General features: G+C 70.4%; 53 protein-coding genes and 1 pseudogene (1 of these 54 cut by a window edge). 30 read left to right on the top strand and 24 right to left on the bottom strand.

Going from position 1 to position 56,800, the window contains the following annotated elements:
* The 16 genes from asnB to G5C60_RS13030 form a co-directional block, all read left to right on the top strand.
* Window positions 1-1,838: the 3' portion of an asparagine synthase (glutamine-hydrolyzing) gene (gene asnB, locus G5C60_RS13105; RefSeq protein WP_165258400.1), read on the top strand. It extends 91 nt beyond the left edge of the window; the window shows 1,838 of its 1,929 coding nt (coding positions 92-1,929); its start codon lies beyond the left edge, outside the window; it ends in the stop codon at window positions 1,836-1,838.
* Between the two features lie 48 nt (window positions 1,839-1,886).
* On the top strand, window positions 1,887-4,088 hold the full coding sequence (locus G5C60_RS13100; RefSeq protein WP_165258398.1) for a Gfo/Idh/MocA family oxidoreductase: 2,202 nt from the start codon (window positions 1,887-1,889) through the stop codon (window positions 4,086-4,088).
* The gene (locus G5C60_RS13095) at window positions 4,085-6,088 is read left to right on the top strand and encodes a heparinase II/III family protein (protein WP_165258396.1); all 2,004 of its coding nucleotides are present in this window, start codon (window positions 4,085-4,087) and stop codon (window positions 6,086-6,088) included. Before G5C60_RS13100 ends, G5C60_RS13095 begins: the two co-directional genes overlap by 4 nt.
* Before the next feature lie 204 nt (window positions 6,089-6,292).
* Window positions 6,293-7,825, top strand: a complete 1,533-nt coding sequence (locus tag G5C60_RS13090; RefSeq protein WP_165258394.1) for a right-handed parallel beta-helix repeat-containing protein — start codon at window positions 6,293-6,295, stop codon at window positions 7,823-7,825.
* 1 nt (window position 7,826) lies between these two features.
* Entirely contained in the window at window positions 7,827-9,173 is a 1,347-nt protein-coding gene (locus G5C60_RS13085) for an O-antigen ligase domain-containing protein (protein WP_165258392.1), read from the top strand.
* Between the two features lie 2 nt (window positions 9,174-9,175).
* Window positions 9,176-10,450 (top strand): glycosyltransferase, encoded by a 1,275-nt coding sequence (locus tag G5C60_RS13080; protein WP_165258390.1) that lies wholly within the window; start codon window positions 9,176-9,178, stop codon window positions 10,448-10,450.
* The gene (locus G5C60_RS13075) at window positions 10,447-11,682 is read left to right on the top strand and encodes a class I SAM-dependent methyltransferase (RefSeq protein WP_165258388.1); all 1,236 of its coding nucleotides are present in this window, start codon (window positions 10,447-10,449) and stop codon (window positions 11,680-11,682) included. Before G5C60_RS13080 ends, G5C60_RS13075 begins: the two co-directional genes overlap by 4 nt.
* Window positions 11,683-11,693: 11 nt before the next feature.
* Window positions 11,694-12,524 (top strand): glycosyltransferase family protein, encoded by an 831-nt coding sequence (locus G5C60_RS13070; RefSeq protein WP_165258386.1) that lies wholly within the window; start codon window positions 11,694-11,696, stop codon window positions 12,522-12,524.
* Window positions 12,521-13,168, top strand: a complete 648-nt coding sequence (locus G5C60_RS13065; protein WP_165258384.1) for a PIG-L family deacetylase — start codon at window positions 12,521-12,523, stop codon at window positions 13,166-13,168. Before G5C60_RS13070 ends, G5C60_RS13065 begins: the two co-directional genes overlap by 4 nt.
* Before the next feature lie 3 nt (window positions 13,169-13,171).
* Window positions 13,172-14,197 carry an NAD-dependent epimerase/dehydratase family protein gene (locus tag G5C60_RS13060; protein WP_165258382.1) on the top strand — a complete coding sequence of 342 codons (1,026 nt, stop codon included), beginning with the start codon at window positions 13,172-13,174 and terminating at the stop codon, window positions 14,195-14,197.
* A 20-nt stretch (window positions 14,198-14,217) separates the two neighbouring features.
* Window positions 14,218-15,498 carry a DUF4910 domain-containing protein gene (locus G5C60_RS13055; protein WP_165258424.1) on the top strand — a complete coding sequence of 427 codons (1,281 nt, stop codon included), beginning with the start codon at window positions 14,218-14,220 and terminating at the stop codon, window positions 15,496-15,498.
* Window positions 15,495-16,802, top strand: coding sequence for an MATE family efflux transporter (locus tag G5C60_RS13050; protein WP_206439441.1), 1,308 nt, complete (start codon window positions 15,495-15,497; stop codon window positions 16,800-16,802). The genes G5C60_RS13055 and G5C60_RS13050 overlap by 4 nt, the downstream gene beginning before the upstream one ends.
* A complete protein-coding gene (locus G5C60_RS13045) occupies window positions 16,799-17,791 on the top strand; it encodes a glycosyltransferase family 2 protein (protein WP_165258378.1) in 993 nt (330 codons plus the stop codon). The genes G5C60_RS13050 and G5C60_RS13045 overlap by 4 nt, the downstream gene beginning before the upstream one ends.
* Window positions 17,788-19,041, top strand: a complete 1,254-nt coding sequence (locus tag G5C60_RS13040) for a polysaccharide pyruvyl transferase family protein (RefSeq protein ID WP_165258376.1) — start codon at window positions 17,788-17,790, stop codon at window positions 19,039-19,041. Before G5C60_RS13045 ends, G5C60_RS13040 begins: the two co-directional genes overlap by 4 nt.
* Window positions 19,038-19,589 carry a dTDP-4-dehydrorhamnose 3,5-epimerase family protein gene (locus G5C60_RS13035; RefSeq protein ID WP_165258374.1) on the top strand — a complete coding sequence of 184 codons (552 nt, stop codon included), beginning with the start codon at window positions 19,038-19,040 and terminating at the stop codon, window positions 19,587-19,589. Before G5C60_RS13040 ends, G5C60_RS13035 begins: the two co-directional genes overlap by 4 nt.
* Window positions 19,590-19,596: 7 nt before the next feature.
* Window positions 19,597-20,949: a glutamate-1-semialdehyde 2,1-aminomutase gene (locus G5C60_RS13030; protein WP_165258372.1), complete on the top strand. Its 1,353-nt coding sequence runs from the start codon at window positions 19,597-19,599 to the stop codon at window positions 20,947-20,949.
* 57 nt (window positions 20,950-21,006) lie between these two features.
* On the opposite strand, the gene G5C60_RS13025 is transcribed toward G5C60_RS13030, so the two are convergent.
* Window positions 21,007-21,705 carry a phosphatase PAP2 family protein gene (locus tag G5C60_RS13025; protein WP_165258370.1) on the bottom strand — a complete coding sequence of 233 codons (699 nt, stop codon included), beginning with the start codon at window positions 21,703-21,705 and terminating at the stop codon, window positions 21,007-21,009.
* Between the two features lie 691 nt (window positions 21,706-22,396).
* On the opposite strand from G5C60_RS13025, the gene G5C60_RS13020 reads away from it, so the two are divergent.
* Window positions 22,397-22,750: a hypothetical protein gene (locus G5C60_RS13020; RefSeq protein ID WP_165258363.1), complete on the top strand. Its 354-nt coding sequence runs from the start codon at window positions 22,397-22,399 to the stop codon at window positions 22,748-22,750.
* 90 nt (window positions 22,751-22,840) lie between these two features.
* A complete protein-coding gene (locus G5C60_RS13015) occupies window positions 22,841-23,011 on the top strand; it encodes a hypothetical protein (RefSeq protein WP_165258301.1) in 171 nt (56 codons plus the stop codon).
* A 43-nt stretch (window positions 23,012-23,054) separates the two neighbouring features.
* Here G5C60_RS13015 and G5C60_RS13010 read toward each other — a convergent pair whose 3' ends face one another.
* The gene (locus G5C60_RS13010; RefSeq protein WP_165258361.1) at window positions 23,055-23,276 is read right to left on the bottom strand and encodes a hypothetical protein; all 222 of its coding nucleotides are present in this window, start codon (window positions 23,274-23,276) and stop codon (window positions 23,055-23,057) included.
* Window positions 23,277-23,929: 653 nt separating this feature from the next.
* On the opposite strand from G5C60_RS13010, the pseudogene G5C60_RS13005 reads away from it, so the two are divergent.
* The 3 genes and pseudogenes from G5C60_RS13005 to G5C60_RS12995 form a co-directional block, all read left to right on the top strand.
* Window positions 23,930-24,140 (top strand): annotated as a pseudogene (locus G5C60_RS13005) (DUF2267 domain-containing protein); the annotation flags it as partial.
* Between the two features lie 95 nt (window positions 24,141-24,235).
* Entirely contained in the window at window positions 24,236-24,571 is a 336-nt protein-coding gene (locus G5C60_RS13000; protein WP_165258359.1) for a VOC family protein, read from the top strand.
* A 277-nt stretch (window positions 24,572-24,848) separates the two neighbouring features.
* On the top strand, window positions 24,849-26,369 hold the full coding sequence (locus G5C60_RS12995) for a pyridoxal phosphate-dependent decarboxylase family protein (RefSeq protein ID WP_165258357.1): 1,521 nt from the start codon (window positions 24,849-24,851) through the stop codon (window positions 26,367-26,369).
* Between the two features lie 54 nt (window positions 26,370-26,423).
* On the opposite strand, the gene G5C60_RS12990 is transcribed toward G5C60_RS12995, so the two are convergent.
* The 4 genes from G5C60_RS12990 to G5C60_RS12975 form a co-directional block, all read right to left on the bottom strand.
* Window positions 26,424-26,999: a putative antibiotic biosynthesis monooxygenase gene (locus tag G5C60_RS12990; protein WP_206439440.1), complete on the bottom strand. Its 576-nt coding sequence runs from the start codon at window positions 26,997-26,999 to the stop codon at window positions 26,424-26,426.
* Between the two features lie 53 nt (window positions 27,000-27,052).
* On the bottom strand, window positions 27,053-27,958 hold the full coding sequence (locus tag G5C60_RS12985) for an alpha/beta fold hydrolase (protein WP_165258355.1): 906 nt from the start codon (window positions 27,956-27,958) through the stop codon (window positions 27,053-27,055).
* Window positions 27,959-28,341: 383 nt separating this feature from the next.
* Window positions 28,342-29,682, bottom strand: coding sequence for a class I SAM-dependent RNA methyltransferase (locus G5C60_RS12980; protein ID WP_165258353.1), 1,341 nt, complete (start codon window positions 29,680-29,682; stop codon window positions 28,342-28,344).
* A 90-nt stretch (window positions 29,683-29,772) separates the two neighbouring features.
* Window positions 29,773-31,827 carry an amino acid permease gene (locus G5C60_RS12975; RefSeq protein WP_165258351.1) on the bottom strand — a complete coding sequence of 685 codons (2,055 nt, stop codon included), beginning with the start codon at window positions 31,825-31,827 and terminating at the stop codon, window positions 29,773-29,775.
* A 479-nt stretch (window positions 31,828-32,306) separates the two neighbouring features.
* Here G5C60_RS12975 and G5C60_RS12970 point away from each other — a divergent pair, with 479 nt between their 5' ends.
* Window positions 32,307-32,978, top strand: coding sequence for an NAD-binding protein (locus tag G5C60_RS12970; protein ID WP_165258349.1), 672 nt, complete (start codon window positions 32,307-32,309; stop codon window positions 32,976-32,978).
* Window positions 32,978-33,655 (top strand): potassium channel family protein, encoded by a 678-nt coding sequence (locus G5C60_RS12965; protein ID WP_165258347.1) that lies wholly within the window; start codon window positions 32,978-32,980, stop codon window positions 33,653-33,655. The genes G5C60_RS12970 and G5C60_RS12965 overlap by 1 nt, the downstream gene beginning before the upstream one ends.
* 177 nt (window positions 33,656-33,832) lie before the next feature.
* Here the strand turns inward: G5C60_RS12965 and G5C60_RS12960 are convergent, their stop codons facing one another.
* The 8 genes from G5C60_RS12960 to G5C60_RS12925 form a co-directional block, all read right to left on the bottom strand.
* The gene (locus G5C60_RS12960) at window positions 33,833-34,597 is read right to left on the bottom strand and encodes a DUF3159 domain-containing protein (protein ID WP_165258345.1); all 765 of its coding nucleotides are present in this window, start codon (window positions 34,595-34,597) and stop codon (window positions 33,833-33,835) included.
* A gap of 3 nt (window positions 34,598-34,600) precedes the next feature.
* Entirely contained in the window at window positions 34,601-34,999 is a 399-nt protein-coding gene (locus G5C60_RS12955; RefSeq protein ID WP_165258343.1) for an OB-fold nucleic acid binding domain-containing protein, read from the bottom strand.
* Between the two features lie 146 nt (window positions 35,000-35,145).
* On the bottom strand, window positions 35,146-35,829 hold the full coding sequence (locus G5C60_RS12950; protein ID WP_165258340.1) for a response regulator: 684 nt from the start codon (window positions 35,827-35,829) through the stop codon (window positions 35,146-35,148).
* The gene (locus G5C60_RS12945) at window positions 35,826-38,375 is read right to left on the bottom strand and encodes a sensor histidine kinase (RefSeq protein WP_165258338.1); all 2,550 of its coding nucleotides are present in this window, start codon (window positions 38,373-38,375) and stop codon (window positions 35,826-35,828) included. The genes G5C60_RS12950 and G5C60_RS12945 overlap by 4 nt, the downstream gene beginning before the upstream one ends.
* Before the next feature lie 158 nt (window positions 38,376-38,533).
* Window positions 38,534-39,235, bottom strand: coding sequence for an ABC transporter ATP-binding protein (locus G5C60_RS12940; protein WP_165258336.1), 702 nt, complete (start codon window positions 39,233-39,235; stop codon window positions 38,534-38,536).
* 228 nt (window positions 39,236-39,463) lie between these two features.
* Window positions 39,464-40,234 (bottom strand): DUF3710 domain-containing protein, encoded by a 771-nt coding sequence (locus tag G5C60_RS12935; RefSeq protein WP_165258334.1) that lies wholly within the window; start codon window positions 40,232-40,234, stop codon window positions 39,464-39,466.
* A 1-nt stretch (window position 40,235) separates the two neighbouring features.
* Window positions 40,236-40,730: a dUTP diphosphatase gene (dut, locus tag G5C60_RS12930; protein WP_165258422.1), complete on the bottom strand. Its 495-nt coding sequence runs from the start codon at window positions 40,728-40,730 to the stop codon at window positions 40,236-40,238.
* A gap of 17 nt (window positions 40,731-40,747) precedes the next feature.
* The gene (locus tag G5C60_RS12925) at window positions 40,748-41,332 is read right to left on the bottom strand and encodes a hotdog domain-containing protein (RefSeq protein ID WP_165258332.1); all 585 of its coding nucleotides are present in this window, start codon (window positions 41,330-41,332) and stop codon (window positions 40,748-40,750) included.
* A 58-nt stretch (window positions 41,333-41,390) separates the two neighbouring features.
* On the opposite strand from G5C60_RS12925, the gene G5C60_RS12920 reads away from it, so the two are divergent.
* Window positions 41,391-41,849, top strand: a complete 459-nt coding sequence (locus G5C60_RS12920) for a DUF3093 domain-containing protein (protein ID WP_165258330.1) — start codon at window positions 41,391-41,393, stop codon at window positions 41,847-41,849.
* A 27-nt stretch (window positions 41,850-41,876) separates the two neighbouring features.
* On the opposite strand, the gene G5C60_RS12915 is transcribed toward G5C60_RS12920, so the two are convergent.
* From G5C60_RS12915 to G5C60_RS12900, 4 genes are all read right to left on the bottom strand, one after another.
* Window positions 41,877-42,776, bottom strand: a complete 900-nt coding sequence (locus tag G5C60_RS12915) for a hypothetical protein (RefSeq protein ID WP_338145802.1) — start codon at window positions 42,774-42,776, stop codon at window positions 41,877-41,879.
* 13 nt (window positions 42,777-42,789) lie between these two features.
* Window positions 42,790-43,086: a DUF4193 domain-containing protein gene (locus G5C60_RS12910; RefSeq protein ID WP_005481602.1), complete on the bottom strand. Its 297-nt coding sequence runs from the start codon at window positions 43,084-43,086 to the stop codon at window positions 42,790-42,792.
* A 392-nt stretch (window positions 43,087-43,478) separates the two neighbouring features.
* Window positions 43,479-44,711: an ATP-binding protein gene (locus tag G5C60_RS12905; RefSeq protein ID WP_165258418.1), complete on the bottom strand. Its 1,233-nt coding sequence runs from the start codon at window positions 44,709-44,711 to the stop codon at window positions 43,479-43,481.
* Window positions 44,712-44,717: 6 nt separating this feature from the next.
* On the bottom strand, window positions 44,718-45,371 hold the full coding sequence (locus G5C60_RS12900; protein WP_165258328.1) for a response regulator transcription factor: 654 nt from the start codon (window positions 45,369-45,371) through the stop codon (window positions 44,718-44,720).
* 404 nt (window positions 45,372-45,775) lie between these two features.
* Here G5C60_RS12900 and G5C60_RS12895 point away from each other — a divergent pair, with 404 nt between their 5' ends.
* On the top strand, window positions 45,776-45,949 hold the full coding sequence (locus tag G5C60_RS12895) for a hypothetical protein (protein ID WP_165258325.1): 174 nt from the start codon (window positions 45,776-45,778) through the stop codon (window positions 45,947-45,949).
* 149 nt (window positions 45,950-46,098) lie between these two features.
* Here G5C60_RS12895 and G5C60_RS12890 read toward each other — a convergent pair whose 3' ends face one another.
* A complete protein-coding gene (locus G5C60_RS12890) occupies window positions 46,099-46,917 on the bottom strand; it encodes an inositol monophosphatase family protein (protein ID WP_165258323.1) in 819 nt (272 codons plus the stop codon).
* Window positions 46,918-46,925: 8 nt separating this feature from the next.
* A complete protein-coding gene (locus G5C60_RS12885; RefSeq protein WP_165258321.1) occupies window positions 46,926-48,053 on the bottom strand; it encodes a ferrochelatase in 1,128 nt (375 codons plus the stop codon).
* A 158-nt stretch (window positions 48,054-48,211) separates the two neighbouring features.
* On the opposite strand from G5C60_RS12885, the gene G5C60_RS12880 reads away from it, so the two are divergent.
* From G5C60_RS12880 to sepH, 3 genes are all read left to right on the top strand, one after another.
* The gene (locus G5C60_RS12880) at window positions 48,212-49,450 is read left to right on the top strand and encodes an MFS transporter (RefSeq protein WP_165258319.1); all 1,239 of its coding nucleotides are present in this window, start codon (window positions 48,212-48,214) and stop codon (window positions 49,448-49,450) included.
* A complete protein-coding gene (locus G5C60_RS12875) occupies window positions 49,410-50,729 on the top strand; it encodes a D-arabinono-1,4-lactone oxidase (RefSeq protein ID WP_165258317.1) in 1,320 nt (439 codons plus the stop codon). The genes G5C60_RS12880 and G5C60_RS12875 overlap by 41 nt, the downstream gene beginning before the upstream one ends.
* Before the next feature lie 478 nt (window positions 50,730-51,207).
* Window positions 51,208-52,278 carry a septation protein SepH gene (gene sepH, locus G5C60_RS12870; protein WP_165258315.1) on the top strand — a complete coding sequence of 357 codons (1,071 nt, stop codon included), beginning with the start codon at window positions 51,208-51,210 and terminating at the stop codon, window positions 52,276-52,278.
* 67 nt (window positions 52,279-52,345) lie between these two features.
* On the opposite strand, the gene G5C60_RS12865 is transcribed toward sepH, so the two are convergent.
* Complete coding sequence (locus tag G5C60_RS12865; protein ID WP_165258313.1) at window positions 52,346-53,173, bottom strand: sulfurtransferase; 828 nt, start codon at window positions 53,171-53,173, stop codon at window positions 52,346-52,348.
* A 265-nt stretch (window positions 53,174-53,438) separates the two neighbouring features.
* On the opposite strand from G5C60_RS12865, the gene G5C60_RS12860 reads away from it, so the two are divergent.
* Entirely contained in the window at window positions 53,439-54,233 is a 795-nt protein-coding gene (locus G5C60_RS12860) for a VOC family protein (RefSeq protein ID WP_165258311.1), read from the top strand.
* A 26-nt stretch (window positions 54,234-54,259) separates the two neighbouring features.
* Here G5C60_RS12860 and G5C60_RS12855 read toward each other — a convergent pair whose 3' ends face one another.
* The gene (locus G5C60_RS12855; protein ID WP_165258309.1) at window positions 54,260-54,661 is read right to left on the bottom strand and encodes a DUF2867 domain-containing protein; all 402 of its coding nucleotides are present in this window, start codon (window positions 54,659-54,661) and stop codon (window positions 54,260-54,262) included.
* A 45-nt stretch (window positions 54,662-54,706) separates the two neighbouring features.
* On the opposite strand from G5C60_RS12855, the gene G5C60_RS12850 reads away from it, so the two are divergent.
* On the top strand, window positions 54,707-55,297 hold the full coding sequence (locus G5C60_RS12850; protein WP_165258307.1) for a TetR/AcrR family transcriptional regulator: 591 nt from the start codon (window positions 54,707-54,709) through the stop codon (window positions 55,295-55,297).
* Window positions 55,298-55,408: 111 nt separating this feature from the next.
* On the opposite strand, the gene G5C60_RS12845 is transcribed toward G5C60_RS12850, so the two are convergent.
* Together G5C60_RS12845 and G5C60_RS12840 are read right to left on the bottom strand one after the other, a co-directional pair.
* Window positions 55,409-56,176, bottom strand: a complete 768-nt coding sequence (locus G5C60_RS12845) for a helix-turn-helix transcriptional regulator (RefSeq protein WP_165258305.1) — start codon at window positions 56,174-56,176, stop codon at window positions 55,409-55,411.
* Window positions 56,177-56,236: 60 nt separating this feature from the next.
* Window positions 56,237-56,800: biotin/lipoyl-containing protein (locus G5C60_RS12840; RefSeq protein WP_165258303.1), on the bottom strand; the 564-nt coding region annotated here is incomplete at its 5' end.

Genomic DNA, 56,800 nt, shown 5'->3' with positions numbered 1-56,800 from the left:
GGGCGGGCCGGTACGGCCACCCCGTCGGTGACGGCGAAGTGCAGCTCGGGCACCGCCGGCTGGCCATCATCGACCTGTCCGAGACCGGCGCCCAGCCGATGGTCTCGGGCGGCCTCGCCCTCACGTACAACGGCGAGCTGTACAACGCGCCCGAGCTGCGTGCCGAACTGGCAGCCGCCGGGGTGCGTTTCCGCGGTACCTCCGACACCGAGGTGGTCCTCGAGGCCTGGCGGCGCTGGGGCACGGACTGCCTGCCCCGGCTGCGCGGCATGTTCGCGTTCGGGATCTTCGACGAGCGAACCGGTGAACTGGTGCTCGCCCGGGACCAGTTGGGCATCAAGCCGCTGTTCCTGATCCGGCGCGGCGGGGGCCTGGTGTTCGCCTCCGAACTCAAGGCGCTCGCCGCCGCGACCGGCGGGAAGCTGGAGGTGGACCATGCGGCGCTGGTGGCCTCGCTGCTGTACTACTGGGTGCCGGACTCGCGCTGCGCGTTCCGAGAGGCGGAGAAGCTGGCGCCGGGGAGCTGGCTGCGGTGCCGGCCCGACGGCCGGGTGGAGCGCGGCCAGTACTGGAACCTGAAGGACGTCGCCGCCGAGGGCCAGGAGCGGGCCCGCAGCGGCGAGCAGCCGGACCTGGCCGCCATCGTCGAGGAGTCGACTCGGCGGCACATGCTCTCCGACGTACCGGTGGCGACCTTCCTCTCCGGCGGCCTCGACTCCAGCTACCTGACCGCCCTTGCGGCCCGCCACCAACCCGGGATCTCCGCCTACACGATCGGGTTCCGCGCCGAGGACGCCAAGTTCGAGGCCATGCCGGACGACCTGCGCTACGCCCGGCAGGTGGCCCAGCAGTTCGGCGTCGACCTGCACGAGATCGAGATCGCCCCGAACGTACTCGACCTGCTGCCGCAGATGACGTACCACCTGGACGAGCCGATCGGCGACCCCGCCGCGATCAACACCTTCCTGATCTGCGAGGCCGCCCGGGAGGCCGGGGTCAAGGTGATGCTCTCGGGGATGGGCGCCGACGAGCTGTTCGCCGGATACCGCAAGCACCTGGCCAACCTGCTCGCGCTGCGCTACCAGCGCGTCCCGCGGCCCCTGCGGCGCGGCCTGTCCGCGGCCGTGGACCGGCTGCCGGTCGCCACGGCCCGCCGGGGGTACCGGTCGGTGCGCTTCGCGAAGCGGTTCCTCTCCTTCGCCGATCTGCCGGAGGAGACCGCGTTCCGGCGCAGCTACACCATGTACGACCAGGACGAACTGCTCGCCCTGCTCGATCCGGACCTGGCCGGGACGGTCGACGACGTACTGACCGAACATGCGGACACCTACGAGGACAACGACCTCGACGACTTCGTCAACCGCATGTGCCTGACCGACGCCCGGATGTTCCTGCCGGGCCTGAACCTCGCCTACACGGACCGGTCGAGCATGGCCGCGTCGACCGAGGTGCGGGTGCCGTATGTGGACATCGAGGTGGTCAAGGCGGCGTTCGCCGTGCCCGGCGATCGCAAGATCGTCGGACGGCAGGGCAAGGTCGTCCTCAAGGAGGCGGCCACCTCGGTCCTGCCCCGGGAGATCGTGTACCGGCCCAAGGGCCTGTTCAGCGCCCCGCTGCGGGCCTGGATGAGCCGGGATCTGGCCCCGCTGGTGCGCGAGGTGGTGAACGACGGCGTGCTCGTCAGTTCCGGGATCCTGCGCCGCGACGCGCTGGCGCGGATGGTCGCCGAGGACGCCGCCGGGCAGCGGGACTTCTCCAAACATCTGTGGCATGTGCTGACCCTCGAGTACTGGTATCGCGGCGCGACCTCTGGCTCCGGCCAGAGCCAGGCGGCTTGACGGCGTACGAACAACGGCTCGACGGCGTAGGAATCAAGAGGAGCTTGGGTGAAACAGGTAGTGCAGAACTACAAGAGCGGCGAACTGGCGCTGCTCGACGTGCCGGTGCCGGGGTGCAAGCCGGGCGGTGTGCTGGTCCGGACCGCGTACTCGCTGATCTCCACCGGGACCGAGCTCATGAAGGTGTCCGAGGCCGGCATGTCGATGGTGGGCAAGGCCCGCTCCCGGCCCGACCAGGTGGCCAAGGTCATGCAGAGCGTGGCCACCAACGGAGTGCCCGCCACCTACCGCAAGGTGATGGGCAAGCTGGACTCCTACACACCGCTGGGCTACTCGCTGTGCGGGGTGGTCGAGCAGGTCGGCGCCGGGATCGACGATGTGGCGGTCGGCGACCTCGTGGCCTGCGCCGGCAACGAGCACGCCTTGCACGCCGAGCTGAACTGGGTGCCGAAGAACCTCTACGCCCCGCTGCCGGACGGCCTCGCGCCGCAGCACGCGGCCTTCGGCACCGTCGGGTCGATCGCGCTGCAGGGCGTACGCCAGGGCGAGCCGCAGCTCGGCGAAGTGGCACTGGTCATCGGCCTCGGGCTGATCGGACAGCTGGTGGTACAGCTCCTCGCCGCCTCGGGAGTCCGCGTCGTCGGCGTCGACCCCGACCCGGTGCGCTGCGAGCTGGCCGAGCGTCTGGGCGCCGCGGCCTGCGGCGATCCCGCGTCCCCGGCCGTGGAAGCCACCGTCGCCGAACTCACCGGCGGGCACGGCGTGGACCAGGTGTACCTGGCGGCCGGCGGCGGCAGCAACCAGCCCGTCGAGCTGGCCGCCAAGCTGAGCCGGGACCGCGGCCGGGTCGTCGACATCGGCAAGTGCCGCCTGGACCTGCCGTGGAACGCGTACTACGAGAAAGAGCTCGACGTCCGGTTCTCCCGCAGTTACGGCCCCGGGCGCTACGACCCGGAGTACGAACTGGAGGGCCGGGACTACCCGATCGGCTATGTGCGCTGGACCGAGCGCCGCAACCTGGCGTGCTTCCTCGATCTCCTCGCCCGCGGCAGCGTCGACGTGGAGCCCCTGGTCTCCCACATCGCCGACTTCGATGACGCCGTCGAGACGTACCAGAGCCTGAAGGACGGCGACCTGAAGGCCGTGGCTGTGCTGTTCCGGTACGCCGGCCCCGATGAACACACAGCGGAAGCAGGGGAAGCGGCGGCCCCGACGGTGGCCGTGCCCGCGGTGAAGCGGCCCAGCGGCGGAGTTTCCACGCCGGCCCGGGCCGCCAAGTCGCCGGTGCGCCTCGCGTTCATCGGCGCGGGAAACTACGCGACGTCGATGCTGCTGCCGCACCTGGCACAGCGCGAGGGCATCGAGTTGTCGACGGTCGTCACCACGACAGCACTGTCCGCGGCCAACGCGCAGCGGAAGTTCGGCTTCGCCGAGGCGACCACCGATCTCGACGCCGTGCTCGGCGACAAGTCCATCGACGCGGTGTTCGTGGTCACCCGGCACAGCTCGCACGCCGAACTGACCCGCAGAGCGCTCCTCGCCGGCAAGACGGTGTTCGTGGAGAAGCCCCTGGCCCTCACCGAGGACGAACTGGCAGGCGTACTCGCGGCGGTGGAGGAGTCCGGCAACGACCGGCTGCAGGTGGGCTTCAACCGCCGGTTCGCGCCGCTGCTCCAGGAGGCCAGGACGCGGTTCGGCGCCCGGACAGGGCCGGCGAGCCTGCGCTACCTGGTCAACGCGGGCCGGCTGCAGCACGGCAGCTGGTACCTCCAACAGGGCGCCGAGGGCTCGCGGTTCGCCGGCGAGGGCGGGCACTTCATCGACACGGCGAGCTGGCTGCTCGAGGCCGACCCGGTGTCGGTGTACGCGGTCGCCACGTCCGGCAACGAGGACCTCCAGGTCGTGCTGCGCTACCCGGACGAGTCCACCGCCACCATCAGTTACGTCACGACCGGCGCGCCCGGCTTCCCCAAGGAGACGCTGGACCTGGTCGCGGACGGCAAGGTGCTGCGGCTCGACGACTTCGTCCGTGCCTCGGTGTACGGCGGCAAGAAGTGGGTCAGTTCGCGCCTTCCCAAGGCCCGGGACAAGGGCCAGAACGCCGAGCTGGCCGCGTTCATCAAGGCCGTGCGGACCGGTGGGCCGATGCCGGTGCCGCTGGAGTCGCTGGTCGCCACCACGGCGGCCACCCTCGCCGTGCAGGCCGGCCTCGCGGGCGGTGCGCCGGTGACGCTGGCGGGGCCGCGATGACTGTGAGTTCGGGGAGTGCGGGCTGGTACCTGCGGCGGCTGTCCCGGATGGGACCGCGGGAGGTCGGCGGCCGGGCGGGCGACGCGGTGCGCAGGCGGCGGTGGCGGTCGGCACGCCCTGACTGCCCGACCGTGACCGGCGCCCGGTTCACCGCGGTACTGCCCGCCGGGACGATCGCCGCCATACCTCCGGACGCCGCGAAACGCCTCATCGCCGAGGCTGACCGGCTGATGTACGGGCACGCCGAGTACTTCGGGGTGGTCCGCGACGACCTGGTCGACCCGGACTGGTGGGGCGACCCGAAGACCGGGCGCCGGGCTCCGTGGGGCTACGCCTTCGACGTGCCGTACCGGAACGAGGACGCGGTCGGGGACATCAAGCAGATCTGGGAGCTGTCCCGGCACCAGTACCTCACCCAGCTCGCCGCCGCCTACGCGATCACCGGGAACGAGCGGTACGCCGAGCGCGTGGCCGAGCACCTGCGGTCGTGGTGGGCGGCCAACCCGCCGCTGCGCGGCGTGCACTGGATCAGCGGCATCGAGCTGGGGATCCGGCTGCTGTCCTGGGTGTGGGTCCGCCGGCTGCTCGACGGCTGGCCGGGCGTGGCCGGTCTGTTCGAGGACAACCCGGTGGCGCTGAACCAGATCTGGCACCACCAGCGCTGGCTGGCCGCCTTCCCCAGCCGGGGATCCTCGGCGAACAACCACGTCATCGCCGAGGCCGCCGGGCAGTTCGCGGCGACCTGCGCGTTCGACTGGTTCCCCTCGTCGGCGCGTTGGCGGGCCGATGCGCTGCGGTCCCTTGAGCGGCACCTGCGCGGCAACACCTTCCCCTCCGGCCTCAACCGCGAGCTGGCCACCGAGTACCACGGACTCGTGCTGGAACTCGGCCTGGCCGCGGTGGCCGAGGCGGACGCCGCCGACGTGCCGGTACCCGCGTTCATCCGGCTGGTGCTGCTGCGGATGACCGACGCGCTCGCGGCCGTCGTGGACAGCCGGCTGCGGCCGCCGCGCCAGGGCGACGCGGACGACGGGCACGGTCTGGTCGTGGACGGCGCGGGCACCGACCGCTGGGCCTCGCTGCTGGCCACCGGGGACGCCGTGTTCGGCCGGCTCACCTGGTGGCCGACGGTGACCGGCGCCGATGTGCGCACCCCGCTGCTGGCCGCGCTCATCCGGCCGTACGCCGAAAAGGGAACCGCACCGGCCGTGACCCGCCCGGCAAGCCGGCCGGCCCACTTCGCCGACGCGGGCATGACGATCCTGCGCGGTCCGGCGGAGACGGGAGAGATCTGGTGCCGCTGCGACGGTGGCCCGCACGGCTTCCTGTCCATCGCCGCGCACGCCCACGCGGACGCGCTGTCCGTGGAGGTACGGCACGACGGGGTCGACGTACTCGCCGACCCGGGGACGTACTGCTACCACGGGCAGCCCGAGTGGCGGCAGTACTTCCGCTCGACCCTCGGCCACAACACCCTGGAGCTGGCCGGCGGTGACCAGTCCGTCTCCGGCGGCCCGTTCCTGTGGACCCGGCATGCCCGCAGCCGCGTCCTGGTCGCGGACACATCCGGCACCTCCGACGGGGGGACGGCCCGCTGGTGCGCCGAACACGACGGCTACCAGGGCTCCGTGCACCGCCGCCGGGTGGAACTGACCGCCGGGAAGCAGGAGTTGAGGGTGGTCGACGAGGTGCGCGGCCAGGACAGCCCGCGCCGCGCCGTACGCCTGGCGTTCCACCTCGGCCCGGCGATCGCCGCGGACCTGGTGGGGAACCGGGCCATGCTCACCTGGATCCGGGACGGCGAGGGGCGCTCCGCGGTGCTCGACCTGCCCGGACAGCTGAACTGGCGGGCGCATCGCGGCGAGACCGACCCGCCGCTGGGCTGGTACTCCCCCGGCTTCGGACGCAAGGAACCCACCACAACGCTGGTCGGCACGGGCTTCGCCGACGGCACTGCGCTGTTGGGGGAGTTCACCACCGTACTCAGGTTCCAGGGCTAGGTGCTTCTGATGGATTTCCGCGGAAGAAGGAGCGCCCGCCGTGCTGCGGCCGAAGACCGCAGCCGGCGCGTGCTCTCGGCGGGCCGGCCGGAAGGCCCCGTCGACGGGCCGGGCCTACTCGGGCTCTCGGCCGGTACGGCGAGACCCCGTGCCGGGCGTCGCGACGCCGCGGAGATCCGTCAGAAGCCCGCCAAGGGAGGACGCGTGGGGATCACGTGGCGGCACTGGGCGTTGCCGGCGGCACCGCTGGTACTGGTTCTGCTGGCAGTGACCGGCTGTGAGAGCACGCCGGACGCCACGGCGGAGCCGACCGGTGCGCCGTCCACCGCACCGGCCAAGTCCGTGGCCCAGGTGTGCGCCAAGCCCGCGGCCGGGCCGGCGAAGGCCCCGGCGGGCGCGGTGACGGTCGACCCCGAGGTGGTCGGTGACCTGGCCGCGAAGACCAAGAACAGCCCCCCGAAGACCACGTTCTGGCTTCGGCCGGGCAAGCACAGGCTCGACCCGGACCGCTACGCCCAGGTCATCCCCAAGGCGGGGAACCGCTACCTCGGTGCGCCGGGCGCGGTGCTCGACGGCGGGAAGAAGAACCAGTACGCGTTCGGCGGCAGCGCCCGCGACGTCACCATCCGCTACCTGACCGTGCAGCGATTCGTCGCACCGCACGACCAGGGCGTGGTCAACCATGACTCGGCCGACGGGTGGGTGATCGAGCACGCGACGATCCAGCAGAACTCCGGGGCCGGGCTGATGGCCGGTGCCCGTCAGCAGGTCCGCGCCAGCTGCCTGCGCGACAACGGCCAGTACGGCATGAACGCGTACAAGGCCGACGGCTCTCTCCGCGGCCTGGTGGTCGAGGGCAACGAGATCGTGGGCAACAACACCGGCGACTGGGAGCGGCGGCGGGAGGGCTGCGGCTGCACCGGAGGCATCAAGTTCTGGGCCGTCAACGGCGCCGACGTACGCGGCAACTGGGTGCACGACAACCGCGGAACAGGGCTGTGGGCGGACACCAACAACAACGACTTCCGCATCGAGAACAACGTGCTCGAGGACAACGACGGTGCCGCCCTGATCTACGAGACCAGCTACAACGCGGTCATCCGGGACAACAAGATCCGGCGGAACAACTGGGTCGAGGGCCGCAGGGAAGCCGCCCGCGGCGACGACTTCCCGTTCGCGACCGTCTACCTGTCCGAGTCCGGCGGCGAGCCACGGGTCAAAGCCCGCACCGACAAGATCGAGGTCTATCGGAACGTGCTGGAGAACAACTGGTCCGGGATCACCCTGTGGGAAAACGCCGACCGGTTCTGCAACAGCCCGGCCAACACCTCGTCCGGTGACTGCACCTTGCTGGCGCGGGACACCGACCGCTGCGTGCAGCCGGCGATCGCCAAGCCACCGCTCTACGACGACTGCCGGTGGAAGACCCAGCGGGTGGACATCCACGACAACCGCTTCGTGCTGGACATGTCCGTCGTCAAGTGCACGGCGAAGTGCGACCGGATGGCGGTGCTGTCCAACTACGGCACCTATCCCGACTGGTCGCCGTACAAGGGCGAGCGGGTGGCTGACGCGATCACCGACAAGCAGCAGAACCGCTGGCACGACAACGTCTACCGCGGACCGTGGAAGTTCGTCGCCCACGACCCGAGCCGGGTCCTCGGCTTCGCGCAGTGGCAGGGCACGCCTTATGAGCAGGACGCGGGCAGCACCCTCGCCCCACGGGCCGGTGGTTGAGATGGCCGGAGACCTGCGGCACGGTGGGCTGCCCGGCGGACCGGACACGGCGGCCACGCGGACCGGCGCCGAACCGCGCCCCGCCGGCACACCGAGGATCGCCGGCACACCGAGGCTCGTCGGGACCGTCTGGGCGTTGCTGATCCTCAACACGCTCGGCTCCGCCGGGGCGAAGACCATCATTCCGCTGCCCCGCTCCCTCATCCAGATGGTCACCATGGGCGCGCTGGTCGCCGCGTTCGCGCTGGCGCTCGCCGTCAATCTCCGGCTGCGCATCCGGGCCAGCGCCTTCGTGCTCCTGCTCACCCTGCTGGTGGTGCCGAGCGTGATCTCCAGCGTGAACCTGGAGTCCGGGTTCGGTGCGCTGTTCCGCTGCACCCGGCTGGCTCTCTTCATCGGCACGCTGTGGCTGCTCAGCCGCTGGTGGGACGGCAACCTGACGTTCGTCCGGCACCACATCCGGATGTACTTCGCGGTGCTCGGCTCCGTGGCCGCAGGACTGGTCATCTCACCGGGCGCGGCCATGCCCGAGCTCTACGGCGGACGCCTCGTCGGCGCGTTGTGGCCGCTCACCCCGCCGCAGATCGGACAGTACGCCGCGGTGATCATCGGGCTCACCGTGCTGCTCGTACTGGGCCGCCGGACCGACAGGACCAGCGCGGCGATGGTCATCGTGCCGTCGATCGTCCTGCTCGCGTTGACCCATACCAGGACGGCCACACTCGGCCTGCTCATCGGGTTGATGCTGGCGATCGGCTCGCTCGTCCTGACCAGTGCCGCCGCCCGCCGGTTCTTCACCTGGGCGGTGCTGTGCGCCGCGGTGGCCGCGGTGGGATTCTCCTCCCTGCTACGCGCGTGGTTCCTGCGCGGACAGAGCCAGGAGTACCTCACGAGCCTCACCGGCCGGGCCAAGGTCTGGGACGCCCTGCTGGCGGCGCCCCGGACGACCGGGGAGAAGTTGTTCGGCATGGGCCTGGGCGACAAGTCGTTCGGCGGGCTGCCGATCGACAACAGCTGGCTGGCCGTTTACCACGAGCAGGGCTGGACCGGCGTCACCTTGGTGACGGCGATCTTCGTCGTGCTGGGCGGCGTCGCGCTGCTTCGGCCGCCGTCGCTGCAGAGGGCCTGCGCGATCTTCCTGATCAGCTACTGCGCGATCGCGTCGTACACCGAGGCAGGCCTCGGCGACGCCTCGCCGTATCTGCTTCATCTGGCCCTGGCCGCCTCGCTGCTTGCGGCACCTGCCGCGCCCGCACCTGTCTCGACGCCCGAAGTCCTTCGACTCCCGAAGCCCGAAGCCCCTCGACGGCGCATCCCACGATGGGCCCGGAAATCGGAGGTGACCTGAGCATGCATGTCCTCGTGGTGCACAACCGCTACGGCTCGGCGCAGCCGAGCGGGGAGAACAAGGTCGTCGACCAGGAGGTGGCGCTGCTGCGCGGGGCCGGCCACCGGGTCGAGCTGTTCGAGCGGCGCAGCGACGACATCGCCGCCCGGTCCCTCCTCGGCAAGGCCAAGGTGCCGCTGCTCGTGCCGTGGAACCCGGCGGTCCGCTCGGAGCTCACCGCCAAGCTCCGCGCCGAGCGGCCTGACGTGGTGCACGTCCACAACGTCTTCCCGCTCCTGTCGCCCGCGGTCCTTGCCGCCTGCGCCGACGCCGGCGTGCCCGTCGTCGCCACGCTGCACAACTACACCCAGGTCTGCCCGCCCGGCACACTGCAGCGGGACGGCCGGCCGTGCACCGAGTGCGTCGGCTCTGCACCGCTGCCCGCCGTCCGGCACGGCTGCTACCGGAACTCCCGCCTTGCGACGGTGCCGCTCGCGGTCAGCCTGTCGGTCAACCGGCGGCGGTGGTGGTCCGGGGTGGAGCGGTTCTTCTGCATCTCCGCGGCGCAGCGCGACGTCCTGGCGCGGGCCGGCATGCCGGCCGAACGCCTCGCGGTGAAGCACAACTTCGTGCCGGAGCCGAGCGCCCGCCGAACGGGCGACGGCGAGCATCTGCTCTATCTCGGCCGACTCGCGGAGGCCAAGGGCGTACGGCTGCTCATGACCGCGTGGGACGAGATCGCGGCGAGCGGCGGTGTGGGCGTACCGCTCGTGATCGCCGGCACGGGGCCGCTGGAGCGAGAGGTGACCGCCTGGGCGGCGGGCCGGGACGACGTGCGGTACGTCGGCCTGTATGACGCGGCGGAGAGCCAGCAGGCCGTCGCGCGGTCGGTCGCCGTGGTCGCTCCCTCGACATGGCTGGAGGCGTTCGGCCTGGTGGTCGTGGAGGCGATGGCGGCAGGGGTGCCGACCGTCGCCGCCGGTCACGGCGCCTTCGTCGAACTCGTCGAGGACGGCGTGACCGGACTGCTGCACCGGCCGGGCGAGCCCGCCTCGCTCGCGTCCTGCATACGCCGGATCGCGGCCGAGCCGGCCCTGGGCCGGGAGATGGGCCAGGCAGCCCGACGCCGTTACGAGCAGGGTTTCAGCCCGGCCGTCGGCCTCGAGCGCCTGGTGGAGGGGTACCGCACCGCGATCGCGGTGCGGTACGGCGGCGGGGACAGCCCGCCGCCGATTGGGGACGAGATCACTGGCTCGCGGTGGGGGCACCCACGCGAGCCGGATGGGGGCAGTAGATGACACGATGCCGACTCTGCGGCTCGACGACGCTGGCGAGCGTCGTCGATCTGGGGGCGACGCCGCCGTGCGAGAGTTTTCTCGCCGCGGACCAACTGGACCAGCCGGAGCCGGCGTACCCGCTGCATCTGCGGGTCTGCACCGACTGCTGGCTGGCGCAGATCCCGCCGCTGATCACGCCGGAGGAGACGTTCAAGGAGTACGCGTACTTCTCCTCGTACTCGACCTCCTGGGTGGAGCACGCGCGCACGTACGTCGCCGACGCCGTACAGCGGCTCGCTCTCGGCCCCGACGCCTTCGTGGTCGAGGTCGCGAGCAACGACGGGTACCTGCTGAGGCACGTGGTGGACCGGGGGATCCGCTGCCTCGGCATCGAGCCGTCGGTGAACGTCGGCGCCTCGGCGCGGGACGCGGGTGTGCCCACGCTCACGGAGTTCCTTGACCCGGACACCGGCTCGGCCGTCCGCGCCGAGCATGGCCCGGCGAACCTGGTCGTGGCCAACAACGTGTACGCGCACATCCCCGACGTGGTCGGCTTCACCCGGGGGCTGCGCGCCCTGGTCGCCGACGACGGCTGGGTCTCCATCGAGGTGCAGCACCTGCTGACCCTGATCGAGGACAACCAGTACGACACGATCTACCACGAGCACTTCCAGTACTACACGGTCGCCGCCGCGATGCGGGCCCTTGCGAGCGGCGGACTCGCGCTCGTGGACGTCGAGTTGCTGCCCACGCACGGCGGCTCCATCCGGCTGTGGGCCCGGCCGGCCGAGGTGGCGGGCGAGCCGACGCAGCGGGTGGCCGACGTGCTGGCCCGGGAGAAGGCGGCCGGGCTCCAGGAGCTGTCCGGGTACACAGAGTTCTCCGCCCGGGTCGCCAAGGTGCGCCGGGATCTGCTGCGGTTCCTCATCGAGGCGGCCGAGCGCGGCGAGACGGTCGTCGGCTACGGCGCCCCGGGCAAGGGCAACACCCTGCTCAACCACTGCGGCATACGGCCCGACCTGCTGCCGTACACGGTCGACCGCAACCCCTACAAGCACGGCAGGTTCACCCCCGGCACCCGCATCCCGATCCTGCCGCCCGAGCAGATAGCCGCCGACCGACCGGACTACGTGCTCGTCCTCCCGTGGAACCTGCGGGCCGAGCTGGTCGAGCAGTTGTCCTTCGTGCACGAGTGGGGCGGCCGGCTGGTCTTTCCCATCCCGGAACTGAGCATTGTCGAGGTCGCGTCTTGAAAGGGCACAGCATGAAGGTCGTCCTGTTCTGCGGCGGTTACGGGCTGCGTATGCGCAACGGAACCTCCGACGACATACCCAAGCCGATGGCGATGGTCGGCCCGCGACCGCTGATCTGGCACGTCATGCGCTACTACGCGCACTTCGGGCACAAGGAGTTCATCCTGTGCCTCGGGTACGGGGCGCACCACATCAAGGACTTCTTCCTCAACTACGAGGAGACGGTGTCCAACGACTTCGTGCTGCGGGGCGGGCAGACCGAGCTGCTGTCCACCGACATCGCCGACTGGACGATCACGTTCGTGCAGACCGGCATCGAGTCACCGATCGGGGAGCGGCTGCGCCGGGTGCGGCACCACCTGGACGGCGAGGAGATGTTCCTCGCCAACTACGCCGACGTGCTCACCGACGCCCCGCTGCCGGAGATGATCGACCGGTTCGCGCAGCGCGACGCCGGGGCGTCGATGATGGTGGTGCCGCCGCAGTCCTCGTTCCACTGTGTGGACCTGGGCGACGACGGCCTGGTGGGGGGCATCACCGCGGTGAGCGATATGCCGCTGTGGGAGAACGGCGGCTACTTCGTGCTCCGCCAGGAGGTCTTCGACCACATCCCGGAGAACGGGGACCTGGTCGCCGACGGATGCGCCCAACTGGCCAAGCAGGGGCGCCTGATGGCGCACCAGCACCGCGGCTTCTGGAAGCCGACCGACACCGTGAAGGAGCGGGCCGCGCTCGACGCCGCCTACGCCCGGGGCGACCGCCCGTGGGCCGTGTGGGAACGGGACGGCGCGGGGGCCGGTCTCCAGGGTGCGACCGGCAACGGCGCCGGAGTGAGAGCGTGATCGGGCTCGGGGCCGGGCGCCTGGACCGGATCGTCGCGGTGGCCGCGCACTGCGACGACATCGCCATCGGCGCCGGCGGCACGCTGCTGACCATGTGCCTCACGCACCCGGGCACCCGCGTCGACGCGCTGGTGCTCTCCGGCGGCGGCACCGAGCGCGAGCAGGAGGAGCAGGCCGCGCTCGCCGCCTTCTGTCCCGGCGCCGACCTGCGGCTGACCGTGCACAAGCTGCCGGACGGCCGGCTGCCCGCGCACTGGGACGAGGCCAAGGCCGCGGTCGAGGAACTGCGCGAGCAGACCGAGCCGGATCTCGTACTGGCCCCGCGCACCGAGGACGCGCACCAGGATCACCGCGGCCTGGCGAAGCTGGTCACCACCGCGTTCCGCGACCACCTCGTGCTCGGCTACGAGATCGTCAAGTGGGACGGCGATCTCGGCCGTCCGACGGCGTACCAGCCGCTGTCGCCCGAGATCGCCGAACTGAAGGTGCGGCTGCTTCAGGAGCACTACCCCTCGCAGCGGCACCGGCCCTGGTACGACCGGGAGGCCTTCCTCGGCCTTGCCCGCATCCGCGGTATCGAAAGCCACGCGCGCTACGCCGAGGCGTTCGCCGTCACCAAACTCACGCTCAACCTGGGGGATTGAACCTTGCGCGTACTGCTGACCGGACATCAGGGCTATCTGGGCACCGTCATGGCCCCGGTCCTCGCGGCCGCCGGACACGAAGTCGTCGGCCTCGACGCCGGCCTGTTCGCCGACTGCGTCCTCGGCCCCACGCCCGCGGACCCGCAGGGTCATCGGGTGGACCTGCGCGACATCACGGCCGACCACGTGGCCGGGGTGGACGCCGTGATCCACCTGGCCGCGCTCTCCAACGACCCGCTGGGATCGCTGGCGCCGGACCTCACCTACGACATCAACCACCACGCGTCCGTACGGCTGGCCCGGCTGGCCCGCGACGCAGGAGTGCGGCGTTTCCTGTACGCGTCGACCTGCTCGGTGTACGGCGCCGCCGGCGGCGACGACCTGGTGGGCGAGGACGCCCCGCTGCGCCCGGTGACGCCGTACGCGGAGTCCAAGGTGCGGGTGGAGGACGACCTGCACGCGTTGGCCGACGGCGACTTCACCCCGGTGTTCATGCGCAACGCCACCGCCTTCGGCTACTCGCCCCGGCTGCGTGCCGACATCGTGCTGAACAACCTGGTGGGCCATGCGCTCCTGTCCGGCGAGGTGCTTGTGCTCTCCGACGGCACCCCGTGGCGCCCGCTGGTGCACGCCGCCGACATCGCCCGGGCCTTCGCGGCCGCGCTGACCGCGCCGCGGGAAGCGGTGCACGACCGGGCGTTCAACATCGGCAGCGAGATCAACAACGTCACGGTCGCCGAGATCGCCGGGCAGGTCGCCGAGGCGGTGTCCGGCGCGAAGGTGAGGATCACCGGGGAGAACGGCGCCGATCCGCGGTCCTACCGGGTGGACTTCTCCCGGTTCCGCGCCGCGATACCCGGCTTCGACTGCGAGTGGACGGTGAAGCAGGGTGCGCTCGAACTCGCCGACGCCTACCGGAAACACGGGCTGACCCGGGAGGACTTCGAGCGACGCTTCACCCGGCTTGCCGTGCTGCGCGCGGCGTCCGACGCCGGCACCGTCGACGACACCCTGCGGTGGCGCCGATGACGGCGGCCGGCGAGCAGCCGATGACCGCGGCCGGTGACGAGATGTACGCGCTGGTGGAGCGGCTGTACCCGCTGTGCCGGAGCATCACCGGGGACGGGGTGCGCGCCACCCTGGACATCGTCGGCGAGTACGTCCCGCTCCAGGTGCACGAGGTGCCGACCGGGACGCAGGTGCTCGACTGGACGGTGCCGCAGGAGTGGAACATCCGGGACGCGTACATCGCCGACGCCGCCGGCAAGCGGGTCGTGGACTTCGCCGAGTCCAGCCTGCACGTGCTCGGCTACAGCGTGCCGGTGTCGGCGACCATGCCGCTGGCCGAGCTGCGCGCGCACCTGCACACCCTTCCGGAGCACCCGAACTGGGTGCCGTACCGCACCAGTTACTACAAGCCGGAGTGGGGGTTCTGTCTGGCCCAGGAGACCCTGGACGCGATGCCGGACGGCGACTACGAGGTCCGTATCGACTCCACCCTCGCCGACGGCCATCTCACCTACGCCGAGCACGTGGTCCCCGGGCAGGTCCCCGACGAGGTGATCGTCTCCTGCCACGTCTGCCACCCCTCGCTGGCCAACGACAACCTGGCCGGCATCGCGGTGGCGACGTTCCTGGCCCGGACGCTGGCGGAGCAGGAGCAGCCGCCGTACTACACCTACCGGTTCATCTTCGCGCCCGGCACCATCGGGGCGATCACCTGGCTGGCGCGCAACGCGGAGCGGGTGGGACGGGTCAAGCACGGCCTCGTGCTGGCCTGCGCCGGAGACTCGGGCCAACTGACGTACAAGCAGAGCAGGCGCGGCGACGCGGAGATCGACCGGGTGATGCGGCATGTGCTGGCCGCCTCCGAACGCCCGCACCACGTCACCGAGTTCACTCCGTACGGCTACGACGAGCGGCAGTACTGCTCGCCCGGGTTCAATCTGGGCGTGGGCTCGCTCAGCCGGACCCCGTACGCCGGCTATCCCGAGTACCACACCTCGGCGGACAACCTGGACTTCGTCTCCCCGGAGGCGATGGCCGACACCCTCTCCGTCTGCCGCGAGGCGTTCGCCGTCCTCGACCGCAACCGCCAGTACGTCAACCTCAGCCCTTACGGCGAACCGCAGTTGGGCCGGCGCGGGCTGTACGACGCGCTCGGCGGCCGCAGCGACACCAAGCAGGCCCAGATGGCCATGCTCTGGGTGCTCAATCTGTCCGACGGCGAGCACAGTCTGCTGGACGTCACCGAGCGGTCCGGGCTGCCGTTCGACACCGTCGCCGCCGCGGCCGGCGCCCTGCACGGCGCAGGGCTGATCAAGGCATGACGCCGATGACCACCGAGGGGGAGAAACCGCGGGCAACGGCGCGACCGGCCGGCTCCGCCCGGCGGGCCCTCGTCGGCCGGCTGTCCTGGGGACTGGCCGACCAGGCGGCCTCCAGCATGACCAACTTCGCGGTGGGGATCTACGTGGCACGCTCGCTCGGGCTGGCCGCGTTCGGCGTGTTCAGCCTGGCCTGGGTGACCTATGGCGTGGTGCTCAGCGTCTCCCGCGGCCTTGCCACCGATCCGCTCGTGGTGCGCTTCAGCGGCGTGCCCGACTGGTCCTGGCGCGGGGCGGTGGCCCGGTCGTCGGGTACCGCGCTCGGCGTCGGTGCCGCCATCGGCGCGGTGTGTCTGGTGGGCGGGCTGGCTCTCGGCGGCCGCGTGGGGCCCGCGTTCGCCTGCCTCGGCGTCATGCTGCCGGGGCTGCTGCTGCAGGACGCCTGGCGGTACTCGTTCTTCGCCGCCGGCGCCGGGCGGAAGGCGTTCGTCAACGACCTCGTGTGGGGCGTCGCGCTCGTCCCCGCCATGGTGGTGGCGGCCCGCGTCGGCGGCGTGGCCGCTTTCGTGCTCGCCTGGGGCGCGTCCGCCACGGTGGCCGCGGCGTACGGCTGCTTCCAGTCCGGCATCCGGCCCCGGATGACCGGAGCGCGCGATTGGCTGCGCGAGCACCGCGACCTCGGCTACCGGTACCTGGTCGAGAACGTCGGCGTCAGCGGCGCGGCCCAGCTGCGGGCGTACGGGCTCGGCGCGATCGTCGGAGTCAGCGCGGTGGGTGTGGTCCGGGGCGCCGAGCTCCTGCTCGGCCCGTTCCTCGCGGTGCTGATGGGACTTTCGCTGGTCACCGTCGCGGAGGCGGCACGGGTGCTGCGGCGGGCCCCGCACCGTCTTGGCAAGTTCTGCCTCCTGCTCAGCGGCGGGCAGACCGCCGCCGTGCTGTTGTGGGGCGCGGCGCTGCTGCTGGTGCCGGACCGTTTCGGTGAGCTCGTGCTCGGCGACGTCTGGCACTCCTCTTCGGAGCTCATCGTGCCTGCCACGCTCGGCGTCGCGGGCGCCGGCCTCGGCATGGGCGCAGCGGCCGGGCTGCGCGCCCTCGGCGCGGCCCGGCGCAGCCTGCGCAGCCAGCTGTTCGCCTCCGCCTGTTACGTCATCGGTGGGCTCGGCGGGGCGGCCGTGGCCGGCACGGTCGGCTCGGCCTGGGGCGTCGCCGCCGCGACCGTCTGCGGCTCGGCCGTGTGGTGGCTGCATCTGCGGTCCGCCCTGCGCGAGCGCCACCAACCCCCCATCCGCGAAGTGAGGACGCCATGACCGCCCTTCCCCGGCTGAGCATCGGCCTGCCCGTGTACAACGGCGAGGAGTACCTCGCCGAGTCGCTCGACGCCCTGCTCGGCCAGACCTACGAGGACTTCGAGCTGGTCATCTCCGACAACGCCTCGACCGACGGGACCGAGGACATCTGCCGCAAGTACGCCGCGAAGGACTCCCGCATCCGGTACATCCGGCTGCCCCGGAACATCGGCGCCGCACCGAACCACAACTACGTGTTCACCGAGTGCCGCGGCGAGCTGTTCAAGTGGGCCTCGCACGACGACCTTTACGCCCGGGACCTGCTGCGGCGCTGCGTTCAGGCGCTGGACGAGCGGCCCGAGGTGATCCTCGCGCACGCCGACCAGGCGGTCATCGACGAGGACGGCCAGGTGAAGGTCCCGTACGACTACACGCTCGCCACCGCCTCGCCGCACGCACCGGAGCGCTTCCGCAGCATGCTGGTCGAGCCCGGCGGCGACGACTTCTACGGAGTGATGCGGGCCGACGTGCTGCGCCGGGTGAAGCCGCACGACAGCTACCACCACGCGGACCGCACGTTCGTCGCCGAGATCGTCCTGCACGGACCCTTCCACCAGGTGCCGGAGCTGCTGTACTTCCGCCGCGACCACCCCACCCGCGCCGAGCGGGCGAACCCCGGCAAGCGCTCCCGGTGCGTCAACCTGGACCCGCGCCGGGCAGGCCCGCTGCACCCGACGCCCCGGCTGCTCGCCGAGTACGTCTGGGGCTTCGTCTCGGCGATCCGGCGGGCGCCGTTGTCCGCGGCCGACCGGCGTGCGTGCTACCGCCACCTGGCCGCGTGGATGACCAGCCGGGTCCGGCCGGGCGCCGGCGAGCGGGTCGAGGACCGCGCCCCCGTCGACCCGGGCGGGCTCACCGTCTCCGTCGACGCCCTCGTCGCCGGCCGCGAAGGTCGTGCAGGCCGTGAAGGTCGTGCAGACCGTGCAGATCGTGAAGGGAGGCAGGCATGACGTCCGCGGGTGAAACCCCGGTGCGCGTCGGGGTGTTCGGCCTGCTCGGCTCCGGCAACCTCGGCAACGACGGGTCGCTCGAGGCCGTGCTCGGGTATCTCCGCGCCGAGCACCCGGAAGCGGTCGTGGACGCGCTGTGCGGCGGACCCGAGGTCGTCACGGCCCGGTACGGCATCCGCGCGACGCGGCTGCACTGGTACCGCGGGGAGTACCGGACCGCGTCGCGTGCGGGCGCGATCGCGGGGAAGGGCCTGGGCAAACTCGTCGACGTCTTCCGCACCGCCGCCTGGGTGCGCCGGCACGACGTGGTGATCGTGCCGGGCATGGGCGTCCTGGAGGCCACGCTGCCGCTGCGGCCGTGGGGCTTCCCGTACTCGCTGTTCCTGCTCTGCGCGAGTGGCCGGCTGCTGCGCACCCGGGTCGCGCTGGTCGGCGTCGGCGCGGACACGATCAGCGACCGGCCGACCCGGGCCCTGGTGCGCTGGTCGGCGCGGCTGGCCGCGTACCGCTCGTACCGGGACACCCTGTCCCGCGACGCGATGCGGGCGATGGGCGTGAACACCGCGCGCGACCGGGTCTACCCAGACCTCGCCTTCGCCCTGCCGACGCCGCCGGCGAGCGCGCCCTCGGGCCCGGCCGGCCCGCCGGGCCCGGTCTGCGTCGGCGTCATGGCCTTCCACGGCGGCAACGACGACCGCGCCCGTGCCGAGGAGATCCACCGGCGCTACCTCGACGGGACAACTCGCTTTGTCCGCACACTGGTTGATGACGGCAGGCCGGTCCGGCTGCTCACCGGCGACGAGTGCGACGCACCGGTGGTCGCCGCGATCCTCGACGCGGTGGACTCGCCGCTGGTCACCGCCGCCGAGGCGGCCTCGCTCGCCGACCTGATGAAGGAGACGGCGGCTGCCGACACCGTGGTGGCTACCCGGTACCACAACCTGATCTGCGCGCTGAAGGCCGGCACGCCGACGCTCGCACTCAGCTATGCGGCGAAGAGCGACGCGCTCATGGACCGGATGGGCCTTGCCGCGTACTGCCACCCGGCTCGCGCGGTCGACGCCGACCGGCTGCTCGAGCAGTTCCGGGCGCTGGAGCAGCGATCGGCGGAGCTGCGGCGGACCCTCGCCGAGCGGAACCTGGCCGCCGCCCGGCAACTCGAGGACCAGTTCGCCGCCTTGACCGCGGCCCTGTTCCCGGCGGCCGACCACAACCACACGCACGCCCACGCTCAGCAGGAGACTCCATGAAAGCGACCGAAGTTCCGGAGATCTCCGGCGGGTACCTGTTCGAGCCGACGCCGTACGCCGACGAGCGCGGCTTCTTCTGCCGCACCTTCGACGCCGACGTGGTCCGCTCGGTGGGCCTCGACCCGGACGCCTTCATCCAGGACAGCCTGTCCCGCTCGGTCCGGGGCGTGCTGCGCGGCCTGCACCTGCGCTCCGGCGCCGGCGAAGCCAAGCTGGTGCGGTGCTCGTACGGAAGGATCTTCGACGTCGTCGTGGACCTGCGGCCGGACTCGCCGACCTACCGCAACCGGGCCTTCTTCGAGCTGTCCGGCGACACGCAGGCCACCCTCTACATCCCGGCGGGCTGCGCGCACGGCTTCCAGGCGCTGACCGAAACCGCCGACACCTCGTACCGGATCGACCGCCCGCACGATCCGGCCGAGGACGTGACGATCGCCTTCGACGACCCGGAGCTCGCCATTCCCTGGCCGCTGCCGGTCACATCAATGTCCAAGCGAGACCGGGAGGCGCCGAGCCTCGCCAAGGCCCTCCAGCAGATAGAGAGTTGAGGTCGGCGTGGCCACCGAAGACACGGTAGACACAGTAGACACCGAAGAGTTCCGACTGCCCCGGTCGCGGACGGCGAACGAGCGGCTGCACGCCATGGTCCCCGGGGGCGCGCACACCTACGCCAAGGGCGACGACCAGTACCCCGAGAACCTGGCCCCGGTCATCAGCCACGGCCGCGGTGCCCACGTGTGGGACATCGACGGCAACCGCTACATCGAGTACGGCTCAGGGCTGCGGTCGGTCAGCCTCGGCCATGCCCACCCGCGCGTGATCGAGGCGGTGCGGCGGGAACTCGACCGCGGCAGCAACTTCGTACGGCCGTCCATCGTGGAGGTCGAGGCCGCGGAACGCTTCCTTGCCACGGTGCCGACCGCCGAGATGGTGAAGTTCGCGAAGAACGGCTCCGACGCCACCTCCGCCGCGGTGCGTCTCGCCCGCGCCGCCACCGGGCGCCCGCGGGTGGCCCTCTGCGGCGACCATCCGTTCTTCTCCGTCGACGACTGGTTCATCGGTACGACGCCGATGTCCGCAGGCATTCCGGCGGCGACCACCGACCTCACCATGGCGTTCCCCTACGGGGACCTGGCCGCCACGGAGGAGCTGCTCAACCGCCACCAGAACGAGATCGCCTGCCTGATCCTCGAACCCGCCACCCACACCGAGCCGCCGCCCGGGTACCTCGCCGGCCTGCGCGAACTGGCCGACCGGCACGGCTGCGTACTGATCTTCGACGAGATGATCACCGGTTTCCGCTGGTCCGAGGCGGGCGCCCAGGGCCTGTATGGCGTCGTCCCCGACCTCTCCACGTTCGGCAAGGCGCTGGGCAACGGATTCGCCGTCTCGGCGCTGGCCGGGCGCCGCGATCTGATGGAGCGGGGCGGGCTGCGTCACTCCGGCGAGCGGGTGTTCCTGCTGTCCACCACGCACGGTGCGGAAACGCACTCGCTGGCCGCCGCGATGGCCGTGCAGACCACCTACACCGAGGAGGGCATCACCGCGCGGCTGCACACCCTCGGCGAGCGGTTGGCCGCCGGTGTCCGCGACGCCGCGGCCGCCATGGGCGTCGGCGACCACATCGTCGTACGGGGCCGGGCCAGCAACCTGGTCTTCGCGACCCTCGACGAGAACGGGCAGCCGTCGCAGGAGTACCGCACCCTGTTCCTGCGCCAACTCCTCGCGGGCGGGGTGCTGGCCCCGTCGTTCGTGGTGAGCAGCGCGCTCAGCGACGCCGACATCGACCACACCGTCAACGTGGTAGCCCAGGCGTGTGCGGTGTACCGGAAGGCACTGGACGCCGCCGACCCCACCCCCTGGCTGGCCGGACGACCGGTGAAGCCCGTGTTCCGCCGCTTGGCGTGACGTGATGTGGCCTGATGTGACGTGAGGTGACGTGGCGTGGCGTGATGTGACGTGACGTCAGCGATGCGCACGCCGACCGGCGTCGGCCGTCCGGTCGACCTGCCGGTCGGCGATCCGGTCGGCCAGTCGGTCGACCAGCCACGCGGTCATGGGTATCACCGCCAGCGCGGTACACCAGCCGCCGAGGACGTCGGTCGGGTAGTGCGCGCCCAGAGCGACCTGCGCCCAGCCCATGGCGGCGCCGGCCACCAGCGCCGCGGCGAGCGCGAGTGACGTGCCGGCCGCCCTGCCGAGGCCGAGCCGGCCGGTCGCGAGCAGCGCCACCATGAGGGCGAGCGCGGTCAGGAAGGCGGTGTGCCCGCTCGGGTAGGACAGGTTGCCGTCACCGTGAATGGTGCGCCCCACCAGGGACTTGAGGAGCCTCGCCGTCCCCACGGTCAAGACGACGCCGGCAACGATGAGCACGGCCGCGCGGGGACGCCGAAGCAGCAGACAGCCTGCCACGGCGGCCACGACCAGCATCGCTGCTCCGACGGGCTCTGCCAGGAAGTCCGTGGCCAGCGCGACGCGCCGCCACGGCGGCCGCACACTGTCCGCCGTCGGCTCGACGATCCACCGGTCCACCCTGCCGGGCTCGCTGTGACCCGCGTACAAGACCCCGAGCACGACGACCACCAGCGCGGCGAGGGCCGCGATCAGCCCGAGCCACACGCGCAGCAACGGTGGCAGCACCGGGGGCACCGGCCGGCCGGTCACAGGTCCACCGGGTCCGACAGATCGACCTGCTGAGGTCCGGACACGCCACGGCCCATGTGCGCCGTCAGTACGCGCACGCCGTCACAGACCATCCGGCGGATGCGACCTGCCCGCTGCCGCCCGTCGACATGGCCTTCGGCCGCTGCCCGCGCCAACTCCCCACCAACGAGCCCCCCGTCGTGTCTGAATTGGCCCCCCGGGAGCCATCAGCCTGTCCATCACCCTGGTCAAGGGCATCGGAATCAGGCTCTTGCCACCCTAACCAACAACGCGGTCGCGGCACACCGCCGTCGGAAAGTCCGCGCCCCTGAGCGTCAAACGAGCGTCAGGGCAGAGCCCATCTCCTTGTGCTTGCCCCAGCAGGTAGCGGCATCCATGATCCGTACGGTCGGGCGGTTCACCCGCCTACATCCGGCAGACCGGTTCAGCCCCCGTCGCACCTGATCCCCGCATCACATACGCAGACCGTGCGTCCACTGCTCCTTCCAGAGAATCCGCAAATTTACCCCGCAGCGGAATATTTGAGTGCGTGCACGAATAGGCCGCAGCCATATTTGGGCTACCAGGGTGCACGTGTAACACGGCAGCGCGTTCAGGACGCAGAAGTAAGCAGAAACAAGCCACGGAGGCTGAATACCAGGACCTCTGGGCAGGCCCTGCCGACAGAGGACGCGTCAGATCGGAGCTTCTCGTGAACAACACCGACCCGGTTTCCGGATACCGGACGTACGACCAGCCCCCGGGCCCCGACAGCTCCGCCCGCAATCAGGTCGACACCCGGCGTGCAGCCCTTGTGACCTGCACAATCGCTGATGTCGCGGCTGGTTTTCTGGGCCTGTGGGTCGTGCTCCACCTGCTCGACGCGAACCAGACGAATCCGTTCGTCGAGTTCGTGCACGGCACGGCGGACTGGCTTTCCGGATGGGCACAGGACATTTTCACGATGGACACCGAGAGCCTGCGAGTCGTCCTCAATTATGGTCTCCCGGCCGTCATCTATTTGCTGATCGGCCACGGGATCGCCGCCCGACTCAACCGGGCCTGACAGCATTACGGCCACTCTTCGGTCCGGCAGGAACGGTGAGCGCACGAAACGCCGGGCTGCAACAAGCACGACTGCGAAAGGGACAGTGTTGTGAAACAAACTCTCGGCGAGAGCGATCAGGTGCCGATCTATGAGGATCTGGTGCGCGAACGAGGGGATGTCGTGGCGGAGGCCAAGACGGCAGCCGAGCAGACGCAGCACCAGGCGGCGGAACTGCTGGGCAGACAGCACGCCGACCAGCCGCGCTTGCCACACAGGTGACAGGCGCCGACAGCGCCTGCACTGTCCGGGGGTGCGTCGCGTGTCATGTCGTGGTCATGTCGTGATGGTGCAGCCGCCTGACGAAGCGGACAGCCTCGACCGGGACACTGGAGTCGGCCTGCTGTCCTTGGAACGCGCGCGGAACATCGCCCGTGGGTTCCTCCTGGCGTGCTCCCCGGGAGCCGGCGGCGGCAGCGACGATGAGACAGTCCGGGCTACCGAAACCAGCGGCGATGTGGGCGAGGGTGGCGTGCCTGCGCAGCACTGCGGTGATCGAGAAGGGGTGCCACGTCGTGGCGTCCTCAAGCGCGTCGTAGTACGTGGAGGCCGGCTCAGGCCCGTGGTGCGATCTCTTCGAGGTCGTCGATGGTGCCGGACATGATGGCCAGAGCAACGCGCCGCCACGGCGGCCGCACACTGTCCGCCGTCCCCCGGGCGAGACTCACTATGGCGCCCTGGCTCGCCGCGTAGGCGACCGCGCCGTAGATCCCGTCCCTGCGGGCCGGCGACCGAGCTGATGTCGACGACGGGCCCGCCTCGGCCGCCTCACCTTGTGGAGCGCCGCTCGCCCGTAGCGCGGCAGCACGACGGCGGGCAGAGCACGTTACCGTTCGCCGCCCAGGCTCTCGTCGTCACCTTGGCGGCTGCTCCACCTGCGGTCGCAGGTACAGGCCGCCGGTGACGTCCAGGGCGTGGCCGGTGAGCCAACTGACCCACCGACGAAGACTTGACCCTCGCCATCGACCTCGGCCATCCCGATGACGGGGTCTTCACCGGCCACGACGTACGCACCTTGCTTGTTCCGCCCCGGAAGTGATCAAGCCACTGCGCATCACGAGGGTCCTGTCCGCGCTGGTCGTTTTGTCGCGCGGGCGCAGGCTACTCGGGACTTCTGACAGGACAAGGAGGTGAACGACGGTGCAGCAGGACGAGTTCATCGGTCAGGTGCAGTCCCGCGCTCGGCTGAACTGCCGTGGTGCGGCCGAGAGGGCGACACGGGGCGACGTTGGAGACACTGGCCGAACGCATCCCGGCCGGGCTGGCGGACAAGCTCACTGCGCAACTCCCGCAGGAGATCGGCGAGCACCTTCGGCGGGTCGAGGCAACCCCTGATGAGCCGACCACGGGTGGACTGTCTGGATGACGAACTGGCCGGGGAGGGGAGGGACGGGCAGGCGCCGGTTCTTCCCCTCAATGCCAATACCACGGGAACGGAAAACAGATATGCCGGTCCTTAACCACCACATCGTCGCCACGCACAGCAAGGAGAAGACCGCGGCCTTCTACTCCGAGTTGCTCGGCCTGCCCCAGCCGATGAAGATGGGAGAATTCGCCGTCCTACGGGTGAGTAAGGACACGACCCTTGACTTCGTGGACAACGATGGCGATTTCGACAGGCTGCATTACGCGTTCCTCGTGACCGAGGCCGAATTCGACGAGATCTTCGCCCGGATCCAGGTCCTCACCCGCCCCTATGGAAGCGGTGGAACCGAGGCCGCGCACCCGCACCCGCTCATCGCACCCGTCATCGACACCCCGCAGCAGGGGCTGTGGTCGTAAGGGCTCGGCTCGGAGCAAGATCATCGTGAGCGCTGCTTCGGCCGTCGCCAACGGCCGGCCGGATCCGGCGCTTCCGAGCGGGCGGCCGGCCCGTTTGGGTTACGGCTCGCACCTGCGGCTTCCTGGGCCGGGCACCCCGTAGGGGATGGTGAGTTCGAGGGCTGGCACTCCGTCGGTGGCTGCGACGGCGACCGCGCGGGACATCATGTCGCGAGCCTGCTGCCTGGCATCAGTTGAGCCACTTGTGCGTGGTTGCGAGAGTGCGAGCATGGGCTGTATGAGGAAGGACGAACCTGCCCACGACGGCGCGGGTGCCGCCGCAATCCGCCAGCCGGCCTTCCCAACGGGCCGGGACTCGTTCGACCCGCCTCTCGACTCGACGGCATGGCTGTGGCGCCATGTCGTCGGCCTACTCGATGACGAACGTGAGCAGGTCGCCAGGCGGCCGGTGAGCACACCGGTGGACCTCGGCAGACTGCGCTCCGCCGTCGAGTCGTACGACTTCGACGCACCGACGGATCCCGGTGCGGTGATCGGCGACGTCGCGGCGCTGTTGCGCGACGGCACCGTGCACACGACTCACCCTCGCTACTTCGGGTTGTTCAACCCGACGCCAACCCTCCTCGGCGTTGTCGGCGAGACCCTCGCCGCGGCGTTCAACCCGCAGTTGGCGGCCTGGTCGCACGCGCCTGCGGCTGCGGAGATCGAGGCACATCTCCTGCGCTTCCTCGGCAGGCGGCTCGGCTATCCGGCTGAAACGGTGGCCGGGTCGTTCACCAGCGGCGGAGCGGAGGCGAACCTGACCGCCGTACTACTGGCGTTGACCAAGACGTGGCCCGAGTACGGCACGACGGGGCTGCGCGCACTGCCCGGCCGGCCTGTGCTGTACGCGTCGGCGGAAAGCCATCTGGCCTGGCTGAAGATCGCGCACGCCACCGGCATCGGACGGGAGGCGGTACGACTCGTGCCCGTCGATGCCGATCTGCGGATGGACCTCGGACAACTGGCCGTCCAGGTGGCATCGGACCGCGCGGCCGGCGACCTGCCGTTCATGGTGATCGGCACGGCCGGCACGACGGGAGCCGGTGTCCTCGACCCGCTGCCCGAGCTGGCCGAACTCTGCCAGGCGCAGGACCTGTGGCTGCACGCCGATGCCGCCTACGGCGGTGCGGCCGCGTTGTCGGACCGGCTGCGGGGGGTGTTGAAGGGAATCGAGCGCGCCCAATCGATCACGGTGGACGCTCACAAATGGCTGAGCGTGCCGATGGGAGCCGGCGCCCTGTTGTGCACCGACCGAGAGGCACTTGCGGAGACCTTCCGCGTCACCACGTCCTACATGCCGGCCGACATCCCCGACACCGTCGACCCCTACACCTCCAGCCAGCAGTGGTCACGCCGGTTCATCGGACTGAAACTCTTCCTCAGCCTCGCCGTCGCGGGACGGTCTGGATACGCCGACCAACTGGAGCGCGACACCGAGCTCGCCGACATCCTCCGCCGGCAGCTCACCGGCTCCCGGTGGACCATCGCCAATGACACACCACTGCCGGTGGTCTGTTTCGCCGACCCCGCGGCCGACAGCCTTTCCGACAGCGAGTCGTGGGAGCACCACAACGCGCTCGCCCGATCCGTCGTGGACAGCGGGCGCGCCTGGATCAGCACCGTCCGGCTCAACGGGCGGGCGGCACTGCGCGCTTGTGTCATCAGCTTCCGCACCAGCCACGCCGACATCGACGAACTCGTCCACGCGGTGAACCACGCACGCAGCGGGCCGACCGGGCCCGGAAGCCGCCCCTGACAATGGCACGGCCTCGGCCTCGGTCTCGTTCTCGACCACATTCGCGGGAGGTCGTCAGGAACGGTACGGCCTCCCGGCGGGGCTCTCCCGCGTCGGCGAAGGTCTGCTGGCCGGGGCCGGCCGCGCGCCACGGAAGAGCCATGGGCGCACCTGGCGGGTGATCCGGGGGAGGACCAGCCACGTCAGCACGGCGGTGAGTATCGCCGAGGTGAGGGCGAGGGCCGCCGGCTGAGGCAGGCCGGGGGCCAGCTGAGCCAGGGCCGTGCTCAGGGCGAGCAGGGTGGGGTAGGCGGCCGCCCAGGTGATGAGGAAGGTCTTCCACCGGGGCGGCACAGCGCCGCCGGACAGCGTGAACCACGGATCCAGACCGGAGTTCGTGCTCTTCGCCTGGTCGGAGATCTCGTCTCCCCGGCGGATGAGGGCGTGCCGCTCGGTCGAGTTCTCCCAGGCGTGCAGATGTTCGGCCGAGTCGAAGCGGTAGATCAGATGGTTCAGTCCCTGGCTGTCGTGCAGCCGCACCCCGCCGAGGTGGCCGGGGAAGCGGGCGGCGGTCCGGTCCACGTCGTCGGCCCAGCGGGCGAACTGCTCCTCCTTGCCCGGACGGATCACCCGGGTCACCACGACGGTCACCGCCGGGTCCAAGCCTGAGTCCGGGCCTGAGTCCGGGCCCCTGTTTGAGCCGGTCACGGTGACCGCACCGCACCGACCGAGGGAAGAAACGTGAGCAGATGCTCAAGAAGCACCTCGGGGTTCTCCTCGGGTGTCCAGTGGCCGCCTCCGGGAACAACGGCACCGCGGACGTCGGTGGCCGCCTCGCGGGCCATGTCGGTGATCAGGGATCCGTTGTCGAGTTCACCGCCCAGGGCGAGGACCGGCATCGGCAGTTTGTCCTGGAGCAGCTTGGCGAACCGTTGCTCATCCTGGTCGAAGGCGCGGTAGAGCTCGAAGCCGGCACGCAGGGCGCCCGGTGCCGCGTAGGCGCGGGCGTAGACCGCCAGGTCGTCGTCGGTGACAGCCCCGGCGACCTTGGTGCGGGCCCGGTAGAAGGTGGAGAGGTAGTCGTACTCGCGGCCGGAGACGAGCATCTCGGCGATGTCCCGCTGCCGGTGCAGACCGAAGTGCCAGGTCTGCGGATCCAGCTTGGCCCGCTCCCAGACGGTGGTGCCGGGGATCGGCACGTCCAGCATGGTCAGGGACGCGACCGCCCGCGGCCACTGTGCGGCGAGAGCGTAGGCCACCATGAGCCCGATGTCCCGGCCCACCAGATGCACCTGCCCCGCATCCAGCGCGTCGAGCAGGTTTCGCACATCGGCGGCCATCGTCGCCTTGTCGTAGCCTCCGGCCGGCCGGGTGGACTCACCGGCGCCCCGGTACTCGACCGCCTCGACCCGGTAGCCGGCCTCCACGAGCCCGGGCATCACCTTGCGCCACGCGTACCAGGTCTGCGGCCAGCCGTGCAGCAGTACAACGGTCTCCGCTCCGGCCCGACCGCCGGCCACGTGATGGAGTCTGACCTGCCCGACCTCGGTGAAGTGGTGCCTGAACACATCATGGAACCCTTGCGGCAGCGTCCACTCGGAACCAATCATCGCGCTCCGTCCCTCGCCTCCGACCGTGCTCGGCAGGACCACCCGAAGTACCCGCTGTGGGCGGCCGATATGCCGCTCATCCCTCCCTCCGACTACGAGGGCGTCCGAGTGCTGCTCTCGGGCACAGTCACCTCGGCAGTGCACCGGCGTCTTCCGTTCTGGCATCCCTCACGAAGCGTGACCGACACACCCGAGCCGACGAACACTCAAGGTCACGCTCAACGGCTGCCAGAAGCCCTTGGCACCCGTCATTTCAGGTGGCCTGACCAGCCCATCGACGCAGCTGGCACCCCATCAGAACGAGCGTCACGAGCGTCATTTCAGGGTCAAGATATCGCCCGTAACACCCACACCGCACATAATGCGCACTCACAAAACCGCAGTCAGGAACCCTTGACCGCCGGTTCAAGGATCGCCACGCACTCCACATGATGCGTCATCGGAAACAGATCGAACGCCCGAAGCGTCCGCACCCGATACCCACCCTCGCGGAAGTACCCCAAGTCCCGTGCCAGCGCCGCCGGATCGCAGGCCACGTACGCGATGCGGCGCGCGCCCAGTGACGACAGGTGGGCGACCGTCTTCTTGCCGGCGCCCGCGCGGGGCGGGTCGAGGACGATGAGGTCGACCTCGGTGATGCCGGTGCGCGGGAGGTCCGCCTCGACCTTGCCCTGTTCGATGCGGACGCGGTCGAAGGCGGCGAGGTTGTGGCGGGCGTCCTCGACCGCGCGCTTGCCGGACTCGATGCCGAGCACCGCGCCCTTGTCGCCGAGCCGGTCGGCGAGGGCGCCCGCGAAGAGGCCGACGCCGCAGTACAGGTCGAGCGCCATCTCGCCCTTGCGCGGCATCAGGCCCTGCATCACGGCCTTGACGAGCGTGTCCGCGGCCTTCGGGTGGACCTGCCAGAAGCCGCCGCTGCCGACCCGGTACGTACGGTCGTCAGCGCGCTCACGCACGAAGGGGCGGCCGTGGACGCGATGGACCCCGCCGTCCTTCTCCTCCACCCGCATGACCGACACCGGCCGGTCCAGCTCCACGATCGGCAGGCGGGCGCCGGGCTGCGGCGTCAGGATCACCTGCCGGTCCTGGGAACCCGTCGCCGCGATCGCCTCGATCGACTCCATCCCGGACCAGTCGCGCCGCTCGATGCCCAGCTCGCTGACGCCCGGCGCGGCGATCATGCAGTGCTCGATCGGCTCGACCTCGTGCGAACGGTGCCGCCGCAGACCGGCGTGCCCGGAGGCATCCACCGCGTACTGCACGCGCGTACGCCAGGCGGGCACCTCACCGGCGGGCACCTTGTCGCCCTCGGCCGGCATCACCGTGCCGTCCCAGCCGGCCTCCTCGGGCGTCAGGCCCGCGAGCCGCTTCAGCTGCTCGGCGATCACCTCGCCCTTCATGCGGCGCTGCGCGCCCGGCTTGGCGTGCTGCCAGTCGCAGCCGCCGCAGCGGCCGGGGCCCGCGTACGGGCAGGGCGCCTCGACGCGGTCCTTGGACGCCTCCAGGACGGTCACCGCGTCCGCGCGCAGGAAGCGCGCGCCTTCCTCGCCCTCCGTCACACGCGCGACGACCCGCTCCCCGGGCAGCGTGTGCCGTACGAAGAGCACCTGGCCGGCGTCGGTACGGGCGATGCAGTGCCCACCGTGGGCGACGGGGCCGATCTCGACCTCGTACTCCTGCCCCACGAGCGACCCCGCCGGCGATTTCTTCGGTTCTGCCTGCATGGCGGGGTGACTCCAGATGCGAAAAGGGTACGGCCGGACAACAGCCCACCAGTCTACGTGGACGCCGCCCGGCCGTTCGACACGAGTCCGTCAGTCCTTGGGTGAGCTGGACTCCGTCTTGGTCCGCTCCTGAGCCGGCCCGCGCCGCACGGCACCCGGCGCGTTCCACTCCTGCTGCTTGCGGGCCCGCCGTTTGGCCACCTCGGAGGACTCCAGCTGGTACGGCACGGAGGTCACCATGACACCCGGCGTGAACAGCAGCCGGCCTTTGAGCCTGAGCGCGCTCTGGTTGTGCAGCAGTTGCTCGTACCAGTGCCCCACCACGTACTCGGGGATGATGATCGAGACCGCGTCGCGCGGCGACTCCCGGCGCAGGCCCCTCACGTACTCGATGATCGGCCGCGTGATCTCGCGGTACGGCGAGTCGAGGACCTTCAGCGGTACGTCGATGCCGCGCCGTTCCCACTCCTCCTGGAGTGCCTTGGTCTCGGCCGGGTCGACGTTGACGCTGAGCGCCTCAAGGGTGTGCGAGCGCATCAGCTTGGCGTAGGCGAGGGCGCGCAGCGTCGGACGGTGGATCTTGGAGATCAGGACGATGGAGTGGACGCGCGAGGGGCGTACGACGTCGTCGCTCGGTCCCTCGGGCGCGGCGATCTCCTCGGAGACGCGGTCGTAGTGCTTACGGATCGCGGACATGGTCGCGTAGAAGATCACCATGCCGAGCAGCGCAACCCAGGCGCCGTGCGTGAACTTGGTGACCAGGACGACGACCAGCACAAGCCCGGTGAAGAAGGCACCGAAGGTGTTGATCGCCCGGGAGCGGTACATGTGGCGGCGCTTGGCCTGGTCCCGCTCGGTGGCCAGATGGCGGTTCCAGTGCCGGACCATGCCGGTCTGGCTGAGCGTGAAGGAGACGAACACGCCGACGATGTAGAGCTGGATCAGCCGGGTCGAGTCCGCTCCGTAGATCCACACCAGCAGCGCGGCCGCACCGGCGAGCAGCACGATGCCGTTCGAGAAGGCGAGGCGGTCGCCGCGGGTGTGCAGCTGGCGCGGGAGATAGCGGTCCTGGGCGAGGATGGAGCCGAGCAGCGGGAAGCCGTTGTACGCGGTGTTCGCCGCCAGGAAGAGGACCAGCGCGGTGGCCGCGGCGAGCAGCACGAACATGAAGCTGCCGTCGCCGAACACGGCCTCGGCGACCTGCGAGATCACCGGGTTCTGGACGTAGTCGGAGCCGACCGCCACGCCGTTCCTCAACAGGTCGGTCGCCGGGTTCTCGGCCATGCGGACCTTCGTCACCATGGCCAGACCGATGATGCCGCAGAACATGGTGACCGCGAGCAGGCCCATCATCGCGAGCGTGGTCGCCGCGTTCTTGGACTTGGGCTTGCGGAAGGCCGGGACGCCGTTGCTGATCGCCTCGACGCCGGTGAGCGCGGCACAGCCGGAGGAGAAGGCGCGCAGGAGAAGGAAGACGAGCGCGAAGCCCGCGAGACCTTCCTGCTCGGCCTCGATGTGGAAGCCGGCGGTCGGCGCCCTCATGGTCTCGTCGAGGAACAGGCCGCGGAACGCACCCCAAAGGATCATCGCGAAGACGCCCGTCACGAAGACGTACGTCGGAATCGCGAAGAGCTTCCCGGACTCCCTGACCCCGCGCAGGTTCATCAGCGTGAGCAGCACGATGACGGCGATCGCGCAGAGCACCTTGTTCTCGATCACGAAGGGGATCGCGGAGCCGAGGTTCTCGATGCCGGAGGAGATCGACACGGCGACGGTGAGGACGTAGTCGACGAGCAGCGCACTGGCGACGGTGAGGCCGGACTTGGGGCCGAGGTTGGTGTTGGCCACCTCGTAGTCGCCGCCGCCGCTCGGGTACGCGCGCACGTTCTGCCGGTACGACGCCACCACAGTGAACATCAGCACGACGACCGCGACCGCGATCCAGGGGCTGAAGTGGTACGCCGACACGCCCGCGATGGAGAGGACCAGGAGCACTTCTCCGGGCGCGTACGCCACGGAGGAGAGCGGGTCGGAGGCGAAAACGGGGAGGGCGATGCGCTTCGGCAGGAGCGTTTCTCCCAGCCGGTCGCTGCGCAGTGCGCGCCCAATGAGGATCCGTTTGGGCACGTCGGTCAGTTTGGACACGCTGAGGATCGTAAGCGCTCGAACGCGGGACCGCCCACCCTCCCCCGCTGTCGCTTCCGCCCAAGTCCGAGGTATTACCGGCCGGCCTCTGCTCTCCGAGTGAAATCGGGGACGGGGCGCGCCGAGGATTCCCCGGCCGAAGGGATCCGCATGTCTATATGACAAAGCCCTGGACGTGCCCTGGACGTGCCTTGGAAGCGCGCCCTGGACGTCGCTCCCCCATCGCCCCTACCTGGAGGTTCCATGCACTCGACCGCGGAGCTCATCGGCGCCGCCGCCGGACTCGTCGGCCTCAGCATCCTGACGCTGCTCAGCGTCCGCAGCATCAGCCGCCGCTGATCGCCGGAAGACCGCGGGCGACCGTGCACGGGGGTGCCCTCCGCGGACTGCGCGTGTGTAGCTTGGGCATCGGTCTGAGACCCTGTTCAGCCTGAGCAGTAACTCCATGAGCAGTAACAACTGACACCGGAAGGACGGTCGTGCACATCGTCATCATGGGCTGCGGGAGAGTGGGTTCCGCTCTCGCCCAGACCCTGGAGCAACAGGGGCACACGGTCGCCGTGGTCGACCAGGACCCCACAGCCTTCCGACGACTGGGCTCCGGGTTCGGCGGCCGTCGTGTCACCGGTGTCGGCTTCGACCAGGACACCCTGCGGGAGGCGGGCATCGAGGAGGCGGGCGCCTTCGCCGCCGTCTCCAGCGGGGACAACTCGAACATCATCGCCGCCCGGGTGGCCCGCGAGATGTTCGGCATCGAGAACGTCGCGGCGCGCATCTACGACCCGCGCCGCGCCGAGGTCTACCAGCGCCTGGGCATCCCGACCGTCGCCACCGTCCGCTGGACCGCCGACCAGATGCTGCGCCGGCTGCTGCCGTCGGGTGCCGAGCCGCTGTGGCGCGACCCCACGGGCGGGGTGCAGCTCGCCGAGGTGCACGCGTCGACGGAGTGGGTGGGGCAGCGGATCAGCAAGCTCCAGGAGGAGACCGGTGTGCGCGTGGCCTTCCTCACCCGCCTGGGCGAGGCGGTCCTGCCGTCCTCCCAGACGGTGTTGCAGGAGGGCGACCTGGTGCACGTGATGATGCGTACGGACGACGTGGACAAGGTCGAGGCGGCGTTCGCCAAGGGCCCTGACGAGGAGGGCGGTCACTGATGAGGGTCGCCATTGCCGGTGCCGGTGCGGTGGGCCGCTCGATCGCGGGCGAACTGCTGGAGAACGGGCACGAGGTCCTGCTGATCGACAAGGCGCCGACCGCCATCTCGGTCGAGCGCGTACCGCAGGCGGAGTGGCTGCTGGCCGACGCCTGCGAGATCACTTCGTTGGACGAGGCGGCGCTCCAGCGCTGCAACGTGGTGATCGCCGCGACGGGCGACGACAAGGTCAACCTGGTCGTCTCACTGCTCGCGAAGACCGAGTACGGCGTCCCGCGCGTCGTCGCCCGCGTCAACAACCCCAAGAACGAGTGGCTGTTCAACGAGTCCTGGGGCGTGGACGTGGCCGTGTCCACCCCCCGTCTGATGTCGGCGTTGGTCGAGGAGGCGGTGAGCGTCGGCGACCTGGTCCGCCTGCTGCGCTTCAGCCACGGCGACGCCAACCTGGTCGAGCTGACCCTCCCGCCGGAGTCCGCCCTCGCCGGCACCCAGGTCGGCGAAGTGGAATGGCCCGAGGACACGTCCCTGGTCACCATCATCCGCGGCACCCGCGTCCTGACGCCCACCCCCGACGACTCCCTGGAAGCAGGCGACGAGCTGCTGTTCGTAGCGGCCCAGGCCCGCGAGGAGCAGCTGGAGGACCTGTTGTCGGTGCGGCGGGAGGATGCGGTGGGCTAGTTCGCTCGCGTACGAGGATGGGGCGCCCGGAGCATGCCGGGCGCCCCATCCTTACGTCTGCGAGCCTGACTCCGGGTGCGACCAGCGCCCCGTAAGGGGCGCGGGGAACTGCGCGACCAGCCACGACGAACCGGCAGTGTGGAGCCGAACGCACAGCCCCTGCGCCCAGGGGAGGACTCAGCTCTTGCGGTGCCTGGCACCCAGTTCCGCGGCGGAGCCGGTCGCGGAGCCGGCCGTGCGCTGGCGCTCGCGCTCCTCCTCGGCCTTCTCCGCGGCCTCCATCTCCGCGAACACGTCGATCGGCGCGGGCGCCTTCGCCAGAAAGACCCAGGTGAGATAGACGGCGAGGAGGAACGGCGGGATCTTCAACGCGATCAGGACCCAGCCGAACTGCGTGGTGTCGGCCCACCAGTACAGCGGGAAGAGGATCGCGCACTTGGCGAGGAGGATCAGGCCCCAGGCCCAACTCGCCTTCGCGTACGCCTTCTTGCGGCCCGGGTTGCGGGTGCGCCAGGAGAGGTTCTCCTTGAAGACCGGGCCGAGGATCAGGCCGATCAGCGGGACACCGGCGAGCGTCGTGATGATGTAGGCGAGGGCCAGGCCGAGGGTGTAGAGCATGCCCGGCAGGTAGAAGTCCTTGGCGTTGCCGGTCATCATCGCGAAGACCACGCCGAAGGCCACACCGAAGACGCCGCTGAAGGCGTGCTTGACGGTGTCCTTCATGACCAGACGGACCACGACGAGCAGCACGGAGACGCCGAGGGCCGCGATGGCCGCCGAGTGAAGGTCCTTGTTGATCGTGTAGATCGTGACGAAGAGCAGTCCCGGCAGGACCGTCTCGATCATGCCCCGCAGACCGCCGAACGCCTCGAAGAGCGCGGCCTCCGTCACCGCCCGCGAATCGCGTTGGGCGTCTTCGGTCGGCTTGTCGAGCGACGTCACCGGCTACTCCCGTCCGAGGGGTCTGAGTTCGTATTTCGGATTGAACAGCACCCGGCGGCCCCGGCTCATCGAGATCCGGCCCGATGCGATCAGCTTGCGCCCCGGTTCGATCCCCACGATGGAGCGCCTGCCGAGCCACACCACGTCCAGGGCGGCCGAACCGTCGAACAGCTCGGCCTCCAGGGCCGGGACACCGGCCCTCGGGCGCAGGGTGACCGTGCGCAAGGTACCAGTAACGGTGACTATCTGTCGGTCATGTGCGTCACCGATGCGCGTACATCCGGTGGTCTCGGTGTCCTCGCGCAGCTCCTCGGACTCCAGGTCCTCCTGCGACGAGGAGAGCCGGTCGATCATCCGCCGGAACCGGCCGGCCGGCTTTTCGGAACGAGGAACAGCACCCATGTCTGAAGCGTACCGGGGGCCGCTGACAGCCATGTACCCCCTGAACCTACCCACTAGAACTAACGCTCGAACCGATAACCCATCCCCGGCTCCGTGATGCCGCATCCCCCGGGGGACACCCCCCGGACCCCCGGCCGACGCTCGGCTCACCTCTCGAACCGATACCCCATCCCCGGCTCCGTGATGAAGTGCCGCGGATGCGAGGGGTCGCTTTCCAGCTTGCGGCGGAGCTGGGCCATGTAGACGCGCAGGTAGTTGGTCTCGGTGCCGTACGAGGGCCCCCAGACCTCCTGGAGCAGCTGCTTCTGGCTGACCAGGCGGCCCGTGTTGCGCACCAGCACCTCCAGGAGGTGCCACTCCGTGGGGGTCAGGCGTATGTCGCGGCCTGCCCGGTTGACCTTCTTGGCGGACAGGTCGACCGTGAAGTCCTCGGTCTCCACGATCATGTCGTCCTCACCGCCCCCGGTGGGCTCGGCGCGGCGGACGGCGGCCCGCAGCCGGGCGAGCAGCTCGTCCATGCCGAAGGGCTTCGTGACGTAGTCGTCGGCGCCCGCGTCGAGGGCTTCGACCTTCTCGTCGGAGGAGTGCCGGGCGGACAGCACCAGGATCGGTACGCGGGTCCAGCCGCGCAGTCCCTTGATCACCTCGATGCCGTCCATGTCGGGCAGCCCCAGGTCGAGCACGATCACGTCGGGGTGGCGGGCGGCCGCGAGCTGAAGCGCGGTGGTGCCGTCGGGGGCCGCGTCCACCTCGTACTTGCGTGCCTTGAGGTTGATCACGAGGGCCCGGGTGATCTGCGGCTCGTCGTCGACCACGAGGACGCGCGTCATGAAGCCTGCCTTTCCGGTTGTGCGAGTTCTGCCAGTCGTCCGGGACGGGAGGGACCCGCCCGGACGGTGAGCACCATGGTGAGGCCGCCGCCGGGGGTGTCCTCGGCGTCGAGGGTGCCGCCCATGGCCTCGGCGAAGCCGCGGGCGACCGCGAGCCCGAGGCCCACACCGGCGCCGCGCGGAGCATCCCCGTAGCGCTGGAAGGGCGCGAAGATACGGTCCTTCGCCTCGTCCGGGACTCCTGGGCCGCGGTCCACCACACGCACCTCCACCCGGTCGCCGAGCGTGCTGGCGGCGACCAGCACCGCCTCCCCGTCAGGGCTGTACTTCACGGCGTTCTCGACGATGTTGGCGACCGAGCGCTCCAGCAGGCCCGGGTCGACGGCGACCATCGGCAGGGTCTCCGGGATCTCCAGTTCGACACTGTCCTCGGGTACGCCGCCCAGCGCCATCGGGACCACCTCGTCGAGGTCGATCTCGCGGATCAGCGGGGTGACGGTGCCGGTCTGGAGCCGGGACATGTCGAGCAGATTGCCCACCAGGTGGTCGAGCCGGTCCGCGCCCGCCTCGATGCCCTCCAGGAGTTCGGCCTCGTCCTCCTCCGACCAGGCCACGTCGTCGGACCGCAGGGACGACACGGCGGCCTTGATGGCGGCCAGGGGCGTTCGCAGGTCGTGGCTGACGGCGGCCAGCAGGGCCGTACGGATGCGGTTGCCCTCGGCGAAGGTGCGGGCCTGCTCGGCCTCCTGCTGAAGGCGCTGGCGGTCCAGGACCACGACGGCCTGGGCGGCGAACGCGGCGAGCACCCGGCGGTCCTCGGCGGGCAGCACCCGGCCGGACAGCGCGAGCGCCATGTGGTCGCCGACCGGCATGTCCACGTCCGCGTCCTCCGGCAGGACCGGCGGATGCGGGCCGACGCCGGCCGCGCAGGTCCAGGGCTCGACGTCGCTCTCGCGCTCCAACAGCGCCACCGACTCCATCCCGAAGGTCTCGCGGACCCGCTCCAGGAGGGCGTCCACACTGGTCTCGCCGCGCAGCACGCTGCCCGCAAGGAAGGAGAGGATCTCCGACTCGGCGCGCAGCCGGGCCGCCTGATGCGTACGCCGGGCGGCCAGGTCCACCACCGACGCCACCGACACGGCGACGGCCACGAAGATCACCAGGGCGACGATTTTCTTCGGGTCGGCAATGGTGAGCCGGTGCAGCGGCTCGGTGAAGAAGTAGTTCAGCAGCAGGGAACCGAATGCCGCCGCGGCCAGCGCCGGGAGCAGTCCGCCGAGCAACGCCGCCGCGACGGTCAGCGTCAGGAACAGCAGCATGTCGTTGGCGAGGCCGAGGTCCGTTTCGATGTGCGTCAGCAGCAGGCTCATCAGGGCCGGGCCCACCAAGCCCGTCAGCCAGCCCCAGATGATCCGGGACCGTCCGAGCCGCGCACCCCGGGCGACCGGCAGGCCGCGCCCCTTGCCGACCTCGTCGTGCGTGATGAGGTGGACGTCGAGGTCGGGGCCGGACTCGCGTGCGACCGTGGCGCCGACGCCGGGCCCGAAGACGTACTGCCATCCCTTCCGGCGGGACACTCCCAGCACGATCTGCGTGGCGTTGACGCCCCGCGCGAACTCCAGCAGCGCCGAGGGGATGTCGTCCCCTATGACGTGGTGGAAGGTTCCGCCCAGGTCCTCGACGAGGGTGCGCTGGACGGCCAGTTCCTTGGGCGAGGCGGACGTCAGGCCGTCGCTGCGCGCGATGTAGACCGCGAGCACCTCGCCACCCGCGCCCTTCTCGGCGAGCCGGGCGGCGCGGCGGATCAGCGTCCGGCCCTCCGGACCACCCGTCAGCCCGACCACGATGCGTTCGCGGGCCTGCCAGGTGGAGCGGATGCCGTGCTCGCCCCGGTACTGCTGGAGGTACTCGTCGACCCGGTCGGCGACCCAGAGCAGGGCCAGCTCGCGCAGGGCGGTGAGGTTGCCGGGACGGAAGTAGTTGGAGAGGGCCGCGTCGACCTTGTCCGGCTTGTAGATGTTGCCGTGCGCCATGCGGCGACGCAGCGCCTGCGGCGACATGTCGACCAGCTCGATCTGGTCGGCCCGGCGCACCACTTCGTCGGGGACGGTCTCCCGCTGTCGTACGCCGGTTATCGACTCGACGACGTCACCGAGCGACTCCAGGTGCTGGATGTTGACCGTCGAGACCACGTCGATTCCGGCCGCGAGCAGTTCCTCGACGTCCTGCCACCGTTTGCCGTTGCGTGAACCGGGGACGTTCGTGTGGGCCAGCTCGTCGACGAGGGCCACCTGGGGGCGCCGGGCCAGCACCGCGTCCACATCCATCTCGGTGAAGACCGAGCCCCGGTACTCCAGCTCCCGGCGCGGCACCACTTCCAAGCCGTGCAGCATCACCTCGGTGCGCGGCCGGGCGTGATGCTCCACGAAGCCCACGACACAGTCCGTGCCCCGCTCGACGCGGCGATGCGCCTCGGACAGCATCGCGTACGTCTTGCCGACGCCCGGCGCCGCGCCGAGATAGATCCGAAGCCTGCCGCGTCCCATGGTCCCATTGTCTTCCGGTAACAAGCGCATACGCTGCGTCGACCTTACGGCCAATCATTACGGCCCAAGGCACGGAAGGCGGGGCCGGAGGCGACCTTGACGCAACCCTGATGCGTGCCTGGTGCCCGCCGGAAGCGCCTGCCTCCGGCGCTTCGCGATCAGTGCTCGACGATCTCGCCGTCGCTCAGCTCCAGGACCCGGTCGGCCAGGTCGAGGAGCGCCGCGTCATGCGTGGCGACGAGCGCGGTGACCTGCTCGCTGCGGACGACCGCGCGCAGCAGCTCCATCACGGCGATACCGGTCTCCGCGTCAAGCTGGCCGGTGGGTTCGTCGGCGATGAGGAGAGAGGGCTTGTTGGCGAGAGCGCGGGCGATGGCCACGCGCTGCTGCTGGCCGCCGGAGAGCTCACCAGGCCGCTGCGCCGCGTGGTCGGCGAGACCGACCAGGGCGAGCAGCAGCTCGACGCGCTCCTCGCGCTCGCGCGGATCGGCCCGGCGCAGCCGCATCGGGACGCCCACGTTCTCGGCGGCCGTCAGGATCGGGATGAGCCCGAAGGACTGGAAGACGAACCCGATATGGTCCCGGCGCAGCCGAAGCAGCCCGTCCTCACCGAGCCCGGACAGATCGAGCCCGTCCACGGTGATCCGTCCCTCGTCCGGCTCGTCGAGCCCGCCGACGAGGTTCAGCAGCGTCGTCTTGCCGGACCCCGAGCGGCCCTTGAGAGCGACGAGTTCACCGCGCGGCACGTCGAAGGAGACCCCGCGCAGGGCGTGCACGGCGGTGGCTCCCGTCCCGTACGAACGGTGGACGTTCTCGACGCGCACCATGGTGTCGGTGGCGACCGCACCGCTCCCGTTCATGAGTCTCTCCCCCGTCGGCCGGGCGCCAGTATGGTCACCGGACACCCGGCCCGGCAATGGGGCGCCTCGGGTTGTGCATCGGCGGACCAGCGGTATCGGCCAGACCGGAGGCCCAGAGGCCCAGAGGCCCGGAGCTCCAGAGGCCCGGAGGCCTCACGACAACCGGGGGCCTCACACGACAATGGGCCGCACCCCGGTGGAGGTGCGGCCCCTGGCGTGAATCCGCGTCTACCGGACCTCGGTGATCTCCGGTCCGCGCTGCAGCTGCCCCATGCCTCCGGAGAAGCGGGAACCGGCCTGCTCCTCCTGCTGGACATTCTCGGCGACCATCTGCGCGTCGTCCGGCAGCTTCAGCACGATCGGGTCGCGCGGGGCCATCGGGCCCTCACCGCGGACGACCACCGTGTCCCGGAAGATCTGCTCGAGCAGCCCTGCGGCCTGCGGCTGCACCGCGCCCTGTCCGGAGATCACTCCGCGCAGGAACCAGCGGGGACCGTCCACACCGACGAACCGCACGACCTGGAAGCCGCCGGTCCCGTCCGGCAGCTGCACCGGCACCTGGGCGCGCAGCTCCCAGCCCAGCGGGCCTTCGACCTCGTCGATGACACCGCCCTGCTGGGTGATGCCGGTGGCGATCTCCTCGCGTACCTCGCCCCAGATGCCCTCGCGCTTGGGGGCGGCGAAGGCCTGCAGCTGGACGGCGCTGTCCTTCAGGACCACCGTGGCCGCGACGATCGCGTCGCCCGCGACCTCCACGCGCAGTTCCATGCCGTCGACCCCGGGCACGAAGAGGCCGCCCAGGTCGACCCGGCCCTCGGCCGGATCGCGGATCTCCGTGCTGTCCCAGGGGCCGTCGGGGCGCGGCTCGGGCTCGAGCCGTACCCGCTCCTGCTCCACGTCGTCCGCCTCAGTGTCGACTTCCTCAGAAACGCGGTCGACCTGCTCGGCCTCGCTCGCCGCGTCCTCGGCGGCACTGACCTTCTTGCGACGTCCGAACACGTCACTGTCCTTCCCGGTCGGATACGACCGAAGCGTATCGATTCCCACCCGTAGTGCCGTCCACGGCGGCATGCCCGCCGGTGGACCCGAAGCCCCCTGCGGCCCGTGTCGAGTCGGGAAGCTCCGCCACCTCATGGAAGCGCACCTTCTCGACCTGCTGAACGACCAGTTGGGCAATCCGGTCGAAGCGCTCGAACCGCACGGACTCGCGCGGGTCGAGATTCACCACGATCACCTTGATCTCCCCACGGTACCCGGCATCCACCGTCCCCGGGGCATTCACGAGGGCGACACCGCAGCGGGCGGCGAGGCCGGATCGCGGGTGCACGAAGGCCGCGTACCCCTCGGGGAGCGCGATGGACACTCCGGTCGGGAGAACGGCCCGTTCACCGGGCGCGAGCTCATGACTTTCGGTCGTCCGCAGATCCGCACCTGCGTCGCCGGGGTGCGCGTATTCCGGAAGCGGTACGTCCGGATCGACGCGCCGGATCAGCACATCAACAAAAGTGGGGGTCACGGGTTCACCTCGAAGGCGCGGGCGCGCCGGATCTGGTCCGGGTCGTTCATGGCCGCCTGGATCTCCTCCTGGCGGCCGTTGTCGATGAAGTGGTCGACCTTCACCTCGATGAAGAGGGCGTCCGCGCGGACCGCGACAGGTCCCTCGGGGCCGCCGATCCGGCCGGTGGCCGTGGAGTAGATCTTCCGTCCGGCCACCGCGGTGACCTCGGCCTCCAGGTGCAGCACGGTGTCCACGGGGACGGGCCGCACGAAGTCGGTCTCCAGACGGCCGGTCACCGCGATGGTCCGCAGCAGCCAGTTCAGCGAGCCGAGCGTCTCGTCGAGCGCGCTCGCGAGGACGCCGCCGTGGGCGAGGCCGGGCGCGCCCTGGTGTGCGGCGCTGACGGTGAACTCGGCGGTGATCTTGACGCCTTCGCCCGCGCGGGCCGCCAGGTGCAGTCCGTGCGCCTGTCCGCCGCCGCAGCCGAAGCAGTGCTCGTAGTGCGCGCCGAGCAGCTCGCCGGGGGCGGGGGCGTCCGGGTGCCGCACCGGCGCCACGGCGTCGGCCGGGGGCCGCAGGGTCGAAGAGGTACCACTCACAGGCGCAGACCTTACCTCCGCGTCAGCGGCCCGTACGCACCGTGGCAGGCTTGGCCTCATGCAGCTCTCCGCCTCGCCCTACGAAGAACGTCTGACCGCGCCCCGCTCCTGGTGGCTGATCTGCTTCCTGGTCGGCGTCTCGATGGCGCTCATCCTGCTGCCGTTCGGCGTGCTGCCCCTGCTGGGCGGCCTGGCGGGCGGTACCGCGGTATCGGCGGTGGTGGCCAGTTCGTACGGCTCGGTCCGTATCCGTGTGGTGGGCGACTCCCTGATCGCGGGCGACGCGAAGGTCCCGGTCGCGGCCCTGGGCGAGGCCCATGTGCTCGACGCCGAGGAGGCGCGCGCCTGGCGCACGGTCAAGGCGGACACGCGCGCCTTCATGCTGCTGCGCGCCTACGTCCCCACGGCCCTGCGGGTGGAGGTCACGGACCCGGCGGACCCGACGCCGTACCTGTACCTGTCCACGCGGGAGCCGGAGCGTCTGGCTGCGGCACTGGACGCGGCACGGGCTGCGTAGGTCTTTTCGGCCGGCCGCCGCGAGGGCTCAGTCCCCCAGTTCCTTGGGGTTCTTGCCCATGTCCAAGGGTTCGGCGGGCTTCTCCAGAGGTGGCAGCGCGGGCAGGGCGTCCCAGGGAACCTGCACCTTACGGAGGTCCTGGCGGATCCGCTCCGCGAGTCTTCTGGTCTCGCGGCGGTTCATCACCGCCCCGACGGCCGCGCCCACGAGGAACGGCGTGAGGTTCGGCAGGTTCCTGATCGTCCGCTTCATGATCCGCTGGCGCAGCTCGCGCCTCATCCGGGCCCCGAGAGCCGCGTTCAGCGTCGACGGCTTGGTCACATCGATGCCGCGTTCCTCGGACCACGAGTTCAGATACGTGGTCGAACGCTGTGTGAGATTGCCGGGTGGCCGTCGGCCGTAGACCTCGTACAGCTCGGCGATCAGCTTCAGTTCGATGGCGGCGACGCCGGTGATCTCGGCGGCCAGCTCTGTGGGCATCGCCGGCGGTACAGGCATCATCGCGGCGGCGCCGACTCCCGCGCCCACCGTCGAAGTCCCTTTGCACGCACCCGAGACCAGCTTGTCCGCAAGCTGCTCGGGTCCCAGGTCCGGGAACTGTTTCCGGAGCGTCGCGAGGTCCCGTACGGGGATACGCGGGGCGTTCTCGATGATCCGTTCGGTGACGTACGTCAGGCCCGCCCTGGCCCGGCTGCGTCCCCGGCGGACTCCTTCCCGCACCCCGTGTCCGACGGCGGCTGCCCGCCGCTTGGCGACAGGCGCCTTCTTGTCCGCCACCTCGAGGGCACCGGTGGCGCCTGTCGCGTTCGCCGCTTCGAGCGAGGCCTCCCGGCCTCGCTCGTCGTCATGTACGCCGTCCGACGAAGACGGACCGGCCGCTCCCTGGTCGTGGATACGGCGCTTCCAGGGCGGGGTCGAGCCAGTCACGGCCGACCCTGCCTCAGTCGCAGTCGCGGCAGATCGGCTGGCCGTTCTTCTCGCGGGCCAGCTGGCTGCGGTGGTGGACCAGGAAGCAGCTCATGCAGGTGAACTCGTCCTGCTGCTTCGGCAGCACCCGGACGGCCAGCTCTTCGTTCGAGAGGTCCGCGCCGGGCAGCTCCAGGCCTTCGGCGGCCTCGAACTCGTCTACGTCGACCGCCGAAGTCGACTTGTCGTTCCGGCGAGCCTTCAGTTCCTCAAGGCTGTCCGAGTCGACGTCGTCGTCGGTCTTGCGTGGGGTGTCGTAATCCGTTGCCATGTCGCTCTCCCCCTCTGGGTGTCTGTGGTGTCTCCAGCGCACGTAACGCGTGAGAGGCCGGACTTGTGCCCGACCTGAGGCGGAGATTTTGCCTCACATCAAGGTCTGTTACTCAATCGACACCCAACCGGACTCCTCAAGAGTGATCGGCTTGGATGGCGAACGGGACCGTACACGGTCCTAATACCGCACTTCAAAGGCGTCTCACCTGTACTTCCCGTGATCAAGACCCTCGAAAACCCGGACTTTCCCGGCTTTCCGGAAGCTTCCTTGATCACGGAGAGTAGATGGCCAGAAATTCGCCCCTGTGATCGATCACACATGAATCTCCTGGGTCGCTGCCCCGAAAATTCCGCGCAAAGCGAACATCGCCGTGTGTCGGCGACATGTTCTCAGATGGGCAGGGTTACTCGCATCACCAGCCCGCCCCCTTCTCGCGGCTCAGCGGTGATGTGCCCGCCGTGGGCACGGGCCACCGACCGGGCGATCGACAGGCCGAGGCCCACGCCCTTGTCGCTGCCCGTCCGCTCGGTCCTCAGCCGCCGGAACGGCTCGAAGAGGTTGTCGATCTCGTAAGCCGGCACCACGGGCCCGGTGTTGGACACCACGAAGACCGCCTGACCGTGCTGGGCCTCCGTCGTCACCTCGACCCAGCCGCCCTTCGGCACGTTGTACCGGACGGCGTTCTGGACGAGGTTCAGGGCGATCCGCTCCAGGAGAACGCCATTGCCCTGGACGACCATGGGAGCCCGCTCTCCGCGGATCTCCACGCCGTTCGCGTCCGCCTCGGCGCGCACCTGGTCGATGGCCTGCGAGGCGACCTCGGCGAGGTCGACCGCCTTGCGCTCGATGATCTGATTGTCGCTGCGGGCGAGCAGCAGCAGCCCCTCGACGAGCTGCTCGCTGCGCTCATTGGTCGCGAGCAGGGTCTTGCCGAGCTGCTGCAGCTCCACGGGTGCCCCCGGATCGGACAGATGAACCTCAAGGAGCGTGCGGTTGATCGCCAAGGGCGTACGCAGCTCGTGCGAGGCGTTCCCGACGAACCGCTGCTGGGCCGTGAACGCCCGCTGCAGGCGCTCCAGCATGTCGTCGAAGGTGTCCGCCAGCTCCTTCAGCTCGTCGTCCGGACCGTCCAGCTCGATACGGCGCGAGAGGTCCGAGCCGGCCACCGCGCGCGCGGTGCGGGTGATCCGGCCGAGCGGCGCCAGGACGCGGCCCGCCATCGCGTACCCGAAGGCGAAGGCGATCACGGCGAGGCCGAGCAGGGCCAGGAGCGAGCGGCTGAGCAGGTTGTCCAGGGCGTGCTGGCGCTGCTCGTTGACGCAGTCGTTCATGGCGCTGTTGAACTCGCTGGGCGAGGCCTGGGTCGGCAGGTTGCAGGTCTCGCTGGTGACCTTGCCCTCGACGATTTTGAAGGGCAGGTCACTGCCGACGTCCAGGGCCTGGGCGGCGAGGAGATAGATGATCGACAGCAGCAGGATGCCGGCGATCAGGAACATCCCGCCGTACAGCAGCGTGAGCCTTATACGGATGGTCGGGCGCAGCCAGGGAAACGGCAGTTCCGGCCCCCGGGGGTCCCAGGTGGGCTTCGGGGGCGTCTTCGGGGGTGCGGGTGTCGTGGCCACCACGGATCAGATCCGGTAGCCGGAGCCCGGCACGGTCACGATGACCGGGGGCTCTCCGAGCTTGCGGCGCAGGGTCATCACCGTGACGCGTACGACGTTGGTGAACGGGTCGGTGTTCTCGTCCCAGGCCTTCTCCAGGAGCTGCTCGGCGGAGACGACGGCGCCCTCGCTGCGCAGCAGCACCTCCAGTACGGCGAACTCCTTGGGGGCGAGCTGGATCTCCTTGCCGTCCCGGAACACCTCGCGGCGGTTGGGGTCCAGCTTTATGCCGGCCCGCTCCAGGACGGGCGGCAGCGGCACGCTCGTACGACGGCCGAGGGCACGCACGCGTGCCGTCAGCTCGCTGAACGCGAAGGGCTTGGGGAGATAGTCGTCGGCGCCGATCTCCAGTCCCTCGACACGGTCACTGACGTCTCCGGAGGCCGTGAGCATCAGCACGCGCGTGGGCATGCCGAGCTCGACGATCTTGCGGCAGACGTCGTCGCCGTGCACCAGCGGGAGGTCACGGTCGAGGACGACCACGTCGTAGTCGTTGACGCCGATGCGCTCCAGGGCGGCCGCACCGTCGTACACGACGTCGACGGCCATGGCCTCCCGGCGCAGTCCGGTGGCCACCGCATCGGCGAGCAGTTGCTCGTCCTCGACGACGAGTACGCGCACGTCGCTTGTCCTTCCTCTGTCCACCCGCGTAGCGCGCTTTCGGCGCACACGGGCGGGTTCTGTCCGGGGGTGAGACCTCCATCCTGCCCTTTTCGGCCATAAGTCGGCTGTAAGGCGGGTGAGAGCGGGGTGAGAGGACCGGGAATGCGAGATTTTCTCTTCCGGTTGAGGTTTCCGCGGAAGGGAGTGCGGGGAGGACGGCTTTACACCCCGCGATCACGCTCTGCATGTGGCACACCACCATGTGGTACGCCACCGGCCGCTTCCGCAGAGCGGACGTGGGTGTCCGGCGCCGTCGCCGCCCAGCACGGGCAGCGCTGGGCATCCTCAGGAGACGTGATCGCCCCTTCCGAACGGCACACCCCCGTGCCACCGACCCACGACCCAGGACGAGGGGGCGCAGCATGGACGCATTCACCGCAGGACTTCTGCAGCGCATAAAGGCGACCGAGTCCGACCTCACGCGGGCTCGCGAGACCGGCGACGACTTCCTCGCCGAGGTCGAAGAGGCCGAGCTCGACGACCTCCGCCGCCTTGCCGCCGAGCACGGTGTGGAGGTCGGCGCGTCGCGCGTCTGATCAGCTCGTAAGAGCGGGCCCCGGCAGATCCAGGCCGGGGCCCGCCTCTTTTTTAGGCTCGGTTCGCCTCCGGGGCGCCCCTTCGGCTCACTCGCTGCCGCTGTTGTACGCGGTGTCAGCCGGAGGGAGTTGCGCCGGTGGTCCGTACCTCAGTCGTGCCAGGCGCCCAGCTCGTCCAGGCGGGTCTGGAGCGGCTCGAAGAGGTCGGGCGGGGCCGCGACGGTCAGGTCGGGCGAGAGCGGCTCTCCGGGGCGGCCACCGGTGAGCGCGCCCGCCTCCCGGGCGATCAGGTCACCGGCCGCGTAGTCCCAGGGGTTCAGTCCCCGCTCGTAGTACGCGTCCAGGCGGCCCGTCGCCACATCGCACAGGTCGATCGCCGCCGAGCCGCCGCGGCGGATGTCCCGCACCTGCGGGATCAGCTGCCGGACCACCTCCGCCTGCCGGGACCGGCGCTCGGCGAGATAGCCGAAGCCGGTGCCGACGAGGGCAAGACCGAAGGCGGGGGTGGGCCGCACGCGCGCGGGACGGTCGTTCACGTACGCGCCCTCGCCCAGGACGGCCCGGTAGGTCTCGCCGCGCATGGGGGCGTACACCACGCCGACGACCGTCTCGCCGTCCTTGCGGACCGCGATCGAGACGGCCCAGCTGGGCAGCCCGTACAGGTAGTTGACGGTTCCGTCGAGCGGGTCGATGACCCACTGGACGCCGCTGCTGCCCTGGACGCTGGCGCCCTCCTCGCCGAGCACCCCGTCGTCCGGCCTGAGGTCGGCGAGCAGACCGGTGATCAGCTTCTCGGAGGCGATGTCCATCTCGGTGACGACGTCGGCGGCGCTGGTCTTGGTCGCGGCGACGCCGAGGTCGTCGGGGCGGCCGTCGCGCAGGAAGGCGCCCGCGTGGTGCGCCGCGTCGAGCGCGATCTGCAGGAGTTCGGCCCTGAGCAGGTCCGGCTGCTCTGGCTGGTCGGTCACGGTGCTCCTCAGGCGTACGGGCTGTCGGCGCCCGCGGCGGCGGGCTTCGGGGCGCGGGCGGGGCAGCAGCCCACGGGGCACAGGTCGTGGCTCGGCCCCAGGGCGCCGAGGGCGCAGGGCGTCACGTCCCGGCCGCTCTCGGCCGCGGCCCGCTCCACGACGAGCTCGCGGATCGCGGCGGCGAACCGCGGGTCGGCGCCCACGGTGGCCGAGCGGCGCACCGGCAGCCCCAGCTCCTCTGCCTTGGCCTTTGCTTCCGTGTCGAGGTCGTACATGACCTCCATGTGGTCCGAGACGAACCCGATGGGCGCCATCACGACGGCCGGCACCCCGGCGCCGTGCAGCTCTTCCAGGTGATCGCAGACGTCCGGCTCCAGCCACGGGATGTGCGGGGCACCGGAGCGGGACTGGTAGACGAGCTGCCAGGGGTGGTCGGTCCCGGTCTCCTCGCGCACGGCGTCGGCGATCAGCCGCGCGACGTCCAGGTGCTGCTTCACGTACGCGCCGCCGTCGCCGTGGTCCTCGACGGGCCCGGAGGTGTCCGCCGACGCCGTCGGGATCGAGTGGGTCGTGAACGCCAGGTGCGCGCCCGCGCGGACGTCCTCGGGGAGGTCGGCGAGGGACTTCAGGACGCCGTCGATCATGGGCCGCAGGAAGCCGGGATGGTTGAAGTAGTGCCGCAGTTTGTCGACCTTCGGCAGCTCCAGGCCCTCTGCCTCCAGGGCCGCGAGCGCGTCGGCGAGGTTCTCGCGGTACTGGCGGCAGCCCGAGTACGAGGCGTACGCGCTGGTGGCGAGGACGAGGATGCGGCGGCGGCCGTCGGCGACCATCTCGCGCAGGGTGTCCGTCAGATACGGCGCCCAGTTCCGGTTGCCCCAGTACACGGGCAGGTTCAGGCCGTGGTCCGCGAAGTCCTTGCGGAGGGCGTCCAGGAGAGCGCGGTTCTGGTCGTTGATGGGGCTGACCCCGCCGAACAGGAAGTAGTGCTGCCCCACTTCCTTGAGGCGTTCCCTGGGGATGCCTCGTCCCCGCGTCACGTTCTCCAGGAACGGCACCACGTCGTCGGGGCCTTCGGGGCCGCCGAACGAGAGCAGGAGCAGGGCATCGTACGGATGGGCATCGAGCGCGTCTGGCATGTCTTTGATCCTGCCACCCGTCGCTGACAGCCGGGAAACGGCGGTACGACAGGCCCGTGATCGGTGGTCCGGGCCTGCGGTCGGTGGGCCGGGGATCATCTGGCCCGTAAGCTGTATCAGCTACATTCGCGCCTTACCGGATCCTCACCGGAGACCCCGTGCCCAGCCCCTACCGCGCCCTGTTCGCCGCCCCAGGCTCCACGGGCTTCTCCGCCGCGGGCTTCCTCGGCCGGATGCCGCTGTCGATGATGGGCATCGGCGTGGTCACGATGATCTCCCAGCTCACCGGGCGGTACGGCCTCGCGGGCGCCCTCTCGGCAACCCTCGCGCTGTCGGCCGCGGTGCTCGGCCCGCAGATATCCCGACTCGTGGACCGGCACGGGCAGCGGCGCGTCCTGCGGCCCGCGACACTGTTCGCTCTCGCCGCGGCCGCCGGGCTGCTGCTGGCCGCGCACTTCGACTGGCCGGACTGGGTGCTGTTCCTGTGCTCGGCCGGCATCGGCTGCGTACCCAGCATCGGCGCTATGACCAGGGCGCGCTGGGCGTATCTCTACCGCGACAAGCCGGAGTTGCACACCGCCTACGCCTTCGAGTCCGTCGTCGACGAGATCTGTTTCATCTTCGGGCCGATCATCTCGATCGGTCTGTCCACGGTCTGGTTCCCGGAGGCCGGTCCGCTCCTGGCGGGCTGCTTCCTTGCCGCCGGTGTGTTCTGGCTGACGGCCCAGCGCGCGACCGAGCCCCCGCCGCATCCGCGCGAGCACGACACAGGCGGCTCCGCCCTGCGCTCGCCCGGACTCCAGGTCCTGGTGGCGACCTTCGTGGCGACGGGAGCGATCTTCGGCGCCGTCGACGTGGTCACGGTCGCCTTCGCCGAGGAAGAGGGCCACAAGGCGGCCGCCAGCGTCGTGCTGGCCGTGTACGCGGCGGGCTCCTGCGTGGCGGGAGCCGTGTTCGGGCTGCTGCACTTCACGGGGGCGCCCGCCCGCAGGTGGGTGCTGGGCATCTGCACCATGGCCGTGAGTATGATCCCCCTCCTACTGGTCGGAAACTTGCCGTTCCTGGCCGTGGCGCTGTTCGTCGCGGGCCTGTCCATCGCACCGACGATGATCACGACGATGGCCCTCGTCGAACGGCACGTACCACGCGCGAAGCTGACCGAGGGCATGACCTGGGTGAGCACCGGTCTTGCGGTCGGGGTCGCGCTCGGCTCCTCCGTCTCCGGCTGGGTGATCGACGCCGCCGGGGCGCGGGCCGGGTACGGGGTTCCGGCGGTCGCCGGGGCCGTCGCGGTCGCGGTGGGTTTCCTGGGGTATCGCCGGCTCAGCAGGCCGGTTCCGCAGCGGGGAGGGACCCATGAGCAGCACAGCGAGCGGGAAGAGCGGCACGTGGCGTAACTGGGCGGGCAACGTCTCCGCCCGTCCCGTACGGGAGGTCACGCCCGCCTCCGTCGAGGAGCTCTCCGCCGCTGTGCGCAAGGCCGCCGAAGACGGCCTGAAGGTCAAGGCCGTCGGCACCGGGCACTCCTTCACGGCCGTCGCCGCGACCGACGGCGTGCTCATACGTCCCCAACTGCTCACCGGCATCCGCAAGATCGACCGCGAGGCGGGCACGGTCACCGTGGAGGCGGGCACCCCGCTGAAGCGGCTGAACGTGGCCCTGGCCCGCGAGGGACTGTCGCTCACGAACATGGGCGACATCATGGAGCAGACGGTTTCCGGCGCGACCAGCACCGGCACCCACGGCACCGGCCGGGACTCGGCGTCGATCGCCGCCCAGATCAAGGCACTTGAACTGGTGACGGCCGACGGCTCCGTGCTCACCTGCTCCGAGAAGGAGAACCCCGAGGTCTTCGCGGCCGCCCGCATCGGGCTCGGCGCCCTGGGCGTCGTCACCGCGATCACCTTCTCCGTAGAGCCCGTTTTTCTGCTCACGGCCCGTGAAGAGCCGATGAGCTTCGACCAGGTCACGAGCACCTTCGACGAACTCTTCGCGGAGAACGAACACTTCGAGTTCTACTGGTTCCCGCACACGGACAACTGCAACACCAAGCGCAACAACCGCAGCGCCGGCCCGGAGAGGCCGATCGGCAGGATCAGTGGCCTCTTCGAGGACGAGTTCCTTTCCAACGGCGTCTTCCAGGTGGCCAGTTCCGTGGGCCGGGCCGTGCCCGCGACCATCCCGGCGATCGCGAAGATCGCCAGCCGCGCCCTGTCCGCCCGCACGTACACCGACATTCCCTACAAGGTCTTCACTTCCCCGCGCCGGGTGCGTTTCACAGAGATGGAGTACGCGGTCCCGCGTGCGGCCCTCGTGGAGACGCTGCGCGAGCTGAAGGCCATGGTCGACCGCTCTCCGCTGCGCGTCAGCTTCCCCGTCGAGGTGCGCACGGCGCCCGCGGACGACATCACGCTCTCCACGGCGTCCGGCCGGGACAGCGCGTACATCGCGGTCCACATGTACAAAGGCACGCCGCACCGGGCGTACTTCACGGCGGCCGAGCGGATCTTCACCGCGCACGAGGGCCGCCCGCACTGGGGCAAGCTGCACACGCGCGACGCCGAGTACTTCTCCGGGATCTATCCGCGCTTCGGCGAGTTCACCGCCCTCCGGGACCGGCTCGACCCGGACCGGCGCTTCGGAAACGACTACTTGCGGCGGGTGTTGGGGGCGTAGCCGGGCGGGGGCCAACCAACGGAGGCCAACCAGCGGTCGCCAACTTCGTGAGAACGGTGGAGGCTTGGCGCAAAGTGATTGGCTCCGCTTGTGGTGGTTCCGTGAAGACCGCCACGCACCGTGGTCATCGAAAAGGCGTTCCCGGTGGCCAACTCCCGACCCTCGCGAGAAGTTGGGCGGCGTGCCGATCCACGCAGGTGGCCCGAATGGAGTACTGTTGCGAGCCCTGGGTCCGGACACCCGCCAGGGCGTCCGGGGCCTTCCAGGACCGCCGTGAGGGGGCTCGTTGCACAGGGTGACGGAGTTTGTCACTTAGCGTTGCGAATAGGTAACCGTGCCATAACGGCGTTCCAGGGCCCGCGCCCGACACGCCGGGCAACTCGGCAAGGTTGTGGCAGGCTGCACCCGGGCAGGCCACACTCGACTAGCGGAAGCAGCGACGCACGTGACGTCGGCAGGCACCACCCGGGAGGTCCCCATGCCCGAACTGCGTGTCGTGGCCGTCTCTAACGACGGCACACGGCTGGTGCTGAAGGCTGCGGACAGCACGGAGTACACGCTTCCGATTGACGAGCGTCTGCGCGCCGCCGTACGCGGCGACCGTCCCCGCCTCGGCCAGATCGAGATCGAGGTGGAGAGCCATCTCCGCCCCCGAGACATCCAGGCGCGTATACGCGCAGGCGCCTCCGCCGAAGAGGTCGCCCAACTCGCCGGCATCCCCGTCGATCGCGTACGCCGCTTCGAGGGCCCCGTGCTCGCCGAGCGCGCCTTCATGGCGGAGCGGGCCAGGAAGACCCCGGTCCGCCGGCCCGGCGAGACCACCGGTCCCCAGCTCGGCGAGGCGGTGCAGGAGCGGCTGCTGCTGCGCGGCGCCGACAAGGAGACCGTGCAGTGGGACTCGTGGCGCCGCGACGACGGCACCTGGGAGGTCCTGCTCGTCTACCGGGTCGCGGGTGAACCGCACTCGGCGAGCTGGACGTACGACCCGCCGCGGCGGCTCGTACAGGCCGTGGACGAGGAGGCGCGCTCGCTGATCGGCGAGTCCGACGACGATCTCGCCTCGCCCGAGCCCAGCTTCCCGTTCGTGCCGCGCATCGCCCGGCTGCCGCGCGACCGCGAACGCCCGATGGACCGCGCTCTGGAGCGCCAGACGGAACGTCCCGTCCTGCCGTCTCCCTCGCCCGAGCCCGCGGAGGAGACCATCAACGGCGAGCGTGACTCGCTCACCAGCCTCCTGGAGGCGGTGCCGAGCTTCCGCGGTGACATGGTGGTGCCCGAGCGCCCCACGACAGCCCCGGAGCGTCCCGCCGCGGAGGAGGAAGAGCCCGTCCCGGAGCCCGATGAGGAGGAGCCTCCGGCTCCCGCGGCCTCGGCCGGTTCGGCGTACGCCGATGTCCTCATGCCGCGTTCGGTGGCCAGCCACCGCGAACGGCTGGTCGGCTCCACCGACCGCCAGGCCGAGGCGGACGGTGTCCGACCGGGACGCAGAGCGGCCGTGCCGAGCTGGGACGAGATCGTCTTCGGGACGCGTCGCAAGAAGCAGGAATAGGAAGCGGGAGATGTACGCGACTGGGGCTCGCACCACTTTGGTGCGAGCCCTTTTCGCTGCCGCGCGGCTACTGCGGGTCGGGCCCCGTCGCGACGGGGCGGCTGCCGTCCGCCGACCACTGCGACCACGAGCCCGCGTACAGCGCGGCCGGAATGCCCGCGATCTCCAGCGCGAGGACCTCGTGGGCGGCGGAGACGCCCGAGCCGCAGTAGACGCCGACCTCGGAAGTCCCGGTCGCACCCAGGGACTTGAAGCGGTCGGCGAGTTCGGCGGCCGGGCGGAAGTGGCCGGATTCCGTCACGTTCTCCGTGGTCGGTGCCGAGACCGCGCCGGGGATGTGGCCGCCGATCCGGTCGATCGGCTCGACGTCGCCCCGGTAGCGCTCGGCGGCGCGTGCGTCGAGGAGCAGGCCGGTGCGGGCCAGGCCCGCGGCCGCGTCCGCGTCGAGGAGCGGCAGCGCGCCGGGCGACGGTACGAACGTACCGGCGACCGGAGAGGGAGCGCCGGCCTCGATCGGGCCGTCCCAGGCCGCGAGGCCGCCGTCAAGGACACGCACCGACGGGTGACCCGTCCAGCGCAGCAGCCACCACGCGCGCGCGGCGGCCCAGCCGAGCCCGCCGTCGTACACGACGACGTCCCGGTCCGTACTGACCCCGGCCGCCCGCATGGCCGCCCCGAAGACCTGCATGTCCGGCAGGGGATGCCGGCCGCCCGCCCCGGCCGGAGCGGCGAGTTCCGAGTCCAGGTCCACATAGACGGCCCCTGGGATGTGCCCCTCCTCGTACGCGGAGCGCAGGTTCGGGCCGCCGAGTTGCCAGCGGATGTCGAGTACGACCGGCGGGTTCTGCCCCGCCAGGTCACTCGCGAGTTCGGCTGCGGAGATGATGGCGTTCATGTCCACCATCCTTACGTACGGGGTGGCCGCATCGTCCAGGTCCGACTACTCTGCTCCGCCGGACCGGCCCGAGCACGGGGCGTACGGGCCCGGCCACACGCTGTACAGCCGATCGACACCACCAGGCAACCATGGGGATACGGATGGGATACAGCAAATCGGGCACCCTGCAGCCATACGCCGCCTGTCCGCGGCGCGGCGGGTCGCGCGTTCGGAAGCGGAAGTGAAGTGGCAGGCGCCCCGAGGCGCCGGGGAAAGAGTGACGATGACCGAGTCACGGGGGTCGGCCGGCCTGAACGGCACCGCGTACGCACCCGGCACACCCTGCTGGGTGAGTCTGATGGTGCACGGGATGGCCTCGACCCAGGAGTTCTACGGAGCACTGTTCGGCTGGAAGTTCCAGCCGGGTCCTCAGCAACTCGGCCCGTACGTACGGGCCGTGCTCGACGGCCATGAGGTGGCCGGGATCGGGCAGTTGCCGCCCGACCGCCATCTGCCCATCGCCTGGACGCCCTATTTCGCCTCGGACGATGTGGATGTGACGGCGGAATCGATTCGGTACTGCGGTGGCACGGTCGGCGTCGGCCCCCTGGACGCCGGGGATGCCTGCCGCCTGGCCATCGCCTCCGATTCCTCGGGGGCCGTCTTCGGCATCTGGCAGGCCCTGGCACACCTCGGCACGGGGATCACCGACGTACCCGGCACGCCCACCTGGAACGAGCTCGTCACGCGCGACACCGCGAGGGTCGCCAAGTTCTACCAGACGGTCTTCGGCTTCGAGGAAGAGCGGGTCGTCACGGCGAACTCCGACTACCTCACCCTGCACATCGAGGGCCGCCCGGTCGCCGGCATCCACGGCGTGGGCAGCGCCCTGCCCCGTGACCGAGGCCCCCACTGGATGACGTACTTCGAAGTCGCCGACGTGGACGCCTCCCTGACCGATGTCATCGACCTCGGCGGCCACGTCCTGAAAACCCCCCGCGACACCCCGCACGGCCGCATCGCCAGGGTCGCGGACCCGGAGGGGGCGGTGTTCTCCCTCGTACGCACGAACCACTGAGCACGGCTGCGTTTTCTACGCGGTTTCTACGCGGCGTTCTGTGCGGCGAGAGCGAGTTTGCGGTGGGTGCGGACCATCATGGCGCGGGCCATGAAGGGGTGGACCCTTTTCACGGCACCCCAGTAGAGCCTGGAGCGCCATGCGTTCGTCTTCACCGAGCTGCAGAGGGTGACGTACTTCTCGTCGATGACGATCGAGGCCCAGGCGTCGAGACCGGCTGTGCTCACGTCCATGAGTGCCTCGCCGTCCTGCTGCGCCTTGATCGGGAAGGCGTCACGCAGGATGCCCGTCCAAGCCGCCGGATCGCGCGGCATTCCGGGCCGCAGCTCCATGGCGTACGCGTCCTGATAGTCGGGCCGGTCCACGGCTGTCCTGATCAGTCGGGCTCCTTCAGGAAACCCCACCGCTACGGGCTTGTCCTTGAGCATCACGTACCTCCATACGCTGGCGTATGGTCAACCATACGGTAGCGTATGGACATGGTGCAACGGCAGCAGACCAAGAAGGCCAGGCTCAGCGCCCGCGACTGGGCGGATGCCGCGCTCGCCGCCCTTGGCGAAGGCGGCGGCCTCGCGGCGGTGGCGGTCGAGCCGCTCGCTGCCCGCCTCGGTGCCACGAAGGGCAGCTTCTACTGGCACTTCGGCAATCGCGAGGCACTGATCGAGGCTGCGCTCGCCCGCTGGGTCGAGGCCAACACCGAGGAGATCATCGCGGCCGTGGAGACCGAGCCGGACCCCGAGAAGCGTCTGCGCAGACTGTTCACCGAGGTCACCAAACCGGCCACCGCCGATCCGCTCGAACTCTCACTGCTCGCCAGCACCGACCACCCTCAGGTCGCCGCCGCACTGCGGCAGGTCACCGAGCGCCGGATCGGCTACCTGGCCGGGCTCTTCACCGAACTCGGCTTCGCCGAGGACGAGGCGCGGCGGCGCGGGCTGATGGCGTACAGCTTCTATCTGGGGCACACCCAACTCGGCCATGCCGTGCCGTCCGCGCTGCCTTCACGCGAGGAGTTCCCCGCGTACTTGGAGGAGACGATGGATGCACTTCTCCGACGCGAATAGCACGGTTACATCGCTAAGCGGCCTCAGCGCCGCGCCCCGTAAGGGGCGCGGGGAACTGCGCGACCAGCCCCCACCTGCCCGCAGGTTTTCACCGTTCCCCCAGCGGAGCGCTTACGCCGCGCTCGTCTCCGGTGTGAGCAGGCCCAGTTCGACCGCGTGCACTCCGGCCTGGAAGCGGGACACCGCTCCCAGCTCCTGCATCAGCTCGGCGACATGACGGCGATAGGTGCGGACCGAAAGGCCGAGGCTCTGGGCGGCGGCCTCATCGGTGTTCCCCGAGGTGAGGCAGCGAAGTACCTGGCGGGCGATCTCGGTCCGGCCGCGCGCGGAGACCCGGCGGTAGCTCCGTGCAGGTGTCGCACTGGACCAGGCGCCGGTGAACAGGGTGTCCAGCGCCCGCAGCACCATCGGGACGCGGATGGTCACGGCCTGCGGGCCTGCCACTCCGAACTCGGCACGCATCAGGGCCATCCGCCCGTCCACGATCAGTACCTCCTGGTGCTGATGCGCCGAGATCCTGACGTCGAAGGCCGGCCGTGGGGGCAAGGAGGCCAGGTGACGCCGGACATTGCGGTCGTCGAGGATCCCCGGACCGCCGAGCACTCGGACTCCGACACCGGCGGCGGAGATCTCACGCAGCATGTCGAGAAGGCCACTCAGGGCCTCCGACATGGCCACCCGGCACGGCAGTGCGAGCGAGACCGAGCGCCGCGCGGTGGAGATCAGTCGCTCGGCGCTCCGCCGGATCCGCTCGTTGCTGGGATCGGTCACCACCGTCAGCGCGCCCTGGTTGCCGCCTGCGCGGCGCCGGGTCTTGGAGACCGCGTCGTCGACCAGTGCCCGCATCTGGAGCAGCGTCTGCTCCAGTTCGTCCCCCATGTTCGTCTCTCCTGTTCGGTCATCGTCGACGCGACTGCGCGCCGGTCTGTGCTGGTGTGGTCAGTTCTTGATCTCGCAGATCGTGGCGCCGGAGGTGAGGGAGGCACCGACGTCGGCGGAGAGACCGTTGATCGTGCCGGTCTTGTGGGCGTTGAGGGGCTGTTCCATCTTCATGGCCTCCAGAACGACGACCAGGTCGCCCTCCTTGACCTCCTGGCCCTCCTCGACGGCGACCTTGACGATGGTGCCCTGCATCGGAGAGGCGAGGGTGTCGCCGGAGGCGGCGGGGCCGGACTTCTTCGCCGCGCGACGCCTGGGCTGGGCGGTCGGCGCCGAATCTGTACGGGATGCGGGCAGGGAGACCTCCAGGCGCTTGCCGCCGACCTCGACGACGAGCGTCTCGCGACCGGGTTCCTGCGCGGTTTCTGTGGGGGTGGGGGCGGTGAAGGCCGGGATGTCATTGACGAACTCGGTCTCGATCCAGCGGGTGTGGACGGTGAACGGGTCGCTGGTGAACGCCGGGTCCGCGACGACCGCCCGGTGGAAGGGGATGGCGGTGGCCATGCCCTCGACCTGGAATTCGGCCAGTGCGCGGGCGGCCCGCTGCAGCGCCTGCTCACGGCT

It is taken from the genome of Streptomyces scabichelini (assembly GCF_011045015.1).
Classification (GTDB): domain Bacteria; phylum Actinomycetota; class Actinomycetes; order Streptomycetales; family Streptomycetaceae; genus Streptomyces; species Streptomyces scabichelini.
Note: the sequence above shows the minus strand (reverse complement) of the source record. Positions and strands in the feature narration are given on the sequence as shown.

What these genes read in the sequence shown, in the direction of transcription:
- G5C60_RS13095 (WP_165258396.1), top strand. Translation starts at nt 4,085, where the DNA reads ATGACTGTGAGTTCGGGGAGTGCGGGCTGGTACCTGCGGCGGCTGTCC.
- G5C60_RS13085 (WP_165258392.1), top strand. Translation starts at nt 7,827, where the DNA reads ATGGCCGGAGACCTGCGGCACGGTGGGCTGCCCGGCGGACCGGACACG.
- G5C60_RS13080 (WP_165258390.1), top strand. Translation starts at nt 9,176, where the DNA reads ATGCATGTCCTCGTGGTGCACAACCGCTACGGCTCGGCGCAGCCGAGC.
- G5C60_RS13075 (WP_165258388.1), top strand. Translation starts at nt 10,447, where the DNA reads ATGACACGATGCCGACTCTGCGGCTCGACGACGCTGGCGAGCGTCGTC.
- G5C60_RS13070 (WP_165258386.1), top strand. Translation starts at nt 11,694, where the DNA reads ATGAAGGTCGTCCTGTTCTGCGGCGGTTACGGGCTGCGTATGCGCAAC.
- G5C60_RS13055 (WP_165258424.1), top strand. Translation starts at nt 14,218, where the DNA reads ATGACCGCGGCCGGTGACGAGATGTACGCGCTGGTGGAGCGGCTGTAC.
- G5C60_RS13050 (WP_206439441.1), top strand. Translation starts at nt 15,495, where the DNA reads ATGACGCCGATGACCACCGAGGGGGAGAAACCGCGGGCAACGGCGCGA.
- G5C60_RS13045 (WP_165258378.1), top strand. Translation starts at nt 16,799, where the DNA reads ATGACCGCCCTTCCCCGGCTGAGCATCGGCCTGCCCGTGTACAACGGC.
- G5C60_RS13040 (WP_165258376.1), top strand. Translation starts at nt 17,788, where the DNA reads ATGACGTCCGCGGGTGAAACCCCGGTGCGCGTCGGGGTGTTCGGCCTG.
- G5C60_RS13035 (WP_165258374.1), top strand. Translation starts at nt 19,038, where the DNA reads ATGAAAGCGACCGAAGTTCCGGAGATCTCCGGCGGGTACCTGTTCGAG.
- G5C60_RS13000 (WP_165258359.1), top strand. Translation starts at nt 24,236, where the DNA reads ATGCCGGTCCTTAACCACCACATCGTCGCCACGCACAGCAAGGAGAAG.
- G5C60_RS12995 (WP_165258357.1), top strand. Translation starts at nt 24,849, where the DNA reads ATGAGGAAGGACGAACCTGCCCACGACGGCGCGGGTGCCGCCGCAATC.
- G5C60_RS12985 (WP_165258355.1), bottom strand. Translation starts at nt 27,958, where the DNA reads ATGATTGGTTCCGAGTGGACGCTGCCGCAAGGGTTCCATGATGTGTTC.
- G5C60_RS12980 (WP_165258353.1), bottom strand. Translation starts at nt 29,682, where the DNA reads ATGCAGGCAGAACCGAAGAAATCGCCGGCGGGGTCGCTCGTGGGGCAG.
- G5C60_RS12965 (WP_165258347.1), top strand. Translation starts at nt 32,978, where the DNA reads ATGAGGGTCGCCATTGCCGGTGCCGGTGCGGTGGGCCGCTCGATCGCG.
- G5C60_RS12955 (WP_165258343.1), bottom strand. Translation starts at nt 34,999, where the DNA reads ATGGGTGCTGTTCCTCGTTCCGAAAAGCCGGCCGGCCGGTTCCGGCGG.
- G5C60_RS12950 (WP_165258340.1), bottom strand. Translation starts at nt 35,829, where the DNA reads ATGACGCGCGTCCTCGTGGTCGACGACGAGCCGCAGATCACCCGGGCC.
- G5C60_RS12945 (WP_165258338.1), bottom strand. Translation starts at nt 38,375, where the DNA reads ATGGGACGCGGCAGGCTTCGGATCTATCTCGGCGCGGCGCCGGGCGTC.
- G5C60_RS12940 (WP_165258336.1), bottom strand. Translation starts at nt 39,235, where the DNA reads ATGAACGGGAGCGGTGCGGTCGCCACCGACACCATGGTGCGCGTCGAG.
- G5C60_RS12920 (WP_165258330.1), top strand. Translation starts at nt 41,391, where the DNA reads ATGCAGCTCTCCGCCTCGCCCTACGAAGAACGTCTGACCGCGCCCCGC.
- G5C60_RS12910 (WP_005481602.1), bottom strand. Translation starts at nt 43,086, where the DNA reads ATGGCAACGGATTACGACACCCCACGCAAGACCGACGACGACGTCGAC.
- G5C60_RS12895 (WP_165258325.1), top strand. Translation starts at nt 45,776, where the DNA reads ATGGACGCATTCACCGCAGGACTTCTGCAGCGCATAAAGGCGACCGAG.
- G5C60_RS12885 (WP_165258321.1), bottom strand. Translation starts at nt 48,053, where the DNA reads ATGCCAGACGCGCTCGATGCCCATCCGTACGATGCCCTGCTCCTGCTC.
- G5C60_RS12875 (WP_165258317.1), top strand. Translation starts at nt 49,410, where the DNA reads ATGAGCAGCACAGCGAGCGGGAAGAGCGGCACGTGGCGTAACTGGGCG.
- sepH (WP_165258315.1), top strand. Translation starts at nt 51,208, where the DNA reads ATGCCCGAACTGCGTGTCGTGGCCGTCTCTAACGACGGCACACGGCTG.
- G5C60_RS12865 (WP_165258313.1), bottom strand. Translation starts at nt 53,173, where the DNA reads ATGAACGCCATCATCTCCGCAGCCGAACTCGCGAGTGACCTGGCGGGG.
- G5C60_RS12860 (WP_165258311.1), top strand. Translation starts at nt 53,439, where the DNA reads ATGACCGAGTCACGGGGGTCGGCCGGCCTGAACGGCACCGCGTACGCA.
- G5C60_RS12855 (WP_165258309.1), bottom strand. Translation starts at nt 54,661, where the DNA reads ATGCTCAAGGACAAGCCCGTAGCGGTGGGGTTTCCTGAAGGAGCCCGA.
- G5C60_RS12850 (WP_165258307.1), top strand. Translation starts at nt 54,707, where the DNA reads ATGGACATGGTGCAACGGCAGCAGACCAAGAAGGCCAGGCTCAGCGCC.
- G5C60_RS12845 (WP_165258305.1), bottom strand. Translation starts at nt 56,176, where the DNA reads ATGGGGGACGAACTGGAGCAGACGCTGCTCCAGATGCGGGCACTGGTC.